This window comes from Nonomuraea sp. JJY05, from assembly GCF_043496855.1.
In the GTDB taxonomy this organism is placed as follows: Bacteria; Actinomycetota; Actinomycetes; order Streptosporangiales; family Streptosporangiaceae; genus Nonomuraea.
In genome coordinates this window covers 1-54,608 of record NZ_JBIEIS010000047.1, presented here as the reverse complement: position 1 = coordinate 54,608, position 54,608 = coordinate 1, and the positions used below count along the sequence as shown (strand labels likewise).

56 protein-coding genes and 4 pseudogenes (1 of these 60 running past the window's edge) are annotated in these 54,608 nt (G+C 70.2%); 27 read left to right on the top strand and 33 right to left on the bottom strand.

Features of this window, described 5'->3' with window-relative positions; genetic code table 11:
• The 3 genes and pseudogenes from ACFKCF_RS49235 to ACFKCF_RS49225 all read right to left on the bottom strand — a co-directional run.
• Positions 1-325, bottom strand: the 5' end (the start) of a protein-coding gene (locus tag ACFKCF_RS49235; protein WP_394502645.1) for an FtsX-like permease family protein. 2,132 nt of this gene lie to the left of the window's left edge; only the first 325 of its 2,457 coding nucleotides appear in the window; its start codon is at positions 323-325; its stop codon lies off the left edge, out of view.
• Positions 319-1,062, bottom strand: coding sequence for an ABC transporter ATP-binding protein (locus tag ACFKCF_RS49230; RefSeq protein WP_394502640.1), 744 nt, complete (start codon positions 1,060-1,062; stop codon positions 319-321). Before ACFKCF_RS49230 ends, ACFKCF_RS49235 begins: the two co-directional genes overlap by 7 nt.
• A 184-nt stretch (positions 1,063-1,246) precedes the next feature.
• Positions 1,247-1,570, bottom strand: a pseudogene (locus tag ACFKCF_RS49225) (Tn3 family transposase); the annotation flags it as partial.
• 28 nt (positions 1,571-1,598) lie between these two features.
• On the opposite strand from ACFKCF_RS49225, the gene ACFKCF_RS49220 reads away from it, so the two are divergent.
• On the top strand, positions 1,599-1,811 hold the full coding sequence (locus ACFKCF_RS49220) for a hypothetical protein (protein ID WP_394502638.1): 213 nt from the start codon (positions 1,599-1,601) through the stop codon (positions 1,809-1,811).
• 332 nt (positions 1,812-2,143) lie between these two features.
• Here ACFKCF_RS49220 and ACFKCF_RS49215 read toward each other — a convergent pair whose 3' ends face one another.
• The 3 genes from ACFKCF_RS49215 to ACFKCF_RS49205 all read right to left on the bottom strand — a co-directional run bounded on the left by ACFKCF_RS49215 (position 2,144) and on the right by ACFKCF_RS49205 (position 3,938).
• The gene (locus tag ACFKCF_RS49215) at positions 2,144-2,731 is read right to left on the bottom strand and encodes a dihydrofolate reductase family protein (RefSeq protein WP_394502637.1); all 588 of its coding nucleotides are present in this window, start codon (positions 2,729-2,731) and stop codon (positions 2,144-2,146) included.
• A gap of 4 nt (positions 2,732-2,735) precedes the next feature.
• Positions 2,736-3,317, bottom strand: a complete 582-nt coding sequence (locus ACFKCF_RS49210) for a dihydrofolate reductase family protein (protein WP_394502709.1) — start codon at positions 3,315-3,317, stop codon at positions 2,736-2,738.
• A gap of 63 nt (positions 3,318-3,380) precedes the next feature.
• Positions 3,381-3,938: a YceI family protein gene (locus ACFKCF_RS49205; protein WP_394502635.1), complete on the bottom strand. Its 558-nt coding sequence runs from the start codon at positions 3,936-3,938 to the stop codon at positions 3,381-3,383.
• Between the two features lie 142 nt (positions 3,939-4,080).
• On the opposite strand from ACFKCF_RS49205, the gene ACFKCF_RS49200 reads away from it, so the two are divergent.
• Positions 4,081-4,437: a hypothetical protein gene (locus ACFKCF_RS49200; RefSeq protein WP_394502633.1), complete on the top strand. Its 357-nt coding sequence runs from the start codon at positions 4,081-4,083 to the stop codon at positions 4,435-4,437.
• 376 nt (positions 4,438-4,813) lie between these two features.
• Here ACFKCF_RS49200 and ACFKCF_RS49195 read toward each other — a convergent pair whose 3' ends face one another.
• A complete protein-coding gene (locus ACFKCF_RS49195; protein WP_394502631.1) occupies positions 4,814-5,008 on the bottom strand; it encodes a Tn3 family transposase in 195 nt (64 codons plus the stop codon).
• A gap of 80 nt (positions 5,009-5,088) precedes the next feature.
• Here ACFKCF_RS49195 and ACFKCF_RS49190 point away from each other — a divergent pair, with 80 nt between their 5' ends.
• The gene (locus ACFKCF_RS49190) at positions 5,089-5,334 is read left to right on the top strand and encodes a hypothetical protein (protein WP_394502629.1); all 246 of its coding nucleotides are present in this window, start codon (positions 5,089-5,091) and stop codon (positions 5,332-5,334) included.
• A 118-nt stretch (positions 5,335-5,452) separates the two neighbouring features.
• A complete protein-coding gene (locus tag ACFKCF_RS49185; protein ID WP_394502627.1) occupies positions 5,453-6,412 on the top strand; it encodes a hypothetical protein in 960 nt (319 codons plus the stop codon).
• Between the two features lie 121 nt (positions 6,413-6,533).
• Here ACFKCF_RS49185 and ACFKCF_RS49180 read toward each other — a convergent pair whose 3' ends face one another.
• Positions 6,534-9,818, bottom strand: coding sequence for a BTAD domain-containing putative transcriptional regulator (locus ACFKCF_RS49180; RefSeq protein ID WP_394502625.1), 3,285 nt, complete (start codon positions 9,816-9,818; stop codon positions 6,534-6,536).
• A gap of 148 nt (positions 9,819-9,966) precedes the next feature.
• Here ACFKCF_RS49180 and ACFKCF_RS49175 point away from each other — a divergent pair, with 148 nt between their 5' ends.
• A complete protein-coding gene (locus tag ACFKCF_RS49175) occupies positions 9,967-10,728 on the top strand; it encodes an SDR family oxidoreductase (RefSeq protein WP_394502623.1) in 762 nt (253 codons plus the stop codon).
• Between the two features lie 356 nt (positions 10,729-11,084).
• Positions 11,085-11,516, top strand: a complete 432-nt coding sequence (locus ACFKCF_RS49170; protein WP_394502622.1) for a nitroreductase/quinone reductase family protein — start codon at positions 11,085-11,087, stop codon at positions 11,514-11,516.
• A 239-nt stretch (positions 11,517-11,755) separates the two neighbouring features.
• Here the strand turns inward: ACFKCF_RS49170 and ACFKCF_RS49165 are convergent, their stop codons facing one another.
• A complete protein-coding gene (locus tag ACFKCF_RS49165) occupies positions 11,756-12,520 on the bottom strand; it encodes a hypothetical protein (RefSeq protein WP_394502620.1) in 765 nt (254 codons plus the stop codon).
• Between the two features lie 32 nt (positions 12,521-12,552).
• Complete coding sequence (locus ACFKCF_RS49160; RefSeq protein WP_394502619.1) at positions 12,553-12,699, bottom strand: hypothetical protein; 147 nt, start codon at positions 12,697-12,699, stop codon at positions 12,553-12,555.
• On the opposite strand from ACFKCF_RS49160, the gene ACFKCF_RS49155 reads away from it, so the two are divergent.
• From ACFKCF_RS49155 to ACFKCF_RS49140, 4 genes are all read left to right on the top strand, one after another.
• Positions 12,691-13,083, top strand: a complete 393-nt coding sequence (locus ACFKCF_RS49155; RefSeq protein WP_394502708.1) for an RNA polymerase sigma factor — start codon at positions 12,691-12,693, stop codon at positions 13,081-13,083. The genes ACFKCF_RS49160 and ACFKCF_RS49155 overlap by 9 nt on opposite strands.
• On the top strand, positions 13,080-14,246 hold the full coding sequence (locus ACFKCF_RS49150; RefSeq protein WP_394502617.1) for a CU044_5270 family protein: 1,167 nt from the start codon (positions 13,080-13,082) through the stop codon (positions 14,244-14,246). Before ACFKCF_RS49155 ends, ACFKCF_RS49150 begins: the two co-directional genes overlap by 4 nt.
• Before the next feature lie 186 nt (positions 14,247-14,432).
• Positions 14,433-14,885 carry a hypothetical protein gene (locus ACFKCF_RS49145; RefSeq protein ID WP_394502615.1) on the top strand — a complete coding sequence of 151 codons (453 nt, stop codon included), beginning with the start codon at positions 14,433-14,435 and terminating at the stop codon, positions 14,883-14,885.
• Between the two features lie 65 nt (positions 14,886-14,950).
• Complete coding sequence (locus tag ACFKCF_RS49140) at positions 14,951-15,085, top strand: hypothetical protein (RefSeq protein WP_394502613.1); 135 nt, start codon at positions 14,951-14,953, stop codon at positions 15,083-15,085.
• Positions 15,086-15,206: 121 nt separating this feature from the next.
• Here the strand turns inward: ACFKCF_RS49140 and ACFKCF_RS49135 are convergent, their stop codons facing one another.
• Positions 15,207-15,647 carry a pyridoxamine 5'-phosphate oxidase family protein gene (locus ACFKCF_RS49135; RefSeq protein WP_394502611.1) on the bottom strand — a complete coding sequence of 147 codons (441 nt, stop codon included), beginning with the start codon at positions 15,645-15,647 and terminating at the stop codon, positions 15,207-15,209.
• 34 nt (positions 15,648-15,681) lie between these two features.
• Positions 15,682-16,683, bottom strand: a complete 1,002-nt coding sequence (locus tag ACFKCF_RS49130; RefSeq protein WP_394502609.1) for an NADP-dependent oxidoreductase — start codon at positions 16,681-16,683, stop codon at positions 15,682-15,684.
• Between the two features lie 98 nt (positions 16,684-16,781).
• On the opposite strand from ACFKCF_RS49130, the gene ACFKCF_RS49125 reads away from it, so the two are divergent.
• From ACFKCF_RS49125 to ACFKCF_RS49115, 3 genes are all read left to right on the top strand, one after another.
• The gene (locus ACFKCF_RS49125; RefSeq protein ID WP_394502607.1) at positions 16,782-19,865 is read left to right on the top strand and encodes a BTAD domain-containing putative transcriptional regulator; all 3,084 of its coding nucleotides are present in this window, start codon (positions 16,782-16,784) and stop codon (positions 19,863-19,865) included.
• 66 nt (positions 19,866-19,931) lie between these two features.
• Positions 19,932-20,831: a zinc-binding dehydrogenase gene (locus tag ACFKCF_RS49120; protein ID WP_394502605.1), complete on the top strand. Its 900-nt coding sequence runs from the start codon at positions 19,932-19,934 to the stop codon at positions 20,829-20,831.
• Positions 20,832-21,116: 285 nt separating this feature from the next.
• Positions 21,117-21,575 carry a hypothetical protein gene (locus ACFKCF_RS49115; protein WP_394502603.1) on the top strand — a complete coding sequence of 153 codons (459 nt, stop codon included), beginning with the start codon at positions 21,117-21,119 and terminating at the stop codon, positions 21,573-21,575.
• A gap of 14 nt (positions 21,576-21,589) precedes the next feature.
• On the opposite strand, the gene ACFKCF_RS49110 is transcribed toward ACFKCF_RS49115, so the two are convergent.
• Positions 21,590-22,198: a TetR/AcrR family transcriptional regulator gene (locus ACFKCF_RS49110; RefSeq protein WP_394502601.1), complete on the bottom strand. Its 609-nt coding sequence runs from the start codon at positions 22,196-22,198 to the stop codon at positions 21,590-21,592.
• Between the two features lie 93 nt (positions 22,199-22,291).
• Here ACFKCF_RS49110 and ACFKCF_RS49105 point away from each other — a divergent pair, with 93 nt between their 5' ends.
• The 9 genes from ACFKCF_RS49105 to ACFKCF_RS49065 all read left to right on the top strand — a co-directional run bounded on the left by ACFKCF_RS49105 (position 22,292) and on the right by ACFKCF_RS49065 (position 32,502).
• Positions 22,292-23,041, top strand: a complete 750-nt coding sequence (locus ACFKCF_RS49105) for an SDR family NAD(P)-dependent oxidoreductase (RefSeq protein ID WP_394502599.1) — start codon at positions 22,292-22,294, stop codon at positions 23,039-23,041.
• Positions 23,042-23,216: 175 nt separating this feature from the next.
• Positions 23,217-26,624, top strand: a complete 3,408-nt coding sequence (locus ACFKCF_RS49100; protein ID WP_394502598.1) for a serine/threonine-protein kinase — start codon at positions 23,217-23,219, stop codon at positions 26,622-26,624.
• Positions 26,625-26,812: 188 nt separating this feature from the next.
• Entirely contained in the window at positions 26,813-27,289 is a 477-nt protein-coding gene (locus ACFKCF_RS49095; RefSeq protein WP_394502596.1) for an asparagine synthase-related protein, read from the top strand.
• Positions 27,286-27,834: a lasso peptide biosynthesis PqqD family chaperone gene (locus tag ACFKCF_RS49090; protein WP_394502594.1), complete on the top strand. Its 549-nt coding sequence runs from the start codon at positions 27,286-27,288 to the stop codon at positions 27,832-27,834. Before ACFKCF_RS49095 ends, ACFKCF_RS49090 begins: the two co-directional genes overlap by 4 nt.
• A gap of 222 nt (positions 27,835-28,056) precedes the next feature.
• Positions 28,057-30,621 carry a caspase domain-containing protein gene (locus ACFKCF_RS49085; RefSeq protein ID WP_394502592.1) on the top strand — a complete coding sequence of 855 codons (2,565 nt, stop codon included), beginning with the start codon at positions 28,057-28,059 and terminating at the stop codon, positions 30,619-30,621.
• Positions 30,622-30,667: 46 nt separating this feature from the next.
• The gene (locus ACFKCF_RS49080) at positions 30,668-30,841 is read left to right on the top strand and encodes a hypothetical protein (RefSeq protein ID WP_394502590.1); all 174 of its coding nucleotides are present in this window, start codon (positions 30,668-30,670) and stop codon (positions 30,839-30,841) included.
• A 10-nt stretch (positions 30,842-30,851) separates the two neighbouring features.
• Positions 30,852-31,400, top strand: coding sequence for a GNAT family N-acetyltransferase (locus tag ACFKCF_RS49075; protein WP_394502589.1), 549 nt, complete (start codon positions 30,852-30,854; stop codon positions 31,398-31,400).
• Between the two features lie 90 nt (positions 31,401-31,490).
• Positions 31,491-32,141, top strand: a complete 651-nt coding sequence (locus tag ACFKCF_RS49070) for a hypothetical protein (protein WP_394502587.1) — start codon at positions 31,491-31,493, stop codon at positions 32,139-32,141.
• Between the two features lie 232 nt (positions 32,142-32,373).
• Positions 32,374-32,502 carry a hypothetical protein gene (locus tag ACFKCF_RS49065; protein ID WP_394502585.1) on the top strand — a complete coding sequence of 43 codons (129 nt, stop codon included), beginning with the start codon at positions 32,374-32,376 and terminating at the stop codon, positions 32,500-32,502.
• 100 nt (positions 32,503-32,602) lie between these two features.
• On the opposite strand, the gene ACFKCF_RS49060 is transcribed toward ACFKCF_RS49065, so the two are convergent.
• Positions 32,603-32,809, bottom strand: coding sequence for a hypothetical protein (locus ACFKCF_RS49060; RefSeq protein ID WP_394502583.1), 207 nt, complete (start codon positions 32,807-32,809; stop codon positions 32,603-32,605).
• 235 nt (positions 32,810-33,044) lie between these two features.
• On the opposite strand from ACFKCF_RS49060, the gene ACFKCF_RS49055 reads away from it, so the two are divergent.
• Complete coding sequence (locus ACFKCF_RS49055; protein ID WP_394502581.1) at positions 33,045-33,206, top strand: hypothetical protein; 162 nt, start codon at positions 33,045-33,047, stop codon at positions 33,204-33,206.
• A gap of 58 nt (positions 33,207-33,264) precedes the next feature.
• On the top strand, positions 33,265-34,023 hold the full coding sequence (locus tag ACFKCF_RS49050) for an SDR family NAD(P)-dependent oxidoreductase (RefSeq protein WP_394502579.1): 759 nt from the start codon (positions 33,265-33,267) through the stop codon (positions 34,021-34,023).
• A gap of 37 nt (positions 34,024-34,060) precedes the next feature.
• Here the strand turns inward: ACFKCF_RS49050 and ACFKCF_RS49045 are convergent.
• The 3 genes and pseudogenes from ACFKCF_RS49045 to ACFKCF_RS49035 form a co-directional block, all read right to left on the bottom strand.
• Positions 34,061-34,609: pseudogene (locus tag ACFKCF_RS49045) on the bottom strand (DUF4158 domain-containing protein); the annotation flags it as partial.
• Positions 34,610-34,745: 136 nt separating this feature from the next.
• Complete coding sequence (locus ACFKCF_RS49040) at positions 34,746-36,353, bottom strand: phospholipase A2 (protein ID WP_394502577.1); 1,608 nt, start codon at positions 36,351-36,353, stop codon at positions 34,746-34,748.
• Positions 36,354-36,693: 340 nt separating this feature from the next.
• Positions 36,694-37,287: a TetR/AcrR family transcriptional regulator gene (locus ACFKCF_RS49035; protein ID WP_394502575.1), complete on the bottom strand. Its 594-nt coding sequence runs from the start codon at positions 37,285-37,287 to the stop codon at positions 36,694-36,696.
• Positions 37,288-37,378: 91 nt separating this feature from the next.
• Between ACFKCF_RS49035 and ACFKCF_RS49030 the strand changes: the two genes are divergently transcribed.
• Entirely contained in the window at positions 37,379-38,389 is a 1,011-nt protein-coding gene (locus ACFKCF_RS49030; protein ID WP_394502573.1) for an NADP-dependent oxidoreductase, read from the top strand.
• Between the two features lie 80 nt (positions 38,390-38,469).
• On the opposite strand, the gene ACFKCF_RS49025 is transcribed toward ACFKCF_RS49030, so the two are convergent.
• From ACFKCF_RS49025 to ACFKCF_RS49015, 3 genes and pseudogenes are all read right to left on the bottom strand, one after another.
• Complete coding sequence (locus tag ACFKCF_RS49025; RefSeq protein WP_394502706.1) at positions 38,470-39,714, bottom strand: winged helix DNA-binding domain-containing protein; 1,245 nt, start codon at positions 39,712-39,714, stop codon at positions 38,470-38,472.
• 234 nt (positions 39,715-39,948) lie between these two features.
• A pseudogene (locus ACFKCF_RS49020) lies at positions 39,949-40,137 on the bottom strand (TetR/AcrR family transcriptional regulator); the annotation flags it as partial.
• 130 nt (positions 40,138-40,267) lie between these two features.
• Positions 40,268-40,348: pseudogene (locus ACFKCF_RS49015) on the bottom strand (SAM-dependent methyltransferase); the annotation flags it as partial.
• A 327-nt stretch (positions 40,349-40,675) separates the two neighbouring features.
• Between ACFKCF_RS49015 and ACFKCF_RS49010 the strand changes: the two are divergent.
• Positions 40,676-41,323: a hypothetical protein gene (locus tag ACFKCF_RS49010; protein WP_394502571.1), complete on the top strand. Its 648-nt coding sequence runs from the start codon at positions 40,676-40,678 to the stop codon at positions 41,321-41,323.
• A 107-nt stretch (positions 41,324-41,430) separates the two neighbouring features.
• Positions 41,431-41,826, top strand: a complete 396-nt coding sequence (locus ACFKCF_RS49005) for a hypothetical protein (protein ID WP_394502569.1) — start codon at positions 41,431-41,433, stop codon at positions 41,824-41,826.
• Between the two features lie 95 nt (positions 41,827-41,921).
• Here the strand turns inward: ACFKCF_RS49005 and ACFKCF_RS49000 are convergent, their stop codons facing one another.
• The 13 genes from ACFKCF_RS49000 to ACFKCF_RS48940 all read right to left on the bottom strand — a co-directional run.
• The gene (locus ACFKCF_RS49000; protein ID WP_394502567.1) at positions 41,922-43,445 is read right to left on the bottom strand and encodes an ABC transporter ATP-binding protein; all 1,524 of its coding nucleotides are present in this window, start codon (positions 43,443-43,445) and stop codon (positions 41,922-41,924) included.
• Positions 43,432-44,187: an ABC transporter permease gene (locus ACFKCF_RS48995; RefSeq protein ID WP_394502566.1), complete on the bottom strand. Its 756-nt coding sequence runs from the start codon at positions 44,185-44,187 to the stop codon at positions 43,432-43,434. The genes ACFKCF_RS49000 and ACFKCF_RS48995 overlap by 14 nt, the downstream gene beginning before the upstream one ends.
• Positions 44,184-45,095 (bottom strand): ABC transporter permease, encoded by a 912-nt coding sequence (locus ACFKCF_RS48990; RefSeq protein WP_394502564.1) that lies wholly within the window; start codon positions 45,093-45,095, stop codon positions 44,184-44,186. Before ACFKCF_RS48990 ends, ACFKCF_RS48995 begins: the two co-directional genes overlap by 4 nt.
• On the bottom strand, positions 45,092-46,603 hold the full coding sequence (locus ACFKCF_RS48985; protein WP_394502563.1) for an ABC transporter substrate-binding protein: 1,512 nt from the start codon (positions 46,601-46,603) through the stop codon (positions 45,092-45,094). Before ACFKCF_RS48985 ends, ACFKCF_RS48990 begins: the two co-directional genes overlap by 4 nt.
• 78 nt (positions 46,604-46,681) lie before the next feature.
• Positions 46,682-47,824 carry an MFS transporter gene (locus ACFKCF_RS48980; protein ID WP_394502561.1) on the bottom strand — a complete coding sequence of 381 codons (1,143 nt, stop codon included), beginning with the start codon at positions 47,822-47,824 and terminating at the stop codon, positions 46,682-46,684.
• On the bottom strand, positions 47,821-48,267 hold the full coding sequence (locus ACFKCF_RS48975; protein WP_394502559.1) for a hypothetical protein: 447 nt from the start codon (positions 48,265-48,267) through the stop codon (positions 47,821-47,823). Before ACFKCF_RS48975 ends, ACFKCF_RS48980 begins: the two co-directional genes overlap by 4 nt.
• A 115-nt stretch (positions 48,268-48,382) precedes the next feature.
• Positions 48,383-49,492, bottom strand: coding sequence for an ABC transporter permease (locus ACFKCF_RS48970; protein WP_394502557.1), 1,110 nt, complete (start codon positions 49,490-49,492; stop codon positions 48,383-48,385).
• Positions 49,489-50,385 (bottom strand): ABC transporter ATP-binding protein, encoded by an 897-nt coding sequence (locus ACFKCF_RS48965; protein WP_394502555.1) that lies wholly within the window; start codon positions 50,383-50,385, stop codon positions 49,489-49,491. Before ACFKCF_RS48965 ends, ACFKCF_RS48970 begins: the two co-directional genes overlap by 4 nt.
• 123 nt (positions 50,386-50,508) lie before the next feature.
• Positions 50,509-51,141, bottom strand: coding sequence for a GPP34 family phosphoprotein (locus tag ACFKCF_RS48960; protein ID WP_394502553.1), 633 nt, complete (start codon positions 51,139-51,141; stop codon positions 50,509-50,511).
• Positions 51,128-51,397 carry a hypothetical protein gene (locus ACFKCF_RS48955; protein WP_394502551.1) on the bottom strand — a complete coding sequence of 90 codons (270 nt, stop codon included), beginning with the start codon at positions 51,395-51,397 and terminating at the stop codon, positions 51,128-51,130. The genes ACFKCF_RS48960 and ACFKCF_RS48955 overlap by 14 nt, the downstream gene beginning before the upstream one ends.
• A gap of 5 nt (positions 51,398-51,402) precedes the next feature.
• Positions 51,403-52,353, bottom strand: coding sequence for an SPFH domain-containing protein (locus ACFKCF_RS48950; protein ID WP_394502549.1), 951 nt, complete (start codon positions 52,351-52,353; stop codon positions 51,403-51,405).
• Positions 52,354-52,498: 145 nt separating this feature from the next.
• Entirely contained in the window at positions 52,499-53,470 is a 972-nt protein-coding gene (locus ACFKCF_RS48945) for an MASE1 domain-containing protein (RefSeq protein WP_394502547.1), read from the bottom strand.
• A 474-nt stretch (positions 53,471-53,944) separates the two neighbouring features.
• The coding region (locus ACFKCF_RS48940) for a LysR family substrate-binding domain-containing protein (protein ID WP_394502545.1) at positions 53,945-54,608 on the bottom strand (664 nt) is incomplete at its 5' end.

The window sequence follows — 54,608 nt, the reverse complement described above, 5'->3', positions numbered from 1 at the left end:
CCTGCTCGGGCGACCAGGGCTTGTCCGGGTAGAACAAGCCGTTGACCTCTCCGCCGGTGGAGGGTGTCTTGACCAGGACGGCCGCCCCTGCGTACCGGGCGGGAACCTGAGGTTGGGCGGAGGTGAAGACCAGTCCCGTCATGGACAGGATGCCGACCGCCAGGCCGAGCGCGAGGAAGGAGCCGACCAGGCTGCCCCAACGGCCGCGCGCCAGATCCCAGGCCAGGGCGAGTGAACCGCCACCGCGCCCCCGGCGGCCTGTCGCGCCCTGGACCTGCCACGCTGTGCGCGGCGCTGCGACATGCTGCTTGGCCCGTTTCAGCATGCCGCTGCCTCCAGGCTCGCCATCCGGGCTGCGATCGTCTCCGGCCCGAGGGCTCCGGTGAGCTCGTCCACCACCCGGCCGTCGGCCAGGAACAGCACTCGGTGGGCGTACGCGGCCGCGACCGGATCGTGCGTCACCATGATCACGGTCTGATTCTGGCGATCTACGATCCCGCGCAGCAGCTTCAGTACGGATCGCGAGGTCGTGGTGTCCAGAGCGCCGGTCGGCTCGTCGGCGAAGATCACCGCGGGCTTGGTGACGAGCGCGCGGGCGATCGCCACGCGCTGCTGCTGGCCGCCGGACAGCTCACTGGGCCGGTGCCTGGCCCGCTCGGCCAGCCCGACCTCGGCCAGCGCCGCACGCACCTGCTCCACGCCGGGGCGGCGCCCCGCCAGGCGGAGTGGGAGGGCGACGTTCTGCTCCGCGGTCAGGGCGGAGACCAGGTTGAAGGACTGAAAGACGAACCCGACCCGCGCGCGGCGCAGCAGCGTCAGCTCGTTCTCCGTCAGCGTGCCGAGGTCAGTGCCGTCGATGACGACTTTGCCGTCGCTGGGCCGGTCCAGCCCGGCGGCGCAGTGCAGCAAGCTGGACTTGCCCGAGCCGGACGGGCCCATCACCGCGGTGAAGGTGCCCGGCGCAAATCCCGTGGTCACGGCGTCCAGCGCTGCCACCGCCTGGTCGCCGGAGCCGTACACCCTGCTCACCGACCACAACTGGACCATATCTGTCGATGTCATGCCTCAATCCAACCGGCGCGGGGATCTTGGCACATGGGCGCTGAGGCGAGAAACGCCGGTAGTCCCAGCACTACCTCCGGTCCCGGACGCTCCCATTGACCTGGGCCGGGAGACACGCTGTATGCGACGTCACCGTCGAGTCCTCGCAGCCGATCCGTGGCTGAATTGCGAGGTGGCAGGCCTGTCAGCCGTTGATCTCATCGCCATGAACCTCGCCGGGGCCTCCCAAGGGCCGCAGGCCTCCGGGCAGCTCAGGCAGGGCGAAGGAGTAGCGGCCCAGCATGTTCGCGTGCGCGTGAATGAAGGGCGAAAGACGGACGATGTCTTCATCGCGCACGTCGAAGCCCTGTGCTCGCAGCCGCGCCACGGCGGCGTCCATGTAGGGGGTGTTGAACGGCACCAAGGCGTTGAGGACCAGGCCGAGTGCGCCGAGCTGGTCTTCCAGGCCTTCGTGGTAGCGCTGGTACAGGTGACCGCGTTGGCCGCGGAAGATCCGCCGGGCCAGGGCGTCCGACACGGACCGGCTCGCGGGCCTCATGCGCGAGTTCGGCCTGCCCCTGGAAGCGAGCTCGGACGAGGAGTGGGGCCAGCAGTACGACGACCTGTCCGAACACGGCCTCGCGCGGATGTTCGCGATGGCGGCCCGCCTCACCGACGTGACGTTCACCGCCGACCTGCTGAACGGACCACTCCTGGGGGGCGCGATCGCCGACTTGCCGCAGGAAGTCCTTCGGCGCGAGACACCCTGATACGGCGGACGGCGCACCTTCCGAGGTACTGGTCTCTCGCCTGTTCAACTGTCGCGAGCTGTCGGCTCCGTGGAGCTCGATGGTGACCGTCCGTGTTGCCCGGCGGCGTAGCGGTTCCATGCGCCGCCACCTTCGTTGAGGAGCCGAATGGTGGTCTTGTCGTGGTAGCCGAGGGCAACAGCGACGACGGGGGGCCGTCATGAGCCCGACGGTACGCCAGGCCCGGCTACCACGCGGGTTCCTTCGAGGCGCGGTTCAGGGCAGAAGTGGGATATGGGCGGGATAGTTGCTGGTCAGCCTCCAGCGAGTACCGCGTAGGCGGTACTCGCGGGTCACGGGCGGCGGATGCGGTAGCGCAGGTGCATGACACGCTGCGTGAGGTCCTCCACCTGCGGCGTGGCCAACCGGCGGACCAGGTCGAGCTCGATGTGCTCGGCCGGCAGATCGTCGAACAGCCGGCGCCCCTGCCCGAGCAGAACCGGTACGAGGTGCAGTTCGAGCTCGTCGAGCTGCCCCGCCCGAAGCAGCGCCTGCGCTGCCCCGGCACCGTGCACCATCACGTCGCCGTCCCCGGCCGCCGCGCGGGCCTGTGCGGCGCACTCGCTGACGTCGGTGACGTAGCGGACGCTGCCCGGCGGCGGGTCGTCCGGGACGTCGTGGGTCAGGACGAAGATGGGGACGCCGTCGTGATGGTCGCCCTGCCAGCGGTCGGCGTGCTCGTAGGTGCGGCGGCCGGCGATAAGGGCGCGGGTGGCCAGCGCCTCGGTGTACACCTGGCTGCTGGGTCCCGGGGCATTGCGCCGGTCGAGCCAGTCGAAAAGCCGGAATCCGCCGATTCCCATCGGGGTGTCCGGGCTGTCCTGCGGCCCGGTGACGTAACCGTCCAGGGACATGGTCATGTACAGCCGGATGAGCGCCATCGCCTCAATCCCCCTTTCTGACGCGGTAGCGCAGGTGCGTCACGCCCGGCCCGTCGGCGGCACGGAGCAGTTCGAGCTCGATGTGGTCGGGCGACATGTCCTCAAAAAGCGGTTCACCCTGTCCGATCAGGACCGGGACCAGGTGGATCTGCAGCTCGTCGAGGACGCCGGCGGCAAGCGCCAGCTGAGCGGTACGGGCTCCGTGTACCAGTACATCCATGTCGCCGGCCACGTCCTTGGCCATGTTCATGGCGGCCGTTATGTCGCTCACATAAGTGACCCCGGGCCATTGCAGCTTGGGATCGGGCTGCCGGCGGCTCAGGACGAAGATCGGCACGCCGTCGTGGTGGTCGCCGCCCCAGCCGTCGGCGAGTTCGAACGTTCGCCGGCCGACGACGACCGCCCCGGCGGCCATGACCTCGTCCATGACCTGACGGTTCGCGCCCGCCAGGTGGTCGAGTTCGCTTCTATGATCGGCGTCGGCATCCGGCAGGAACCACTCATGCAGCCGATGCCCTTTGTCGCCGAGCCCGTTGCCCGGCGCCGCGTTCGGCCCGGCGATGAACCCGTCCACCGACATCGACATGTACAGCACGGTCTTACTCATGTCTGCGGTCCTTTCAGTACGTCCCACGGGCTGCCACGACAGTCATCGCGGGTCCGGTCCGGTGGTCGTGAACTCGATCTCGATGGCGATCTCGATGGTGTCGGCGACCACGACGTTGCCGGCGCCGAAGCCGAGCTGGATGTCGACGCCGAACGCGGCACGGCTGATGGTGGTGGTCGCCGAGAACCCGGTCCGTTTCGCGCCGGACGGGTCGTCGACGACTCCGAGGAACTCGGCCTCCAGCTCGACGGTCCTGGTGACACCGTGCAGGGTCAACTCGCCCACCAGGATGAAGGTCTCGCCGTCGAAGCCGCGCACCTCGGTCGAGGTGAACTCGATCTGCGGGTGCTTCTCCACGTCCAGGAAATCGGCCGATCGGATGTGCTGGTCGCGCTGTTCGTTGCCGGTGCGCACCGAGGCGGGGTCGATGAGGGCTCTCACCTGGCCGCCGCCCTCGCCGACGCTCAGCGCCGCCGAGGCGAGCTCGAACTTCCCCCTGACCTTGCCGACACCCATGTGGCGGACCTTGAAGGAGATGTCGGAATGAACGGGATCGCCGACCCAGGCGCCGGCGGCGAGGGTGCTATCAATGGTGATCATGGCGTAGGGCTCCCTTTGCGCGGCCCGGCCTGCCCGGGCGAATACTGATACGCGCCCGGCATGCGAGATCGTCCAGCCGGGTTGAATCCCAGATTTCTGGGATGATGCCGCCGATGTCACAAGACCCCGATCGTGGTCGGCGATGGCGGCGCATGTGCGCGTCCGCGAAGTAAGCGCGCGGCGTGGCGCCAGGCGGCTCGCCCTGGAGGGCCCGTCGTCCGGCGACGATGCCCGGGTGCCGGCCGGGGTCGCGGGACTGGACGTGGTCGGCATCCCGGTGGGTCCGGACGGCGTTCAGGTCGACGCCCTGGACCGGGCCGACGCCGACGCGCTGGTCCTGACGCCGTCGCACCGGTGGCCGACCGGCGGGGTGCTGTCGGCGGCGGCCAGGGCCGAGGTGATCGGCTGGGCCAGGCGCCGCTTCGGCCACGTAGGTGGCGTGTTCGATCATGGTTGCCTCTCGTTGTCCGTGCGCTGCCTCGAGTTTGGCCTGCCGTGACGGTCCGGAGCATCCGTGCGGATCGCTGGGCCGCCACGGAGGGAGTACGGATTCGCCACGGAGGGACCACGCGGCACAATGGGGCGCATGGTCCCCAGTGAGCTGTGCAAGACGCTCGCGCCAGGGTTTGCGGCTCGTTTGGATGGTGGTACCTGCCCACCTGGTCGCCGATGTCGCCGCGGCGAAGCTGCTGGCCGACCGCGCTTCGTCGGTCATCGACCAGTTGACGTTCGCCGCCTTCTCGGCTGCGGCGAGTCCGACCGTCACCTGCGCCGGATGTGTCCGGTGTACCTGCGCCCGCCGCGCAGCAAGAACGCCTCGATCGCCGCGGTGGGAAGGCTCCGCAGCTGGACGGCTACTGCCGTTCGCACTCCCGCTACTTCTGGGGACTGCGCCTGCACCTGATCTGCACCCACGACCCAGCCCTGCTCACCGAACGGTCCGGCCTGCTGATCACTGCACGGCGGCCGTAGCAGATCACCGAGTTGGCGCGCTTCCACGCCTCGACCACGTTCAGCCCTTCCTCGATCTCTCGCTGCAGGTCGCGGTCGTATAAGTAGCGGGTGCTCACCAGGACAAACGCTTAGCGCACGATCCGGTACCAATGTTCCTCACCCGCAGCCGCCACCGGGCAGGTCGGCGGCGGTCGATGTGCCCGGGGCCGCGCTTCTCGGCGCCGGCCTCGTCACGTTGTCGCTGACGATCAGCCAGACCACCCTGTGGACCGAGGACCCGGCGTTCGCGACTGCCCTGCCGGTCGACGCAGCCGTGCTGCTCGCCGCGTGGGTGCGCCGCGAACGCCGGTGTGCCGCCCCGCTGGTGGACCTCGCCCTGCTGCGGCACCTCGCGGTGGCCGGGGCCAACGCCACCATGCTCCTTGGGTGCTGCTCGGCCTGATCGCCTGAGAACAGTTCTTCGGCAGGGACATCACATCTCGATCACCGCCTCGATCGTCCGTACGCCGAGGGGCGTCACACAAACCAGGTGAGGAGATCCCAACTGGACGGCGGTGGCAATGGACAGGTATGTCGCGGTACAGATGGCGCTGACCTGGGCGGCAGGGATGGTCATCGCACCTGTGATCTTCTACGGCGGTCTCGCCGCAGCCCTGATGGGAGGCCTGCTGCTCGGGCTTGTCATCACAGTGCTGATCGTGCTGGGTTCGGTGGCGCTGCTGTACGCCATCGCCGCGGCCTCGAAGCAGGCGTCCGGGCTCACCTCGACCGCCAAGGGACGGCTGGCCTGGGCATGGCTGGTCCTCGCCGGCGGGCTGGCCACGTCGGTGTACGGCGTGGTGATGAACGGCAGACTCGGACTGGGCCTGAACTTCGATCAGTGGCCGACACTGGCTGCGGGCGGTGCGGGTTTCGCGTTGTGCGCCGCGATCCTCGCCGGCCGATGGTTCACACTGAGCGGGCTGGCAATCGCCGTGACGCTCGTCGCGGGCGGCTCGTATCTGTCTGATGTGCGGGCGGAGAGGTTACGGGAGCAAGCGCACGAACAGGCGTTGCAGGACAAGACCAGCCTCTGGCTGGGACTGGCGTTCAGCACGTCGATGCCCGGCTATCGGCTGGAGCACGACGGCAGGACCGCCTGGTTCACGCCCGAAGACCGGCGACCTGGAGAAGCCCAGTGGGCTCGCACCATCACCCTGAGCGCCGAACACGGCGAATTCGCCACCAAATACTGCAGTGAGCAAATACTCGTGGTCAACTTCCGGGCCGCCGACAACCTCGAGTGCACGGTTGAGCGGCCCGGACTGTGGTACCGCAGTGGGCGCAGACCGAAGGCGGAAGAAGGCTGCCCGTGCGGCCTCCAGGAGTACGTGATGCAGCACGGCGCGTTGTATCTCCGCATCGGCGCCACAGACGCGGTCCCCAAGAAGACGCTACGGGAGGCCATCCAGCGGGCACGTCCGCTCACGGAGGCGGATTTGCGCCGGTTGCTCTCCCCATCTCCCGCGCCGCGGGACTGAGTGCGCCGGCTCGACCCGCAGGTCGTCTGCTGTAGGAGTACCGAGGATCGGAACGGCGGCAGGCGGAGCGGGAGCGTCGTCCGTGCAAGGGGGACTCCGGGTACGTGTCCCGGCGTCCCCGTCACGCGTCGAGCAACTCCTCGTCGGTGTCCGGGGCCAGGGCGGTGCCCTGTTCGAATGCGGCTGCGAAGCCTGCTTCTCCCAGTGCCGCCCGCAGTGCCGCGGTGATCCGGTTCACGTCTCCCCGCTCGGCCGCCGGCAGCGGAGCGCCCGCGGACGCGCGGGCCGCGGACGCCGCGCCGAGCAGGTGCGCGGCCCGCACGGGGTGTCCGGCGAGGGCCCGCGCCCCGGCGAGTCCCTCCAAGGCCAGGGCGATCGCCCGTGGATCGCCGGTGCCCCGGGCCGCGGCCAGCCCTTCCAGGTGCAGCGCCAGTGCCGTCTCCGCGTTCCCGCGCAGCTCCGCGAGGAAGCCGAGCTCGGCCAGGATCAGCGCCGACCCGTACTCTGCGTCGAACTGCCGATTCCACTCCAGCCAGCGGCGCAGATACGACTCCGCCCGGTCGAGCTGACCCTGTCGGCGTGCCCCCAGGGCGAGCCCGATCTCGGCGAACTCCTCGGCCGGCTGGTCCCCCTGCTCGACGGCAAGACGTCGGCCCTGCTCGTGGAGCTCCTCGGCCCTGGCGTAGTCGCCGGTCAACAGGGCGATCCTGCCGAGCTCGGAGCAGCGCATCGAGGCGTCGGTCCACAGCCCCAGGTCTTCGGCCATCCGCAGCCCTTCTCGGTGCAGGTGGGCGGCCTGCGGATAGTCGCCCTCGATCTCCGCGAGCCGCCCGAGCACGGCCGTGGCCTGCAGCTGCCCCCATCGGTCACCGGCCTCGTGGAAGAGCTCGAGGCTCTCCTCGCCATCGCGCCGGGAAGCCTTCAGATCGCCGCACACGTACGTCTGCATGCCCCGGGTGCTGAGCCCCGCGGCGAGTGCCCAGCGGTCGCCGAGCGCACGGGACTCGGTCAGCACCCGGTTCAGCAGGTCCTCGCCTACCGAGAAGTCCCCGAACCGGGTGACCGCGAAGCCGAGCAGCCAGCCCGCCCTGGTCCGCTCGTACGGGTCGCGGATGCCCTCGTACACTTCGAGGACGGCCCTGCTGTGGCGCGCCGGTCCGTCCGGGGCGCCGGACAGCAGGCTCATCCCCGTTTGCCAGGCCACGGTCCCCGACCGGTGCGGCACCCGGCCGGCCGCCGCGCCCTCACCATATCCGGGAGGATCCTGCGGCAGGGCGAGGGCCAGGGTGAGGTAGCGCTTGGCCTCGGTGAGGCGGCCGCGCAGGAACCAGTACCAGGCCAGCGCGTGGACAAGCCGGCGCATCAGGCGACCCTCGCCGTCGGCGGCGGCGCTGTCGAGCGTGCTGCGGATGTTGGCGGTCTCGGCGTCCAGGCGCCGCAGCCAGTGCTGCTGTTCGGCGCCGCGCAGAAAGGAGTCGGCTTGCTCAACGAGCTCCACGTAGTAGTGCGCGTGGGCGCGCCGCACCCGCTCGTACTCGGTTTCCCGCAGCCGCTCCAGCAGGTACGCCGAGACGGACTCGAGCAGCCGGTACCGGGTACCGTCGGCCTCGTGGGCGACCAGCACGAGAGAACGGTCGACCAGCCGGGTCAGCAGGTCCAGGACCTCGGCGGGCTTCACACCGGCACCGGCGCAGACGGCCTCGGCGGCCTCCAGGGTGCAGCCGTCGGAGTGGACGGCGAGCCTGCGCAGCACCGCCTGCTCGGCCGCGGTGAGCAGTTCCCAGCTCCAGTCGATCATCGCGCGCAGGGTCTGCTGCCGCGCCGGGGCACCCCGATGGCCGCCGGTGAGCAGCCGGAACCGGTCGTCCAGACGTCTGGCCAGCTCACGCACACCCAGGACCCGTACCCTGGTCGACGCCAGCTCCAGAGCCAGCGGAATCCCGTCGAGCCGGCGGCAGATGGAGGCGACCGCCCGGGCGTTGTCGTCGGTGAGGACGAAGCCGGGCGAGGCGGCGACAGCCCGTTCGAGGAACAACTGCACCGCGCTCGACGCGCGCACCACCGCCTGGTCGGCCGAGTCAGCGGGCGGATCAAGCGGGGGCAGCTCAAGCGGGGGCACCGGCCACACCTGCTCGCCCGAGATGCTCAGCGGTTCCTGGCTGGTGGCGAGAATCCGTACTCCCGGGGCGTCCCGCAGCAGCGCCTGTGCCAGGCTCGCGGCGGCCTCGATGACGTGCTCGCAGTTGTCCAGGACCAGCAGCAGGCGCTGGGTGCGGAGCGCGTCGGACAGGCGGTCGAGCAGTGTGCGCGGCCGCCTGCCTGGCAGCGGGCCGGGACTGGCGTCTTCCCGGACTCCCAGCGTGGCAGCCACCACCTCGGCCAGTTCATCGCCCGTGGTCGCCGCGCCGGACTCGGTGGAGAATGCCTGCGCGGCCAGCTCCACCAGCCAGACACCGTCCGCGTAGGAACCGGTCACGCCGGACGCCACCTCCACCGCCAGGCGTGTCTTGCCGACCCCACCGGGCCCCGTCAACGTCACCAGGCGGCCCGCCGCGATCAGAGCGCGGACCTGCTCCAAGGACTCCGACCGCCCGATCAGGCCGGTGGCCGGGGCGGGCAGGTTGGTCTGGCGGCGCGGGGCGGAGGCGGGCGCCGGGACGGCCCGCAGAGCCGGGGCCTGCCGCAGGATCTCCCGTTGCAGAGCGGCCAGTTCAGGACCCGGCTCAAGGCCCAGGTCCTCCTCCAGGCGGCGGCGTAGCTCCTGATAGCTGTCCAGGGCCTCGCTCGCCCGGCCCGCACCGTACAGGGCTCGCATGTGGGCCGCGCGCAGCCGCTCCCGGAGCGGGTGGCGGTCCGCCAAGTCGCCGAGCTCGCCGGCGAGAAGTGCGTGCTCGCCCAGCTCGAGGCGGGCCTCGGCCTGCTCCTCGAGGGCCAGCAGGCGCTGCTCCTCCAAGCGCGTGATGGCCGCCCGCGCGAAATCCTCATCGATGAAGTCGGCGAAGGCGGGGCCGCGCCACAACGCCAGCGCCTCGGTGAGAAGGCCGGCACGCTCGCGGGGATCGGCGGCGGCCCGGGCCCGTGTGGTGAGCACGGTGAACCGGCCTGCGTCCACCGCCTCGTCCGCCACGTCGAGGACGTAGCCGAGGGCCCGATGCATTACCAGCCCCTGCCCTCCGGACCGGACGAGCACCCGCCGCAGCCGCGACACCAGGGTCTGCAGGGCACCCGTGGGGTTCGCCGGCGCCGTGTCGCCCCACAGTTCGTCCACGAGCCGGTCGGCGGAGACCACCTGCCCCCGGGACGTCAGCAAAGCCGCGAGCAGTGAGCGCACCTTCGACTCCGGCACCACCACGAGCTCACCGTCCGCCGACCAGACCGCAAGCGGACCCAACACCCCGAAACGCATGGACTCACCGTACGGCCACGTGGTGCTTGCCTGAGGTGTCAGCGCCCCGCAAGCAGACCGACAGAAGACCGCGAGTCCAAGCCTGCACTCTCTGTGGTGCGCCGGTCGGAACCGGCGCACCACATGCTGTCTGACCAGGGAGTCACTGATGAGCAAGTTCGCAGGCAAGAAGGCCGTCGTCACCGGCGGTACCCACGGAATGGGCCTGGCCATCGTCAAGGCGCTCCTGGACGGCGGGGCCGAGGTCGTCCTCACCGGCCGCAACGAGGCGAAGATCGAGCAGGTACGCACCGAGCTGAAGCCCGAAGCCGCGCACGTCGTACGCTCCGACGCGGCGAGCATGGCCGACATCCGCGCCCTCGCCGCCACCGTGCAGGACAGGCTCGGCCGCATCGACTACCTCTTCGTCAACCATGGCATCGCCGAGGTGCAGACGCTCGAGGAGGTCACCGAGGACTCCTGGGACCGGCACTTCGCCGTCAACGCCAAGGGCGCCTTCTTCACCGTGCAGAGCCTGTCACCGCTGATCAACGACGGCGGGGCGATCGTCTTCACCACCGTCGCCAACGACCTGATCTTTCCCGGCCTGAGCGCCTACTCAGGCTCCAAGGAAGCGGTGCGCGCGATCTCCCACGTCCTCGCGGCCGAGTTCCTGCCCCGCAAGATCCGTGTCAACTCCGTCGCCCCCGGCTACATCAAGACCCCGACCATGGGCGTCGCCGGGCTGAGTGAGGAAGAACGCCGCGAGTTCGAGCGGCAGGGCAGCGAGACCACTCCGCTGAAGCGCAACGGCACCGTCGAGGAGGTCGCCGCGGCCGCGCTCTTCCTGGCCGCCGACGCGACCTTCACCACCAACGCCGAATTCCCGGTCGACGGCGGGTTCGCCCAGGGCCTCAGCAGCGCGCATTGAGGCAAGCCCCGCTTCCAGCCGCCGCCCGGCCCATGTGCGGGGCGGCGGCCCCTGAACAGAAGAACGGAAAGGCAGACCCATGACTTCGAGTGATGCCGTCGGCGGCATGCGCATTTCGAGCCTGTGCAATGGAAAGGCACTGTGATGACTACTCGGCCCTCGACCGATCAGTGGCGCGCGGCCTCGCGCACCGCACGGGAGGGTGTAAAAGGCGGCGGCGCACCTGCAGGTCGTGCCGTCCAGGTCGCCGCTGACGGCACGGCCGGCGTGCTCGTCTCGGGTGCCGGACCTGTCGCCGACACGGCCGAGCGAGAGCCCGCGGTCGGCGCCGGGGTCATCACCGCGGGAGACCGCTGATGTGGGACGACGTCGCCGACAGCCCCGACCGCTCGGTCGCCGGGCACGTCCGCCGATACCTGGCCACGGACGGCCGGGACGGCTACCTGGAAGGAGGGGTGACCAACCTCGTCCTCATCGTCAAGGGCAGGAAGTCGGGGCGGTGGCTGCGCACGGGACTGTTCTTCGGCGAGGACGACGGCCGCTACGTGCTGGTGGCGTCCGGCTCGGCCATTACCCACACGCATCCGGAGTGGTACCGCAACGTGGTGGCCAACCCGGAGGTCGGCGTGCAGATCCTCGGCGAGCGGTTCACCGCCTGCGCGCGTACCGCCGAGGGGCCGGAGCGGGAGCGGCTCTGGCGCATGATGACCGAGCTCGCGCCGGTCTATCGGACCTACGAGGCCAAGAGCCGCAGGCAGATCCCCGTGGTCGTCCTGGAGCGCATCTGACCGAGCCGAGCCGACGGCACCTCCAGACCCGGCTGGAGACGCTCCTCAACGACCCCGCGCACGCGCCGACGAAATCCTCACCTTCGACATCGGCGGCTATGTGCGCCTGGGCGAGGAGACAACCGCCCGCATCACCGCCGAAGCCGATCCAGCCCAGCGCCGCCGCGCAGTGGGCGCCGCTGGGAAGAGGGGCCAAGCCGCCCACCGGTTGAAGCGAGACTCGCGGGTGCTGGATGCGCTCAGATCACCCGTTTGCTGCGACGGGCCATGCCGACGGAAACGAGCACGAGCAGTGATGAGCCGCCCCAGTAAAGGAAGTCGCGAGTGCTGTGCCAGGTCAGGTCCCCGCCACCGAACTGGAAGAGAGCAAGGCTGGTCCAGACGTAGATCGCGCTTGCCAGCGCCCAGCGGGCGTCCCGCGCCGCCATCGTCGCCCACACCGCCCAGACCAGCAGGAGCGCCTCGACTCCCAACCTGACCGGTACCCACGGCAGTCCGGAGTACAGGCTGAAGGAGCCTACGGGCGCCAGCCACCACCAGAAGGCGGGAACCAGCAGCCAGGCCCAGGACCGTTTGGCCAGGCCCTTGCCCGGCCAAACCGCCAGGACGGCCAGCCCGGCGATGATCACGCCGGGGCGGATCCATGGAGTCAACCCGTAGGGCAGCACGCCGAACACGACCAGGGACAGGGGCAGCGCCAGCCGTCCCCTGCCTCGCGCGATCAAGACCAGCAAGATGATCGCCTCTACGCACCACATCGGCCTCTGGTGCAGCGGGTTCACCGCCTTGGCCAGCTGGGCGACCGTCAGCACGAATACGCCCAGGTGCAGACCGTCCGCCCACCATGGCACGCGGGTCGCCCGGGCTCGTAACGCGTGCGCGGCGAACGCGCCGGCCACCAGAGCCCACATCTCGCGCACGGGGAACCGGCCGGACGCCGGCATGAGTGTGTCGATGAGCTCTTCGCTGCGCTTGTCTCGATAGTCGCTGGGATACAGACGCACCAGGAGGCGGTAGCACCGTTCGAGGCGGCCGCTCACGTGCCCATCACCGCGATCCGGGCGGTGACGAGGTTCGCGGCCTGCTGCAGGCGGGCAGCCTCTGCGCTCACCGCCGCGACGCCGTCTGCGCCGAGACGTTCGCCCTCGCCTTCCGCCAGCGTCGACGCTACGACCTGAACCACAGCAGCGCACGACCGTGGCTCTACGGCATCGCGACCAACGTCATGAGTCGCCACCGGCGCGACGAGGTACGCCTCTTACGCGCCGTGGACCGGCTGCGCCCGGTAACGGAGTCCACCGGCGGTCATGAGGACGAGGTGACCGCGAAAGTGAGTGCTGAAGGCATCAAAGGAACGCTGGCCAGAGCCGTTGCCGCTTTGCCCGCCGATCAGCGTGACGTGCTGTTACTGGTGGTGCTGTCGGGGCTGAGCTACGAGGAGGTGGCGCAGGCTCTGGACGTGCCCTTCGGCACGGTGTCCTCACGGCTGAACCGGGCTCGCAAAAAGCTACGCAAGGCGCTGGGCGGGACGAATCCCCTGCTGGACGAGGAAGAGATGCATCGATGAACGATCTGGATCTCGTACGAGGACTGTACGACGAGGACCCGCCCGCACCCGACCACCAGACCATGGCCCAGGCCCGGACCCAGATGCTGAGCCAGGCCGACACTGTACGCTCCCACCCTCGCCGCGCTTGGCGCCTGCCGCTCGGCCTGGTGGCCGCCGCCATGATCGCGTCTGTGGTGGCGGGCATGACGCTCATCGCCGACGACCCCGCAGGCCCGGGAAAGCCCGGTGGAGCAAAAAGGGGCGTGGATCCCAGCCCTCGAACGCTCTCGCCGCGCGGCATGATGCTGGCCGCCGCCTCCCAGGCCGAACGGCAGCCGCAAGGTCGCTACTGGTTCACTCACCAGCGGACCAGCCTGCCGCTGCTCGCGCTCAGTCAGACGGGCGGGTACGTCGTGGAGGAGCGCAGCGAGACCTTCGAGTGGACGGGACGCACCCGCGGCGACGGCCAGGCCTTTTACGGCCGCGACTTCGCCGGCCGGCCCCAGACCGATGCCGACGTCAAGTCCTGGCGGGAGGCGGGCTCACCTCGAAACTGGCGGGTACGCTCGTCGGGGGTGACCCGGACGATCAGCACCAAGCCGGACGACTGGGAGAAGGACCAGAACACCTACGACGGCGGCGCCTTCAACATTCCAGGCATCGGCTCGTTCACTTACGCGCAGCTCCAAAACCTCCCGACCGAACCCGAGAGACTGCGCGACGTGCTGTGCGAGGGCAGAGTCAGGCTCACGCCGGAAGTGGCCGAGCAACTCCGCCGCCAGGGCCTCAACGCGGCGCGCAAGCGCTGCGACCGCGCATCTGACGTACTCAACAAGGTCTTCTTCACTCTTAGCAACACTCCCGTCCCTCCCAAAGTGCGAGCCGGCCTCATGCGCCTGCTCACCGACTACCCCGGCGTACGCCGACTCGGCGCCGCTACGGACCCGCTCGGCCGCACCGGGGTCGCCCTCGCGACCTCGTTCGAGAGTCGCGACGGCCGGGGGACGATTCAACGGGACCTCCTCTTCGACCAGCGGACCGGCAAGGTTCTGGGCATCAGGGACACCCTTCAGAAACCCGGCCCTGACAGCCAGGCTTGGCAAGTTCCCGGCAGGATCCTCGGCTACAGCATGATCTTGGAGTCGGGCTGGACCGACGCCGAGCCCCACCTGCCCGACTAGGAGTGTCCTGAAGGTCTTGGTGTCTTTCCAGGCAGGGTTTGGGGGATTGTCCAGGACCAGCCTCAGGAGCAGAGGTCCGTGTCACTCCGACCATCTCAGCCCGCTCCAACAGATCCTCAACCCATCCTCAACGCCCTGCCTTCAAGCTCAACCACAGACACGAGCCACGTAAGAGGGGATTGCTAAATGACGCACATCGTCGGGAAGGCCGCGGCAATGCTCACCGGGGCCGGCCTGTCACTCGTCCTGCTGGCCTCCGCCGCGCACGCCACCGCTGTTCCGGGGCATCACGTCAAGGCAAGTTGCACGATGAGTGATGGTCAGAAGGCGGACTTCGAGATGAAGTACAGGACGTCCGGTGGGTACCACCGCGTCTCCGACATCATCTACCGATGGGGCTCCGAGGTGCCGATCCGCCTGAAGACCGCACACCTTCGCCTGATGGTCGAACAGCGCGGCAAGGACAGGAAGGTCTTCGGGGAGACGATCCATGAGGTGCACGCCTCCGACGACGTCTCCTACGACATCGTCGTCGACGTGAAGGTCCCGGCCAAGAGGAAGCTCTATCTCGTCGTCGACTCCACGTTCGTGAAGAAGGGCAAGACCATGCGCTGCGCGGGACGCACCGCCGGCGTTTGAACACCTCCGTGCTCGGCGAGTAGACCGTCCGTCCTGCGTTGCATTTCCCGTGAGGGATTCCGGCCGTGGATGGGGGCGGCGACCGGGTCGAAGGAGTGGTTGCCGTCGAACAACTGACCCGGTTCTGGACCGTCGGCGAGAAGGGCGTGGTGTCCAGGGCGCCGGTCGGCTCGTCGGCGAAGATCACCGGGGCTTGGTGACGAGCGCGCGAGCGATCCACTGCGCGAGAAGCCGACTACTCGCGGAGTCGGGTAAGGGCTAGGGATAACCTCCCCTGACACTGATTTCCGGTGCACCTCATCTCGCGTCCGGCTGCGTATGCTATCCGCTGAATTCCCTGCCGAAGTCATAGGTTCGCCAGCGTTCGGGCCGGACCCGCACGGTGATCATCGTCCGTACGTAGTCCTCGATGCTGTCGAAGAACCGCTCGCCCGCATCTGGGCCGAGATAGCGGACGCACCACCTGCGGTATTCGTCGGCATCGGTCCGCTCATAGCCCACGACGCTCCCCTCGATGGAGACATACTTGTACGGCATCGCTTCCTGCTGGACCGTGAATCCGATCTGACCGGCTGCACGGATGAGTGCCATCTTGACGCTGTCGGCGCTCGTGGCGAAGGTGAGCTCGCCACCGGGCTCGTAGCCGTACCAGATGGGCACCGCCATGGGCGGCCGTCCGCCGGAACCGGCCACGCTCAGCACTCCGATGTGGGTGCCGGCGAGGAAGCTGTCCCGCTCGGCCCTGCTCATTCGCGTTGACATGATCTACCTCCTTGGTCGTCGGGCCCGCAGCGGGTCAGAGCCTGACCAGCATCTTGCCGACGTTGCCGCCGCGCATCATGTCCAGGAACGCGGCGGGCGCCCGCTCGACGCCCTCGGCCACGGTCAGCTCGGTGTGCAAGGAGCCGTCGGCCAGCCAGCCGGCCGCCCTCGTGATCCACTCCGGGAAGAGGTGGAAGTAGGAGTTGATCAGCATGCCGCGCAGGGTGGCGTCCTTGGCGGCCAGGGTGAACAGGTTGCCCGGACCGGGGACCGGCTCGATGGCGTTGTAGGAGCTGATCGCTCCCACCAGCGCGATCCTGCCGCCGTGACGCAGCGCGTCGATGGCCGCCACCAGGTGGTCGCCGCCGACGTGGTCGACGTAGACGTCGATGCCGCCGGGGGCGGCCTCGGCCAGCCGCTCGGCGAGGGAACCGGCACGGTAGTCGATCGCGGCGTCGTAGCCGAAGTCCTGTACGAGCTTCTCGGCCTTCAGCGCTCCGCCCGCGGAGCCGATCACGCGGGAGGCGCCGAGCTTGCGGGCGAGTTGCCCGGCGACGCTGCCCACCGCTCCGGCCGCCGCCGAGACGAAGACCACGTCGCCCTCCCGGACGGGGGCCACCTGGGTCAGGGCCGCGTAGGCGGTCAGCCCGGTGGTGCCCAGCACGCCCAGCCACGCCTCGGCGGGGGCCAGGGAGAGGTCGGCGACGGTCGCGGCCGCGGCGTCCACCACGGCGTACTCGCGCCAGCCCAGGAAGTGCACGACGGTCGCGCCCACCGGGATGTCGGCCGAGCGCGAGGCCACGACCTCGCCGATCGCCGAGCCGTCCAGAGGTGCGCCGAGCTGGAACGGCGGCAGGTAGGACTCGGCGTCGTGCATGCGCTCGCGCATGTAGGGATCCACCGACATCCACGTGTTACGGACCAGCACCTGGCCCTCGGCCAGATCGGGCAGTGTGGTGGTGACCAGCGCGAAGTTCTCCGTGCCGGGCTCACCGACGGGGCGGGCGGCCAGCTGGATCTCACGGTTCACGGTCATGGTGGTGCTCCTCGTTCGTCGTGCCGTCTGTTTCGAGAACCACTGTGGACGGGGGCGCGCACGATCGGCTGGGGGTTCGCTGCGGGTACGGTGACCAGGTGCGATTCGGTGTACTTGGCCCTCTTTCCGTGTGGAACGACGACGGGCGGCTCGTGCGGGTCCCCGAGGTGAAGGTCCGGGCGCTACTGGCCGACCTGCTGGCCCACGAGGGACGTCCGGTGTCGGCCGACCGCCTGGCCGAGGACCTGTGGGGGGCCGACCCGCCGGGCAACCCTGTCAACACGCTGCAGACCAAGGTGTCCCAGCTACGCCGAGCCCTGGAACAGGGGGAGCCGGGAGGTCGCGAGCTGGTGGCCTTCCAGGCGGCGGGGTACGTCCTGCGCGCCGCCGACGTGGACGCCGCCCGCTTCGTCGCGCTGCTCGACCGGGCCCGCGCCGCCGCGGATTCGCGGGCGAAGGCGGGGCTGCTGGGGGATGCGCTGGCGCTGTGGCGCGGTCCGGCCTACGCCGACTTCAGCGACGAGGAGTTCGTCCGTACCGCCGCCACCCGGTTGGAGGAGCAACGCCTGACCGCGCTGGAGGAGCGGGCGGAGATACGGCTGGAACTGGGCGAGCACACCCTGCTGGCCGACGAACTGGGCGAACTGGTGGCCGCGCACCCGCTGCGCGAACGCCTGCGCGCCGCCCATCTGCGCGCGCTCTACCGGTCGGGACGGCAGGCCGAGGCGCTGGCCGGGTACGACGACCTGCGGCACCGGCTGGCCGGCGAACTGGGCCTCGACCCCGGACCCGAGCTGGCCACCCTCCACCAGGCGATGTTGCGCCAGGATCCCTCGCTTACGCCCGCGCGCCCGCGTACGAACCTGCCCGCCCCCGTCACCGAACTGATCGGCCGCGCGCAGGCCGTGACCGAGGTCGGCGCCCTGCTCGGCTCAGCTCGTCTCGTCACGCTGACCGGCCCGGGCGGTGTCGGCAAGACCCGGCTCGCCCTGGCGGCCGCCGATCGCGCCACCGACGCCTTTCCCGATGGGGTGTGGCTGGTCGAGCTGGCGGGCACCTCGGGCGAGACCGCGACCGTGGCCGAGGTGGTGGCCGCCGAACTGGACGTCCGCGACGACACGGCGACCGGTGCGCGTCCCGGCGCACGCCCGGCCCACCTGGCGCACCGGCTCGCCGACGCCCTGCGCGGCCGCCGGCTGCTGCTTGTGCTGGACAACTGCGAACACCTGATCGAACCGGTCGCCGAACTGGTGGATCTGCTCCTGCGGGCCGCCCCCGGCCTGCGGGTGCTGACGACCAGCCAAGAGTCGCTGGCGATCCCAGGAGAGACGCTGTACGCGGTGCCGCCACTGGAGCTTCCGGTGCCGGGAGCAGACCCGGCACAGGCCGGCTCCGTACAACTGTTCGTAGCCCGTGCCGCAGCCGCCGCGCCCGGGTTCGTGCTGGACGAGATCAGCGCGCCCGCGGTAGCGGCGATCTGCCGGAGGCTGGACGGCCTGCCGCTGGCGCTGGAACTGGCCGCCGCCCGGGTACGCACGCTGGGGGTGCGCGGCGTGGCCGACCGCCTCGACGACCGCTTCCACCTGCTCACCGTGTCGGGCCGGGGGCGGCCCGCCCGCCAGCAGACCCTGCGCGCGGTGATCGACTGGAGCTGGGAGCAGCTCACCGAGCACCAGCGGCTGATCCTGGCGCGGCTGGCCGTCCACCCGGGCGGCTGCACGCTGGAGGCGGCCGTGGAGGTGTGTGCGAGCCCCGGACTGGAGGTGGCCGACCTGCTGGACCAGCTGGTGGCCAGGTCGATGGTCGAGTCCTGCGGCGGGATCCGCTACCGGCTGCTGGAGTCGATCGCCGCCTACTGTCTCGAACGGCTCCCCGGCGACGACCCCGTCTTCCAGCGCCGCGACCGCTACTACACCGAGCTGGCCGAACAGGCCAGGCCGCACCTGCAAGGTCCCGCTCAGCGCCAATGGCTGGACCGCCTGGACGCTGAGACGCCCAACCTGCGGGCCACGCTCGAGCACACCACCGACTCCGCGCTCGCACTGCGTCTGGTCGACGCCCTGGCGTGGTACTGGTTCCTACGCGGCAGGCACCGCGAGGGCCGCGCCGCCATCGCCGCGGCCATGGCGCTGCCCGGCGCGCGGTGCCCTAGGACGGCGGCGTGGGAGGCCGGGTTCACGATGCTGACCGGCGACGGCACCGGCTTGCTGGAGCACAGCCATACCGCAGCACAGGCGCTGGAAGCCCATGAGGCACGATCACGCTGGTTCCTCGCGGTCGCGCATCTGAGCTTCGGGGACGCCGCCACCGCCGAGAGCCTGCTGACCGAGACGCTGACCGCCGTCCGCGCCGCCGGCGACCGCTGGGGCGAGGCGGCGGCGCTGGCCGGTCGCGCCAAGCAGGCGATGTTCCAGGGTGACCACGCCCTCGCCGAGCGGTCCGGCACCCAAAGCCTGGCGATCTTCGACGAGCTGGGCGACGGCTGGGGACGGCTGCAGGCCTCCGACATGCTCGGCTACCTCGCCGAGATCAACGGCGACTACGACCGGGCAGGACGGCTGCACCGCGAGGGCCTGCGCGTCGCCGAGGACCTGAGGCTGTGGACCGACGCGTCCTACCGGCTGTCCAGCCTCGGACGGCTCGCCCTGCTGACCGGGGATCTGGACGGATCCCGGGAACTGCACGAGCAGGGGATGCGCCTGGCGGCCGAGCAGTCCAACCGCTTCGCGGAGGAGTTTGCCCGGGTCGGCCTCGGCCTCGTGGCCCGCCGCGCCGGCGACCTCGACACCGCGCAGCGGCTTTTCGAGCAGTCGCTGGCCTGGAACCGGCGCCTGGAAAAGGACTACGGGCTGCCCTTCTACGGGGTGACGCTGCTGCTGGCCGAGCTCGGTTTCATCGCCGAGCTGCGCGGCGATCTCGCGGCGGCCAGGTCGCTGCATCTGCAGGGACTGGCCGCGGCCGGCAAGGCCGGCGACCCTCGTGCCATCGCCCTGGCCCGGGAAGGGCTGGCCGGGGTCGCGGCGGCCGAGGGCACATACGAGGAGGCGGCGACCCTGCTGGGGGAGGCTACCGCGCTCAGGGAGTCGGTCGGCGCGCCGCTGCCGCCCGCGGAACGCGGCGACGTCGACCGGATCGCCGCCGCGGTCCGCGCCGGGCTGGGCGAGGAGGCGGCCGTGCGCTGACCCCCAGCCGATCGTGCGCGCATTCCGTCAGGGTCGTACCCGTCACCCACTGATGGAGGAGCAACAATGCGCGCCCTGACCTTCAACCCGGACCTCTCCCCCAGCGTCGTGCCCGATCCCGTGCCCACGCGCTCCCAGGCGCTGGTGAAGGTGGCGGCCTTCTCACTGAACTTCGGGGAGATCGCCTACCGAAGCGCGAACCCCGACCCTGGGAACGTCCCGGGTTGGGATGCCGCCGGGGTGGTCGTCCAGGCCGCCGCCGACGGTTCGGGGCCTGCGGCCGGTACCCGCGTGGTCACTTTCGGCTGGTCGGGGGCCTGGGCGGAGCTGCGCGCCGTGGACACTGCCGAGCTGGCCGTCGTTCCTGAGGCCGTCGACCTGGGGACGGCGAGTGCCCTGCCGGTCGCCGGGGTCACGGCGCTGCAGGCGCTCCGCCGGCTCGGCCCGGTGGCAGGCCGCCGCGTCCTGATCACCGGGGCGTCCGGCGGCGTCGGCCGCTTCGCCGTACAGCTCGCCGCCCGCGCGGGAGCAGAGGTCGTCGCCTCCGCCGGGAGCCCCGCCCGCGCGCAGGGACTACGGGAGCTGGGCGCCGCGGAGATCGCCATCGGCCCGGAGAACCTGGCGGGCCGGGCGTACGGCGTGCTGGACACCGTAGGCGGGCGGCAGCTCGCGCAGGCGTTCTATCAGTTGGAAGACGACGGCGTGGTGATGGCCATCGGACGGGCGGCCCGCGAGCCTGCGGTCATCGACTTCGAGTTGGCGGGCACACGATCGGCGCGGGGCCGGATCGAGAACTTCAACGTGACCACGCCGTTCGGCCCGGACCTTGCCCACCTCGTCGGACTGCTGGCGGCCGGCGAGCTGGACGCGCAGGTCGGCTGGCGCGGGCCGTGGGACAAGGCGTCGGAGGCCGCCGATGCCCTGCTCGCCCGCCGCATCACCGGAAAGGCGGTCCTTGACGTTTGACCCGCCGATCGTTCTCAGCGCCAACGGCTGTTCCTGGGTTCCGCCCCCGAACCAGGGCGGGATCATCGGGCGGCGGTGGACCCGCTGGCACACGGACGGCGCCGTGCTCGCGATCACCCGACCTACTCGCCGACGGTCGGCTCGTCATGGCCTCGGTCCTCAAGGAGATCCGCCGACTCGAGGTGTCCACCCCCGGCCGGGGCGACACCTGGTCCTTCTCGTCGGCCACGACCACGGCCTCCCGCACGTCCGCAACTCTTCCGGTCGCGCCGAGACCGCACCGGGTTGTACAGGGCGGGGCGGCGGGCGAGCAGCACGTGGGCCGGGCAGCGCGGGGAGCGACGCAGCGCGGGGCCCGGGCAGTGTGGGGCGAGCGCGCCGGCGACCTGGAACCGCAACCGCGCCGCCATCAGCTCCTGGCTCACCTGGTGCCGGGCCAAAAAGCACCGGGCCGCCCCCTCGGTGCCAGCCGACGCCGAACGCCGCAAGGAAAGCGCCGATGAGACCCGCGCGCTCGCCAAGACCACCATCCACCGGCTGCTGTCCCGCCGCGACATCCCGCTGCGGGAGAAGACCTGTGGCGGATGCTCTATGAAACGGCGGCCAGAGCCGCGGAGATTCTGGCGCTCAACGGCGAAGACCTCGACCTGGAGCACCGCCGCCCCCGTCCGCTCCAAAGGCGGCGCCGTCGAGTGGGTGTACTGGGACAGCGGCACCGCCCACCTGCTGCCCCGGCGGCAGTGATCACCAACCTGTCATCAGGTGGGCGGCCACTGCCGTAGGGCCATGTCGGCCACCATGAGGAGGTCGTCGCGGGTGGCGCCACCGGCGGCCTGAACGGCGATGCCGTTGGCCACGGCCATGAGGTACCGGGCGAGCAGGCCGGGATCGGTCCCTGCGGGAAGGTCGCCCTCATCGACGGCCCGCCGGAACCGCTCCTGCAGGAGCGAGATGCCGTTGTTGCGCCAGGCTGCCAACGTGTCCCGGGCAGTGAGACCGGCCTCGCCCGCCGCCAGGGAGCCTTGGACGCCGAGGCATCCGGCGGGACAGCCGGGACTGGTGGTCGCCCGGACGGAACCGTTGAGGAACGCTGTGGCCACTTGCCACGCCGTCGGCTCCTCCAGGGCCCGCAGTACGTACGAGGCGGGGCCGTCGGTGTAACGCTGCAGGGCCTTGTGGAACAGGTCTTCCTTGCTGCCGAAGGCGGCGTACATGCTGGTGCGGCTGATACCCATGGCGTTGGTCAGGTCGGTGAGGCTGGCGCCCTCGTAGCCCTGCTCCCAGAAGACACGCATGGCCTGGTCGAGCGCCTTGTCGGCGTCGAAGCCGCGTGGCCGGCCGATCGGCGCCTTCCCCTGGGTGTTCACGGGATCGAGCATACCTCTTCTGTACCGAACGGTGCTGAACTGCTATCGTCCACTTCGGTACCGATCGATACAGATTTCTATCGAGGTGAAAGCATGGGACAGCTGGAAGGCAAGACCGCCGTCGTCACCGGCGGCGGAACGGGGATCGGTTTGGCCACCGCCATACGGCTGGCGGCCGAGGGCGCGCACGTCTTCATCACCGGCCGCCGCAAGGCGGTCCTCGACGCGGCGGTGGAACGCATGGGCCCGGCGGCGGTGACCGCCGTGCCGGGCGACATCTCGGACCTGGCCGACCTGGACCGGCTCTATGCCGCGGTCCGGGCTCGGGGCCGGGGCCTGGACGTGCTGTTCGCCAACGCCGCCGCCGCGTCGTTCGCGACGCTGGAGCAGGTCACCGAGGAGCACTTCGACGAGACCTTCGGCGTCAACGTCCGGGGCACCTTGTTCACGGTGCAGAAGGCGCTGCCGCTGCTCAACGACGGCGCGTCGGTGATCCTGAACAGCTCGGTGCGCGCCGGCGACGGTGTCGCGGCGTTCGGCACGTACGCGGCCTCCAAGGCGGCGATCCGGTCCTTCGCCCGGACCTGGGCGAACGAGCTCAAGGGCCGGAACATCCGGGTCAACGCGATCTCCCCGGGCACCATCGACACTCCTGGACTCGACGGTGTGGTCGCGACGGAGGACACGCCCGTCACCAAGTCGGATTTCGCCGCAGCGATCCCGCTCGGCCGGATCGGACGTCCGGACGAGATCGCCAATGTGGTGGCTTTCCTCGCTTCCGACCAGGGCAGCTTCTTCCTCGGCGCCAACCTGGTCGTCGACGGGGGCGAAGTGCACATCTGACGGGTGCCGCCCTGGCGGATCCCTGCCCATTGTTCGTCCCCGGCTTCGCCCGCGTGGGGCAGGCTGAGATCTGCTCGCGCGTCCAAGATGCCGTACGAGTGAGCTTGTCTTGATCGAACTTTGTCCGGGCCGGGCGCATCGAATCCCGCATAGTCACTGACGGACGGGATGATGCATGGCGACGAAACTGCTCGACGGGGACCCGCAGCGGCTGGGGCAGTACTGGCTGGCAGGGCGGCTGGGCGCGGGCGGTCAGGGTGTGGTCTATGAGGCCTACACGGAGGACGCCCGCCGCGTTGCGATCAAGGTCCTGCACGGCGACCAGGTCGCCCAGCTGGGCAGGGAGGTGACAGCCGCGCGGCGGGTGGCCTCGTTCTGCACCGCGCGCGTACTCGACGCCCAGTTGGAGGGCCCTCGCCCCTACATCGTCAGTGAGTACGTCGAAGGGCCGAGCCTGCGTCAGGTCGTCCTCGGCGGCCGCCGGTTCGCGGGCGGTGACCTGCACCGGTTGGCCACCGCCATCGCCACCGCCCTGACCGCCGTCCATGAGGCCGGCGTGATCCACCGTGATCTGAAGCCGGACAACGTGCTGCTCGGGCCGGACGGCCCGCGAGTGATCGACTTCGGCATCTCCCGGACGGTGGAGATGTCGCTCACCGAGACCGGCCTGGTCGCGGGAACGCCCACGTACATGGCCCCGGAGGTCTTCACCGGGCACCGGGCGGGCGCACCGGCGGACGTGTTCGCCTGGGCCGGCATCGTGATGTTCGCCGCCACCGGCGAAGACCCGTTCCAGGCCGAGAGCCTGGGCGGGGTCATGCACCGCGTGTTGTCCGCCAGCCCGGATCTCAGCGTGCTGCCGGGGTCGCTGCATTCGCTGGTGGCCGCCGCCCTGGCCAAGGATCCGCTCGACCGTCCGACCTCCCGGGCGCTGCTGCTCGGCCTCGTCAGCGGCGGCGGGCAGGTGGACACCGCCGGACTCCTCGCCATGGGCGGCCGCGAGGCCAACCGGATCGCGGTGCCGGCCGACGATCCCGCGCTGGGCGCGCTGGCGGAGGAGGCGTACGCGATGCTCGGGCCCGCCGAGCGCGAGCTGGTGGCCGAGGTCTTCCTGCGGCTGGTCACCGTGGACGAGCGCGGGGAGCTGACCGGACGCCGGGCGGCCGTGGCCGAGCTCCTCCAGGGAAGAGCGCAGCACGACGCGGCGGCGATCAACCGGATTCTGGAGGTGTTCACGTACCTCCTGGCCAGGGGCGGCGAGGAGATCTGGCTGGCCCGGCCGGCCCTGCCGCACGCCTGGCCCAGGTACAGGCAATGGATCGACAACAACCGCGACGGGCTGGCGGTCCACCGGGAGATCCTCACCGCGGCGCACCGGTGGGACGGGGCCGGCCGGCGAGACGGCGACCTGTTCCGCGGCAGCAGCCTGGACAACGCCCTGCAGTGGGCGGCCAACTCGCGGCGCGACATCACGCTGGCCCCGGTGGAGCGAGGTTTCCTCCAGGCGAGTGCGGACCTGGCCAGACGCGGCGCCAGGCGTGCCCGGCTGGTCTCGCTCACCCTCGGCGGACTGCTGGTGATCTCGCTGGTGGCCGGAGCGCTGGCCGTACAGCAGGGCTTGGTCGCCGATCGGCGCGCCGAGGAGGTCACCGCGTCGCTTGCCAGGTCGGAGGCGACCCGGCTGGCCGGGCTCGCGCAGCAGGTACGCGTCACGGATCCCATGCTGGCGATGCGGCTGAGCGCGGCGGCATGGAGCCTGGACCGCACGCCGCTCACCAGGGCAGGGCTGATGACGGCACTCGCCCGGCGCGAGTCGGCGACGTTCACTGATCGGGTGAGCGCCGCCGACACGGTCCGGGCCCTCGGCGCCGACGGGCGTACGTTGGCCGGCGTCAGCCAGGACACCGCCCAGGTGTGGGACGTGCGCACCGGGAAGCGGACCGGTGGGATCAACCGGCTGGGGCTGGCCGGAGACCAGGTGACGGCGGTGGCCCTGGCGCCCTCGGGCCGTACGCTCGTCGTCCTGACGGACAAGCGGATCCGGGCCTGGGAGCTGTCCAGCGGCACGGCCATCGGGACCTGGGTCTTCGACCGCCCGCTCGACCTCGTGAACGGCTGGGCGGAGATCGTTCACGTGGACGACCGGACGGTGGCGATCCGGCAGCCCGGCAAGAACCAGCAGTGGAATCCGCGAGCCGGCGAACACACGCGGCTTTCCACGGTCGGCGCGACGGCGAGCGCGGACGGCAGGTGGCTGGCGACGCCGCGGGCGAAGTCGGTGCGCCTGACCGACGCCAAGGGCGGGTCCGTCGTGGACATCGGCGTCAAGGACGGCGCCGGCACACAAGGGACCTGGAACGGCGGCGCGGTGACGGTCAGCGGGGACGGGAAGCTGCTCGCCTCGATCACCGATGAGGCGGTCCAGTTCTGGCGGATGGCCGATGCCCAGCTCCTCACCACGGTGCCGCTGCTGGGCAACACGGACACCGATGGCGAGCAGCCCCAGGGCGCCTTCGACGGCCGGACATTCCGCTACCTCGTCGAGGACCGGGTCTTCTCCGTCGACGTCTCCGACCTCTCCGTCACCCCGGCGGCCTCCTCGACCAATTTCGGCAGGCTGAGCCCGGGCGGGCAGCTCGCGGTGACCCAGAGCGGCGACAGGACCCAGCTACGCGACGTGCGCAGCGGCAGGGCGGTGGGCGCCCTGCCCGCCATGCAGGAGGCGTACTTCAGCAAGGACGGCAGGCTGCTGGCCGCGGTGGACCAGGGCACGGCGAAGATCGTGGACGTCGCCTCGCGAGCCGTCCTGGGCACGATCGACCCTGACCTCGGAGATCTGGAGCCCCACGTGGTGAGCTTCAGCCCGGACGGCACCCGCCTCGCGCTCGTCCTGCGCAGCCCGGACGATGGACGCCGCGTGCTCAGGTACGCCGCCCAGGTATGGGACTGGAGGGCCAAGCGGAAGCTCTGGAGCGCGGCGCTCCCGGAGACGAACGACGTGGCCTTCTCCCCCGATGGCAAGCGGCTGGCTCTCGCCGGTGCCGGCCAGCGCCTGCTCGACGCCGCCACTGGACGGTCGGTGACCGGGCCCTTCGGCACCGGTGGAAGGGACACCACCGGCTTCCGGATCTTCTTCCTTCACAAGGGCGGCGGCGTGGTGGTTCTGGACTCCCGAGGCCGCCTGACGCTGTGGGACACCGCCGGCAAGCGCCTCGGGCCGGTCGTCCGCGGTGAGTCCGGCGATCTGTCGATCGCCGCCTACTCCCCGCGTGACGACGTCGTCGCGGTCGGCGCGGCAGACGGCAGGGTGCGGTTGTTCGATCCGGTCACCGGAACGAGCCTCGGCACGCTGCGTGACTCCGGTGGAGGGCAGGATTCGGAAACGGGGCAGCTCCAGTCGATCGCCTTCACGGCTGACGGGGCCGGCGTCGTCACCCTTGATCTGAACGGGGTGGCGCGGACGCACGTCGTCGAGCCTGCCGGTGTCATCCGGGCGATCTGCCGGCGGGCGGGTGGCTCCCTCACCACCGCTGAATGGAGGGCCTATGTCCCGGACCTTCCGTACCGCGACAGCTGTCGTTGAGCGCGGGAGCTCCCGTCCGCCCCACGCCTCGACACTTCCACCACCCCTGCAGGCGCGCATCTAGCCGAGTCGCCCGATGTATGGCGCTACTCACCGGAGCACCCGTGCTACCCGGACGGGGTGCACATCGGCCCGGCCGGCGCCACTCCCCCGCGACCTAACGAAGGGTTGCGATACCGGCCAGGAAGATGTCGACGCCGGATTCGAGCGTCCGTACCATCGCCGCCTCCGTCGACGGCGTGCGGGTCCTGACGGGCCGCGTGGGCGCCCCCGTACACGCCCCCTATCTGGACGACCACGTCGTCGCCGCCTGCCTGGCCGTGCGGCTGGACCAGCGGGCGGCGCCGGGCGCCTACAAGCCGCTCACCCGGGCCGCGATGCGCCCGGTCATGCCAGCCGAATGTCTGGAACGCACCACTAAGGGCGAGTTTTCGGCGGACATATACCAGGGGCTGCGCCGCCACCGCGACCAGCTCCTGACCCTGCTGGACGGTTCGCTGCTGGTGGAGCGCGGCCTGGCCGACGCCACCGCCCTGCGCCGGGCCTGCGTGCGCACCCCGGCCGAGGGCGTGCTGGGCGTGATGGCACTCGACGTCTTCATCGCCGCCGAGAACTGGCTACGAGCCCTTCCCGCCTACTCCGCCCAGGAGGAGTCGTGCGCGTGAGTCTTCGCCCCGGCGTCACTCTCACCCCGATCGACGAGGTTGCCGTGCTCCTGGACGAGCGCACCGGCCGCTACCACCAGCTCAATGCCAGCGCCGCGCTCGTCTTGCGCAGCCTGCTGGCGGGACACGGCCAGAACGAGGCCGCCCGCGACCTTGTCCGGACCCATCCGGCCGCGGGGCCCACCGCCGAGGCGGACATCGCCGCGCACCTGATCGCCCTCCTGCCGCCGGCCCGCATCCGCGCGGTGCTGACGTGTGCCCGCCGCGGCGCCACGCCCGCGACCGCCGAGCAGGCCAGAACGGCGCGGGACGCGGTGATCGCGGTCAGCCTGTCGTGCGCCGGGGAAGGCTGCCTGCCCCGCTCCATCGCCGCCGCCCTGCTGTGCCGGTTGGGCGGATCCTGGCCCACCTGGTGCGCGGGCATACGGGTCCACCCGTTCGGCGCCCATGCCTGGATCGAGGCCGACGGCCACCCTGTCGACGAGCCGTCCCGCCGCTACCAGGTCACGATCGTCATCGCCCCGGACAGAGAGCTTCGACGATGATGCCCGATGACAGCGCCGGAGCGGGCGGCCGACACGGCTACCGGCGATCGTGCCGCTGATCGGGCCGCGCAGCCAACTCGCCGCCTCCCAAGCCTCAGCCAAAGCTTCGGAGCCTTTCAGGTAGCGACTGTGTGATCGTCGGCGATATCGGTATGTGACGGCTCAGTTCCGGGCGGCATGCCGCCTGCGTGGTGTCCTGCCTCTGCCCGGAGGTGGCTCGTGGTGAGCGAGACGGTACGGCTGCGGCTCCGGGTGATCGACGCGGCCGCGGATGCCCAAGAGCTGGACGAGGCCACTGCCAGGCTGAGGAACGAACTCCTCGAACTGGACGTGGTGGCCGGCGCCGAGGCGGGGGAAAGCGCCGAGGGCACCAGGGCGGTTCTGTCGTTCACGCTCGGAGGCCTCGTGATCGCGCTGGCCGGTACGGAACTGCTGGCCTCGATCGTGAACGCCGTGACCGCCTGGCTCAATCGCCATCAGCACCGTTCGGTCAAGCTGGAGATCGACGGTGACGTGCTGGAACTGACCGGCATCCCGTCCAAGGAGCAACGCGAGCTCACCGACGTATGGTTGCGCCGCCGCCAGCAGCCGGCCGCACCCGGCCAGTCCGGCCGCCGCCTCGCGCTGATCGTGGCCAGCGACGAGTTCGGAGATCCCGGGCTGCGGCGGCTGCGGGCGCCCGCCCTCGACGCCGAGGCCCTGGCGAGGGTGCTGGGCGACGAGGCCATCGGCGGGTTCGACGTACGCACGATGCTCAACGAGTCCACCTCCGTCGTCAACGAAGCCGTGGAGGAGTTCTTCGCCGACTGTCAGCCCGACGACCTGCTGTTGCTGCACTTCTCCGGCCACGGGGTCAAGGACGACAACGGCGAGCTGTATTTCGCCACGCCCAGCACCAAGCTCAACAGGCTCGGCGCCACCGCGGTGTCGGCGGAGTTCGTCAACCGGCGGATGGGCCGCAGCCGCTGCCGGCGCATCGTCCTGTTGCTCGACTGCTGCTACGCGGGCGCCTTCGCGCGTGGCGCGCTGCCGAGGGCGGGGACGGACGTGCACGTCGAGGAGCAGTTCGGCGGGCGCGGGCGGGTGGTCATCACGGCCTCCAACGCCCTGGAGTACGCCTTCGACGGGACCGACCTCGCCGACGTCCAGGAGACGACCTCGCCCTCGGTGTTCACCAGAGCGCTGGTGGAAGGGCTCGAGACCGGCGAGGCCGACCAGGACCAGGACGGCTATGTGGGCATCCACGAGCTGTACGACTTCGTCTACGACAAGGTGCGGGCCATCACGCCCAAGCAGACGCCCGGGAAGTGGACGTTCGACGTACAGGGCGACTTGATCGTCGCCCGGCGCGGCCGTCCCGTGGATCGGCCCGCGCCGTTGCCGACCGAACTGCAGGAGGTCATCGACCACCCGATCGCCAAGGTCCGGGAGGGTGCGATCGGCGAGTTGGCGCGGTTGCGGCACAGCCGCCACGCCGGGCTCGCGCTCGCGGCGCGGCTGGCCCTGGAAGAGCTCGCGGACGACGACAGCCGATCGGTCTCGGCAGCGGCGTCGCGCGCCCTCGGCCACCCCGCCGTCTCGCCCGCTGCCCCGCCGGCCGTCTCACCCGCCGTCTCGCCCGCTGCCCCGTCTGCTGCCCCGCTTGAGGCCCCGCCGGATGATGCCGGCCGCGGGACAGCCGCGGCCGCCGGCCGTGAGGCGCCGCTCCCCACCGTGCCGGAGGCCGATCAGGGCCCCGCCGACGACGTACGGGCCGGCCAGGTTCGCGCGGCGCCTGACGAAGGCGACGGTGCTCGCGCCGCTGCCCTGCCTTCCAGCTCCTGGACCGGGAACCCTGGAGCGAGGAGCGCCACACCGGCGGACGTGGACGCGTCGCCGGACAGGGATCCCGACCTGCCGCGCGGGCGGGCGTGGCTGCTCCTCGCATTGCGTGGATTGGCGCTGTTGTCGGGCCTGTTGCTGATGCTCGGTCCGGGCTACACGAGCTCGTTCTCCGTCATGCTCAGCAGGGCGGTCGTCCCTGACTACGTCATCTGGCTGTGGCTCTTGATCGCCGCGACATTCGGGGCCGGCCTGCTGCCGGAGGGCCGATGGCGCACCGTGAGCCTCGGCGCGTCCGCCGGTCTGGCCGCACTGCACCTGGGCGTATTTGCCCACTTCTCCATGGCTTTCAGCGGAGCCGAACTGGTCGTCACCATGGTATCCGGCCAGCTGATCCTGCTGGTCGCGTTCACGGAGACGGCCATGGCCCAGCCCGGCCGCTGGTGGAGAGCCGCGGGAGCCGCCGGCGGAGTGCTCGCACTGGCCATGATCATCGTCAACCAGAAGTTCCCCCACGACATGATGGACGATCCCGGGGAGGAGATCCCTTGGGTGGTGGTGTTCTCGGCCGTCGTGCTTCTCCTCGGGTTCTTCGTGACGCGCGTGGTTCTGCTCTGGCGAGCAAGCGGGGCGCGGCCGACGCTGGTCCTGAGCGTGGCGGCCACGCTTCTGGTCGTCGCGGACGTGTGCGGCGTCTACCTGCTGGACAGCGGCTCGGACTACCCGCAGATTCCGGTTTACACGCCCGCCCTGCTGGTGCTGCTGCTCATGGCCGCCCAGCCGCTCGACGACGGGCCGGAACTGCTCGCGGCGGTCCAGCTCACCGTCATCGTGGGGCTGGGACACAACCTGGCGTTGGTCGAGACCTGGCCGGTGTTCGTGACAGTGCTTTTCGTCGCCGCGGCCTGCTCCGCGGCGGCGGTCTACCTCCCCGGCAGGCACCCCCGTTCGAGCCGCCGCCCTTGAGCGCCTGTTCGGGCTTCAGGTGTGCCGGCCGGACGGAGAACGCGGTGTGCGTGGCGGGGCCGGCTCGGTCGTGATGGCTCCCCTCGAACAGCAGGTCCTCCGCCTTGATCAGGCCGAAGGGACCGGGGCGTCCAACGTCCTGGAGGCCGGCCAGGTGCGCGACAACGCCACGGGCGCGGGCGAGTGCGGCAGCCCCGGACAAGAGCCCCGTGTTCTATGATCACGGGCTTATGAGCCAATTGCACACGCTATCTGCCACGGAAGTCCCTTCGGAACGACTCGTGCTTCGCCAAGCGCACGATGCCGACCGTGAAGGATTCATCGAGCTCATGACCGATCCCGAGGTTCGGGCATACCTCGGTGGTCCTCGGCCTCGGAGTGACGTCGAGCAGTTTCTCGATAAAGTCGTGGAGTCCAGGCCTGGCAATTATGTCATCGCGGACAACACGACGAACCGACTTATCGGAACATTGATGCTCGCCCGCCGGTCAACCGATCGCCCCGGGCATGTCACCGAGGATGGCGAGGAACTGGAACTGGGCTATGTACTGCGGCGCAACGCATGGGGCGCGGGGTTCGCATTCGAGGCCGCGACGGCCGCGTTGCGCGCTGCTGCTGACGAACTCCCCGACCAGCCAGTCGTAGTCGTGACCCAGACCGCGAACAAACGATCTCTGAAACTCGCCGCCCGCCTTGGCTTCCGCCCCGTCAGCACGTTCGAGGAGTTCGGCGCTGAGCAGACCCTCTGCACCGTTCCCCTGTCCATGTTCCGAACCTGATCTCGGTATCCATCGCAGCGGCCCTCATCCAGGGTGTCCGAGCGGCGCCGAGAGGACTCACGCAGGAAGCGCACTGGGTAGTTTGACGTCGTGGATCTTCCTTCCTATTGGCTGCCCCGGCCACCCTTCAGCCCGGACGGCAAGACCCTGGCCGACTTCGCCTCGTTACTCGCTGACGCGCTTGCCCAGGGACCCGACAAACCGATTTCCTATACCTTGTCGGCACCGAAGTGGCAGTTTCTTTACTACGTCGCCGAGCAAGCCGGATACGTTCTGCACGGCTCGAACAATCCCTCGATCGAGTGCTTCGAGCCACGCCGGTCCTACGACAGTGACACCTTCGGTAATCGCACCGCCGTCTATGCCGCGTCGGACGGCATCTGGCCGATGTTCTACGCGATACTCAATCGCGGTCGTCCGGTGTCGATGGTCAACTCGTGTAGTGACCTCGCCGGCGAGACCTACTACTACTTCTCCATCAGCCGGCCTGTACTCGACCTCGACCCATGGCAGGAAGGAACGGTCTATCTCCTGTCTGCCGAAGGGTTCGAGCATCAACCTCCGATACGAGGTGTTCGCCAGCGCCAGGTGGCCAAACTGGCGCCGGCCCAGCCGCTGGCCAAGATCCGGGTGGTTCCCGAGGAATTCCCGTTCCTAAGCGACGTGCGTGGACACGACGACGCGATGGTTCAGGCCCGATCCGCGGCTGACCCCGACGGCTTTCCTTGGATTGATGACTGACCGTGGTTGTCGTACAAAACCATCGCTACCGGCCCGGCAATAGAGACGCCGCTGGTGACGGTCACGACGGTCCGGCTCAGTAGCCGAAGCACTTCGGCGTACCACCGGCCCGGGCCGTGGAGGAGGTGGCGGCTAGAGTGGGGCCTCCTTGTGACGGGACACCGGCACGCAGGTCCCGAGCGCCTCGGCTCTGCTCGGCCACGCGTTGCGGAGAAAGGGGACGGGCTGCCGCATGGTGGGAAAGCCGCACTACCGGCGCATTGCTGTGTTCGGGGCGGGATACATCGGTCTGGTGACCGGTGCCTGTCTCGCCGACCTCGGCCACCGGGTGGTGGTCCGGGACATCGGCCCGGCGGTGTAGCCGGCGCGGGCGCCGCAGAGGTAGGCGGTCTCGAACAGCACCCGGTCGCGCAGCCGGTCCAGCGGCAGGTCCTTGCGCGGCCGCCGTGAGCAGATCGCGGTCAGGACCTTGGCGACGTCGGCGGCTGAGGCCGGGCGGGCCGGGTGTGGACGGAGGCGCCGGCGTCGGCCAGGTCGGTGAGGAAGTCGTCGAGGTGCCGGGCGAGCGGGTGAGAACGGCCGAGCTGCACGGTGATGACCAGATCCATTCGGTACGCCGCCACCACGACCACGCCGGGCAGGCGCTGATGGGTCAGCGTCAGGTCCACATCATCGCCTCGTCCGGTCCGGGCGCGGCGGGGGCGGCCAGGGGGCGCCCATGCCCGTTGCACCGGCCCGTCCGGTCCCCGGCGGGAACAGACGAATGACCTAATGCCATGAGTTGCCCGCATTTCGGGGCATTTGCGGCTCGCCGTCACGTGACTGATGTGCCCGATCGGCCCGGCGTACCAGAGTGAGGCTCGGCCCTGGCACCGCAGGGCCTCGACTTTCGAGGACTTGGCAATGAACAGGCGTACTTGCGCGAACACCCTCGGCCTGGGCGTCGTTTCGCCGGCGGGCGTGTCCGCGTTCCAGAGTGCCTCCGCGACCACGCGGAACGCGGTCGTGCCCGAGATCACTCCCGGCACGCACACGTCCTTCGCCTCGTTGCGGCACGTCTGTTAATGGCCGAGGGGAAGCGCGCGGCACGTGCGATCAGCGATTACTCAAGGGAGAACCCATCATGAGCAGTGACAAGAAGGTTGCGGTCATCACCGGCGGCGCGACGGGCATCGGCAAGGAGACCGCGAAGCTGCTGGTCGCGGACGGCGTGCACGTCGTCCTGAGCGGGCGACGCGAGGACGTCGGCAAGCAGGCGGTCGTGGAGCTGACCAAGGACGGCGGCAGCGCGTCGTTCGTGGTGGCGGACATGGACGCGCCGCAGAGCATCACCGCCCTGTTCGACTCCGTCCTGTCGGAGTACGGCCGCCTGGACTACGCGGTCAACAACGCCGGCCTGGCCCACGAGACGGCAGCGATCGCCGACGCCGACCCGGTCAAGTTCCAGCAGATGCTGTCGACGAACGTGATGGGCCTGTTCCTGTGCCTGCAGCGCGAGATCAAGGAAATGCTCGCCGGCGGCCGCGGGGGCGCCATCGTCAACCTCGCCTCCATCGCCGGCCTCAACGGCATCCCGTACAGCGGTCCGTACGCGGCCACCAAGCACGCGGTCGTCGGGCTGACCAAGACCGCGGGCCTGGAATACTCCTCCCAAGGCGTGCGCGTGAACGCGGTCGCCCCCGGCGCGATCAAGACCGACATCATCGCGCGAGCCATCACCCTCGGCCAGTACGACGAGCAGACCATCATCGCGATGCACCCGATGGGCCGCATGGGCCAGCCCAAGGAGATCGCCGAGGGCATCCACTGGCTCCTGTCCGACAAGGCGTCGTTCGTGGCCGGCACGATCCTGAACATCGACGGCGGCTTCCAGGCGAAGTGACCCACGCACACACGGCCCGCATGCCGACACACCACGCCATGCGGGCCAGTGCCGGCGCCCTGCTGCCCGCTCCGTACTTGGCCAGGGTCTTCATCCGCCGTACCGGCACCTTGGACACGTTCACCCGGCGTAGCCCGAATGCGGCCAGGTTGTCCACCCGCTGTAGCGCCCGCACCATCTCCCGCCCCTGACGTGCGCTTGGGCGCCTGCCGCAGCCACGCCACCGACTGCTCGAACAGTGCCACCGGCCCCTCGGCGTGTGTCCACGCCCGGCCGTGCAGGAAGGTCCGGAACTGGCGCGTCAGCTGCCGCTCGCTCCAACTGCTGGCGTCATCGAAGATGTGGTAACCGTAGGCGTCCCGGATCATCCACGCGTGCTCGTACGTCGCCTTGGGCCGCTCGGCGTACTTCTTGACGTGCGACGCGTCACCGATCCCCAACTGCTCGGCCAGGGCATCGCCAGCGGATCCCCCAGGCGAACGGTCCCGATCTGGACGGCAACGCCAAGCCGGTGAGAATCGGCCCTCGACTGCGCGATCACATTCCGGTCGAAGCTGTCGAGGAAGAAGAACCTCTCCAGGTCTGACTCAGCGCCAACGGCTGTCCGCCGGTTCCTCGCCCCCGTGATCTTCTCCGTTCCTGATCGGCTTGACAAGGGCGGGGGCGACCATCTCCCCCGCCCTCCCCTGCCGTCCGACAGGGCAACCTCATATGTCAGTTTCTCAGGGGTTGCCGTACTTCTTGACGAACTGGTAGTACGTCCATGCCCATGCCCTGCAGTCGGGCCGCACCAGGATGAAGTAGCCGCCGCACACCTTGTCGCGCATGGTGATGTAGAACCGGTTGTCCACGTCAAGCTTTCGCGTACGGGTGTTGTCGAGGTAGTACTTGTACTTCTTCTTCTGGTTGGCGATCAGGCCGTACCCGTAGTCGTGGGAGTCACAGGCCGGCCGCATATCGAAGTTGTGGGGTTTGTCCGGAGACTTCGTGCAGTGGTCGTAGTAGATACCCCTGACCTTGAAGCCGCTGGCGGTCCGCTTCCAGTCGGGCTTCCGCCATTTGCCACCGTGCCATGCCCAGGCCGAGCAGCCCGACTTCGTGTACCACATCCAGGTCACGGCCGTGTTGCACTTCTTCGGGTAGGACTGCGGGGCATCCACGCCGTCCGGCAGGAAGTCACCGGCCGGCGGCTCGGTGGCGTTCGGGTCGTCGAGCCCTGCCGCACCCACGGTCGTACCGCCATTCTCCGGCATGTCGGTGCCGGTGGCGACCACCTGGGGAGCCGCGGCGCCCGCCGGGAACGACAGCTGCCACCCTCCACTGGTGACGGACTCGATGGACGACAGGCGCCCCACCGGGTCGTAGGCGTAGGTGCCCTGGACGGCGCCGACGCTGGGATCGCTCACGGTGCGCAGCAGGCCGCTCGGGTCGTAGGAGTAGCTCGCCTCGATCTGCGGCGCGTCGGTTCCGTAGGTGACCGCGATCTCCTTGAGCCGGCCCGCGTAGTCGCCGTTGGAGGTGCTGGTGGCCGTGGTGGCCGTGGCGTAGGTGAACCTGGTGACGGACGCGGGGGTCGCGGTGCCGGCCGGCTCCTTCACGGTGCTGACGCGACCCTGGGCGTCGTAGGTGATCGTGGACTTGCCGAGGGCGGTGCTGCCCACATCGGTCACCCGCCAGGGGTCGGCGCTCGGCGCCCCGCCCGGCCGGGCCCAGGTGTAGGTGAGCTGGAGAGCGCTGGCGCCGATGGGGGTGCCGTCGTCGGTGGAGAAGGTGTCGTCGCCCGCCTCCACGGAGCCGGGGTCCATCACGAGGGTCTCGGTCGTCGTGGTACGCATCGCTCCGATGACTGGGTCCCACTTGGTGGTCTCGGTGACCTTGGACCCGTCGGCGGCCTCGTACGTCTGGATGCCGCCGCCGTCGGGGAAGGAGACGCTGCTCTTCAGCGGGTAGCTGGTCGACGTTCCTTCGTCGAGTTCCGTGACGACGATGGTGCCGTTCCGGTTCTCCAGCTTGCGGTTGATCTCGCCGCCGGCGAACTCGGCCTGCCAGCCCGGCCCGAAGACGCCCAGTTCGGGACGGGTCGCCGGGGCGGACTGCGGCCGGGCCAGATCGCCGGCGGTCAGGGCCACGCCGTGCTTGCGGCTGATCGCGCCCGCGGACACGTCCAGCTCGGTGAGCTTGAAGGTTTTGGTGTCGGAGGAGTACTGGCCGGGACCGATCTCCTGGACGTTGGCCGGCGGCGGCTCGTCGAGCGCGGCGGCGGAGACCTCCGGCGAGAGGAAGGGGAGGAGCATCGCCGAGACGGCGACGGGGAGCGCTAATCGGCGCAAGAGGTGCCTCCAGGTAAACGGAGAAAGTGATTTGATCACCTGGAGAGTAAGGGTCGGTAAATCGCTTGGCAAGAGCTGGACAATTCCCGAGAACAATGTTCAAATCGCCCATGAAGCCATGCTCAAGATACGCTCTATTCATGCGTTCGTGCAGTTCAGAGAACTCCATGGCGAATTTATGGCGAATTTATTGTGACGCTGTGGAGCCGCCGAGAATAATGACTTGCAGGCGCATTCGGCGATTCGCGGCCACGCACGCCGTATGCCGCGAATTCGTCGAGCATTGTTCATGCCCGCCGGCCGGTGCCGGATCGGCGAGCTCGGCCAGGTGCCTCGGGTCTCAGTCGCGGCTGCGAGAGCGGCCTTCCTCCCGGACGTCGCCGCTCGCTGGATTCGTCAGGATCGTGCTGGAGATTATGCCGAAGAGGTGATCGGCGCGTGGTGCGAGCGAGGGTTGGTCGTTGAGCCACGCGAGCGCGCCGACCAGCGCGAACAGATCAGTGCCATCGATGTCGGTCCGCGCCGTGCCCGCGGCCTGGGCGCGGGCGAGGAGCCGGGTGCCTGCCGCGCGCATCGTGACGCACGAAGTATGGAGCGCGGACTCGGCGTCTTCAATGGCGGCCATCATCAGCGTCACAACACCCCGATACTCATGTGCGCACGCGACGCAGTCGCGTAGCCACGAAACGAGGGCATCCTCGGGCGAGTTCGACGTTTCGAGCTCGTCCGCCCTTGTCGTGAGCTCGTCGAAGCTCGTACGGAGCAAGGTCTCGAGCAAGGCCTCCCGCGTCGGGAAGTGACGGTACAGCGTGGCGAGCCCGACGCCGGCCCTGCGGGCGATATCGCGCAGCGATGCGTCCGCGCCCTCCTCCGTCACCACGGCGCTCGCGACCGCGAGCAGCTGGTCGTAGTTCTTCCTGGCGTCAGCCCGCATGTGCCCACCTTGACAATCGGAGCAGTGCTCCACATAATCGGAGCACTGATTCGCTTAAGGGTAACCCACCTGCCCCGATCAAGAGGAAGCCATGCGGACGAACATGATGAAGGCGATCCGGCTGCACGAGTTCGGCGGTCCTGAGGTGCTGCGTTACGACGAGGTGCCGATTCCCGAGCCGAAGCCGGGTGAGGTGCTCGTTCGCGTTCACGCGGTTGGCGTCAATCCCCCCGACTGGTACGTGCGCGAAGGAATGCCCAACGTTCCCCCTGAGATGAGGCCGCCTTTGAGCCTGCCCGCCATTCCGGGGACGGACGTGTCGGGCGTCGTCGAGAGCGTCGGCGCGGATGTGGACGGGCTCTCCGTCGGCGATGAAGTCTTCGGCCTTCTTCGCTTTCCTGGCCTCGAGGGCAGCGCATATGCCGAGTACGTCGCCGCGCCCGCGTCGGACCTCGCGCGCAAGCCGGCTCACATCGATCACGTGCACGCCGCAGGGGTGCCTATGGCAGGGCTCACCGCGTGGCAGTTCCTGATCGAGCTCGGGCACGATCATCCGTCGCCGTTTCAAGCGGCACAGCACCGTCCGATGGCACTGAACGACGAGACGACCGTGCTCGTCAATGGCGCCGCGGGCGGCGTGGGGCACTTCGCGCTGCAGCTGGCGAAATGGAAGGGTGCGCGCGTCATCGCGGTGGCATCGGGCGCGCATGAGTCGTTCCTGCGTGAACTCGGCGCCGACCGGTTCATCGACTACACCAAGAGCCGGCCCGAGGACGTCGCGCACGACGTTGATCTCGTTCTCGACACCGTCGCCGGTCCCGGCAGCAGTCGTTTCCTGCGCACGCTCAAGCGCGGCGGCGCGTTGTACCCGGTGTTCTTCGCCGAATACGACCCCGAAGAGACCTCGAAGCTGGGCGTCACGACCTCGGGCACCCAAGTGCGCTCGAACGGCCCGCAGCTCGCAGAACTCGGACGCTTGCTTGATGCGGGCACGCTTCGCGTCGCCATAGACAGCACGTTTCCGCTTGCGGATGCTCGAAGGGCGCACGAACGAGCCGCCCGCGGCCATATCCAAGGCAAGATCGTGCTCACGGTCGCATGAGGACGAGCGGGCCGCGCGACCGCTGACAGCCCCACCGTTCCCACCGGCAAGCGGAAGCTCCAGGACGGCCTGCGGTGCCGTTATGACGCCTGGACGTACATGATGTCCCTGGCTCCCAGGAACGGCAGCAGACGTTCGGCCTCCTCGGTCACCGCGCTCAGCTCGGCCGCGCGCAACGGCCGGAACGGGACAAGACGCAGCGTGCCGTCCTTGAGCGACCAGCTGCCGCGCACGAACCCGTCCACGAGGAAGGTCGGCAGCACCCTGGCCGCGCCGGGCATCACTCGCCTGCGGTCGGTGTCGCTGATCACGCGGGTCCGGTCGGCGTGGCCGAGCAGCAGGTTGTCGAAGGCGGGCAGGAACCGTACGGGAACGGGTGCGCCGGGGTCGGGCAGTTCGGCGTTGGTCTCCAGGTCGAACAGCTCCCTGCCCTCGGCGTCGCGGTAGGAGCGCAGCTCGCCGCGCATGTCGTGGATCACCTCGCGCAGCCGCGTCAGTCCCGACCACGCTTGCATGTCCATGACGCCGGCCGGGCCGTAGGCCGCCAGATAGCGGCGCACGAGCTCCTGCGCCGAGGCCGGCTCCATGGGAGCGCCGAGCCAGTCCTCGGCGCGGGTGACCGAGATGGCGGCCCGGGTGCCCCAACGGCCCCACATCCCGGTCTGGGGGGCGTGGACCAGCGGGGTTCTCAGCTCGACCTCCCCGGCCAGGATCTTCCCCTTTCGTCCGGGGTGGCGCAGCGCCAGCAGCCGGGCCAGCTCCTGGCGGGGCATCGTCCGGCCCGTCAGGAGCTGCTCTCCCGCTGCTGTGAGCGCATCGGTGTCGAGTCCCCCGCTTACCTGCCTGAAGTACGGTGTGCTCGCCGTACGATCGAGAACCGGTTGCAGCACCGGCCGGAGGCGGCGGAAGTCTTCGGCCACGGCCAGGTGCTGGGTGCTGCGCAGCAGCGCCGAGCGGACCACCGTTCGGTTCTCCAGCAGGGTGCTCAGCTGGTCGTGGGTGAAACCGTCGATGCGGCTCCAGAGTCCGACGTAGGGCCAGTTCGGCTCTTGGGCCTGCATCGCGACCAGGTGCCCGATCACCTCCAGCGGGGTGCGGCCGGTGCGCCGCATCAGGAACTGCCGCTCCAGAACGACCCGGTTGAGCGTGCGCGGGGAAAGCGTTCTCGTGCGACCTGGACCGCCGCCCGGTACTGCTCGCCGCCCGACCCCGCCCAGGTAGTCGGTCGTGACGAGCACCTCGCTGTCCGCCTCGGCCACGGTCAAGTGGCCGGGGCCGGGTTCGTCGGTGCGGTGCTCGGCTGGTCGGATCTCACGAGTGACCATTCCCGTTTCCTTCCTTTGAAGGGGTTCGAGATCCACGCTAGAGAGTCTTCCGGCCACTTTCTGACCGGAAGGCTGCTGTCTTTCCTGCAGCACCACCGCCGCTGCTGCTCGAGGAGGAGGTGGTGGTCCCGCCGGACCGGGGATGGCGCTCATGAGCAGCCAGTCGCCCGGCCGTGGTCCTCTGAGCAGGGCGGCGGCCGCGGGCAGGGGATGCGCCGCGGCGGGTGACAGGCCGTCGAGTACGAGCGCGAGGTAGCGCCGCCAGCCGTCATCGTCCGGGTCCATGCTCCACAGCGTGCTCGTCAGCATGGCCATGATCCTCGGCAGGTCGTCGGGGACGAGATCGGCGCGCAGGAGCCCCGCCTCCTGCGCGCGCCGGGCCAGCTCGGTCAGCGACTCGTAGAACGGCGTGTAGACCTCCGCTGTGAGAGTCCCGGCGTTCCGCGCGGCGGCGCAGCTCGGTCAGCGTCGGCCAGGTCGGCCGCAGGTCCGCGCCGCCATCGAGGCGCCGCCGGGCCGGCTCCAGCATCCCGGAGCCGCTGTCGATGCCGGACACGACGGCACCCCGCTCGCGCAGCGCCGCGAACAGCGGGCCCGAGCCGCAGCCGGCGTCCAGGATCCGCCGGCCGCTCACCACCCCGCAAGGGCCAGGATGGCGGGCTGGGCGTTCATGATGCCGGCCTCGTTCGGCGATGCCGATCTGACTTCAGGGGCGGCTTTTGGCTCCCCCTTCGCGTCGCCGCTGATGGGCGTGGACATAGTCGGTGAGGGAAACTTCGGCGCGGTGTCGAACCAATGGGCGCGTTGTGGCATCCAACAAGATCACGGCATCAGAAGGGACTCATGTGATCATCTGTTTGAGCGGCACCTTCCGGGCAGGCGACCATGTCACCGTGGACGGTTCTTTCGCCAGTCTGCGCATGACGCAGGGTGCCCTCGCAGCCATGAGCGTGTCCGAGGCATGGTGACCCGTAAACGCGCCCCACGCTCCACGCAGCGAATCGACGTGACCCGCCTTCCCGAAGACGTCGTGGCGCTCATCGACGCCCTCGAGCCTGGCGAGAGTTTGATCGTCACGCGTGACGACGCGTCGATCGCGACGATCTCCAGCACCGTTGACGTGGTCCAAGGCGCCATCGTCGCTCGCGACGCGCCAGACAAGGCCGACGATCAAGCACCGACGGACTACGAGAGCGTGACCGTCGTGGCCACCGCGATGGAGTTGTCGACCGCGGCTCGGGTTGCGCTGTCTACCCAGCTCGGGGCCGACTACGTCGTGCTCGACATGAATGCGGCTCCCGCGACGACCGATGTGCTGCTGGTGCCTCCAGGAAGCCCGCAGTTGATCGGGGCGCTCCGTTCGATGTTCCCGAAGGCCCGCGTCGTCGTCACCGAAATCGAGGACCACGAACTCGGAGTTCAGTACTACGGCCCGGTCCGACGGCTGCTCGACGCCGGCGCTGACGCGTATCTACCTCCGGCGACCCTCCCGCTCCTGGCCCGGCAGCTTGAATACACGCTCAGTCAAGGGCGCGAGATCGCCGGCGGAGCCGCCACACCACTGCAGATCGCACCGACCGTGGAGCCGGTGGATCCGGACGACGAATGACCCCGCGCCTCTTCGCTGGACGGTCGGGCGGCGGCTCACCCCTCGTGGGTGGCCGAGCTTCTCCTCGGGAAATGTGGTAAAGGTCCGCCATGTAACAGAATGATCGGGTGATGGAGGTCATCCAAGCTGAGCGCATGCCGGCGACCGTGCGAACCGCCAGGTTCGTCTTGACCCTTGAGGTCGCCTTCAGCCTCGTGGGACTTGCGATCTTGATCGGCGTCGCAGCAGTTGCCTTCAGCGTCCCATTCCTCCTGCTGTTCCTTTACGCCGGCTCGATCACGGCGCTCATGGGCTGGTTGCTGTCGCGCTGGCCGTCGCGAAGGAAGCTCGTGCGTTGGGGTGCCATCGCCGTCGAGGTGGCCGCGAGCGGCAGTTATCTCACCATGGCCGCAATCGATGGTGACCTTGATTGGATCAAGCTACTCGGCCCGAACACGCTGCTCCCGCTGGTGGTCGTCGTCGCACTGCTGATGCCCTCGGCAGCACGCTGGTTCGACCGCTGACCGGGGCCACCACGGGTGGTCGACGGAGGAGGGCTGGAGCGTGCACGTCTCGATCATCGCCGCCGACGGCGCGGGTGACGGCACCGGGACGTGTCTCACTGGTCCGGGGCCGGGAGGAGCACTCGGTCGGCGGGGCGGCGGAGCAGCTGGGCGGCGGGGCCGTGCTCGATCAGGCGGCCGCCGTGGATGACCGCGACCCGGTCGGCGATCCGCGCGGCCAAGGGGAGGTCGTGGCTGATGACGATCAGGGTCACGTCGAGGGCGGTGAGCAGGTCGAGCACCTCGGCCTGGGTGACGGGGTCGAGGCCCGAGGTGATCTCGTCGCAGATCAGCACGTCGGGGCGGGCGAGCAGGGCGCGGGCGAGGGCGGCGCGCTGGAGTTCGCCGCCGGAGAGCGCGTGGGGGCGTCGCCGGGCGGTGTCCTGGTCCAGGCCGAGCGTGGCGAGTGTCTCGGCGGCCTCTTCCCGGGCGGTGCGTACGGGCAGGGCCCGCAGGCGTACGGCGGTTCTGGCGACCTGGTCCACGACGGCGCGGTGGGGGTCGAACGAGGCCAGGGCGTTCTGGAAGACGTACTGTACGCGCGCAAGGTCGGTGCGGTCGCGCCGCCGGGACAGGGGCCGGCCGGCCAGGCGTATGGCGCCGGAGGACCAGGGGCGCAGGCCGGCGACGCAGCGGGCGAGTGTCGTCTTTCCGCTGCCTGAGCGGCCGACGACGGCCAGGCGTTCGCCTCGGGCGACGTCGAGGGTCACCTCGCGCAGGATCTCGGTGCCGAGATCTTCGATCTCCAGGAGGGCGCCCGGCTCCGCGCGGGGCTCCGGCTCGCGGGGGCGCGCGGTGACCAGAGCCTTGGCGTACTCGGTACGCGGGGAGTCCAGGACCGCGGGGCCGGACTCGACGACGCGGCCGTCCTTGAGCACGACGACCTGGTCGGCCAGTTCCCGTACCAGTTCGAGGTCGTGGCTGAGCAGGACGACGGCGATGCCGAGCCCGGACAGTTCGGCGGCGACCTCGGCCCGGGTGACGACGTCCTGGCCGGTGGTGGGTTCGTCGGCGACGATCACGGAGGGGCCGGCCAGCAGGGCGTGTGCCAGGACGAGCCGCTGCTGCTGCCCGCCGGACAACTGGTGCGGGAAACGTCGCAGGAAGTCCCGGTCGCCGGGGAGCCGTGCCTTGCGCAGGGCCTCGGGCACGGCGGTGCCGTGGCGCGCCGCGATCTGGCGAAGCACGGTGCCGATGCGCAACACCGGGTTGAGCACGGTTGCGGGGTGTTGCGGGATGAATCCGACGGTCCCGGGCGGCGCGGGCTGAACGGCGGCGATGCGGCGCCCCGTCCCAGTGATCCGGCCAGGGACGGGGTGCCCGGCCCCGGTGAGCGGGCCCGTGACAGGGTGCCCGCCCCCGGAGATCCGGCCCGTGACAGGGTGCCCGGCCACGGTGATGCGGCCGGCGACGCGGGCGCCGGGTGGGTGCTCGCCGAGCAGGGCGAGCGCGGTGGTGGTCTTACCGCTGCCGGACGCGCCGACCAGCGCCAGTGTCCTCGCGGCGGGCAGGGTGAAGCTGACCCCGTCCACCAGCGTCCGCCCGGGTACGGCGACCGTCAGATCGTCAACGTGGAGCATGATGGGTCCTCTTCAGTACGCGGTCCACAGTGAGATTCAGCCCGACGGCGAGCATGACGATCATCAGGGCGGGGGCGAGCACGGCCCACGGGTTGAGGAAGAGCCCGCCCCGGTTGCGGTCGACCATCACCGCCCAGTCGCCGGCGTCCGGCGGCACCCCGACGCCGAGGAAGCTCGCGGCGGCGATGAGATAGAGCGAGCCGGTCAACCGGGTGCCCGCGTCGGTGGCGAGCACCCGGGCCATGGACCGGGCGACGAAGCCGACGGTGATCCGCCACCAGCCCTCCCCCTGCAGCCGCATGGCCTCCACGGCCGGGCGGCTGCCGGCCTCCAGGGCGCAGGCGCGTACCAGCCGGGCGATGTCGGGCAGGTGGACCAGCATGACGATCCAGACGAGCGCGCCGTCGGGGGCCAGGGCGGCCACCACCAGGAGCAGCAGCAGGGAGGGCACCGCCATGAGCACGTCGAGCGGCCGCATCATGGCCTCGTCGAGCACCCTGGGCGCGCTCGCCGCGGCCAGGCCCCACAGGGTGCCCAGCAGGTAGGCGCCGGCGGTGGCCAGCAGGGCGGTCACGACCAGGGTCCGCCCGCCCAGGAGCACCTGGTGCCAGACGTCGCGCCCGGCGAAGTCGGTGCCGAGCAGGCCCACATCGGCGAAGGAGGCGGAACGCACCAGCTCGTACGGGATCAGCGGCCCCGCGAAGGCCACGACCAGCGGCACGGCGAGCAGCAGATACCTCATGCGCGTGGCGCCAATCGGAAGGACACCACGTCGGCGAGCAGGTTCACCAGGACGGTCGTGGCGGCGAACAGGAGCGCGAGCCCCTGCAGTACGGGAAGGTCCCGGTGGCCGACCGCGTCGGCGAGGGTGCTGCCGAGTCCGGGGATCACGAACACGGCTTCGACCACGATGACGCCGCCGAGCAGCCAGTCGACGGTGCGGGCCAGGTGCTGCACGGCGGGCGCGAGCGCGTTGGGCAGCGCGTGCGCGAACCAGTTGAGCCCCAGGCGGCGGGCGTGCCGCACGTATGGCGAGGCCAGGACGTCGATCATCGCGGAGCGGACCAGCCGCCCGGTGGAGCAGACGGGGCGGACCAGCAGCACCGTCACCGGCAGCACCAGGGCGGCGGCGGTGAGCCCGCCGAGCCCGGTCGGCGGCAGCCACGCCAGCGCCACGCCGAAGATCGCCACCAGCACGATGGCGAGCGCGAACTCCGGCACCGCGTAGAGCGCGGCGCTCACCGTGGTCAGCGCCCGGTCGAGCCGGCTGCCCTCGCGCCGGGCGGCGGCGACTCCGAGCACGACCGAGAGCGGCACCAGGAGCAGCACGGCGAGTCCGGCCAGCAAGGCAGTGGGGGCAAGCGCGTCCAGGACGATCTCGGTGACCGGGCGGCCGGAGACGAGCGAGGCGCCGAAGTCGCCGTGCGCCAGGGCGGAGGCCCAGGAGGTGAAACGTTCGGCGAGGGGGCGGTCCAGGCCGAGGGCAGCGCGGATGGCGGCGATCCTGGCCGGGTCGGGCTGGTCGCCCGCCAGCACCACCGCGGCGTCGCCGGGCAGGGACTCCACCATCAGGAACACCAGGCAGGCGACCCCGGTGACCTGCAGGACGCCGACGGCCAGGCGGCGGGCGGCGTAACGGGTCAGGTTCAAGCCAGTTTCACCTTGTCGAACCTGGCCCAGTCCAGGGTGTTGGCGGGCGCGGGGCGTACGCCGGTCACGTTGGGCGAGGTGGCGACGATCCAGTCGGCGAACCCCCACACCAGCAGCCCGCCTTCGGCGTGCAGCAGCTGCTGCATGCTCAGGTACGCGGCCTCCCGGTCGGCGGCGGACGGCGCGGAGACGGCCTTGTCGTAGAGGGCGTCGAACTCCGGTCTGGCCCACTTGGTGGCGTTCGTGGTGGAGGTGGAGAGCAGCCGCTGCGCGATGTGGGTCTCGATCGGCATCGCGCCGGAGCGGAAGCTGACGATGGAGCCCTTGGTGAGGATGTCCGACCAGTACGTGTCCTTGCTGCCGTTCACGATGGTGGCCTTCAGCCCGGCGGCGCGCAGGTGGTCGGCGAAGACCGTGGCCGCCTCGACGAAGCCGGCCGCGGCCGTGGAGGTGGTGAGCTCGATCGGGAGCCCGTCCGCGCCCGCCTTCTTGATCAGCGCCTTGGCCCGGTCGAGGTCGAACGCGCGCTGCGGGATGCTCTCGGCGTAATGCAGGTAGCCCTTGCCGAACAGGTCGTTGCCGATCTGCCCGGCGCCGGGCATGACGGTGTCGACGAGTTGCCGCCGGTCGGTGAGCAGGAACAACGCCTGCCGCAGGTCCGGGTCGTCGAACGGCGCGCGGTCCACCTTCATCGCGAACGCGTTCATAGAGCTGCCCGGCGCGCGGATGATCGTGACGCGTCCCGCGTGCCGGCGGGCGGAGGCCGGGGTGAGGTCGTGGGCGTACTCGACCTGGCCGCCGAGCAGCGCGTTCACCCGCGCGGACTCCTCGTTGGCGATGAGGAACTCCAGCTCCTCGATGGACGGCGCGCCCTCCCAGTAGTCGGGGTAACGCTTGAGCAGCACCGAGCTGCCCGGCTTCCAGGACACGAAGGAGAACGGCCCGGATCCCACCGGCCTGCTGAAGTCCGTGGTCCCCTCGGGAACGATGTACGTGCCGAAGGCGGCCAGCACGTTCGGGAACTCGGCGAACGGCCGCCTGAGCCTGAACTCGACCGCGCGGTCGCCGACGGCCCGGCTGTTCCGCAGGTCGATGAGTGCGAGGCTGGACTTGGCGCGGAACGTCCTGGCCGGGTCGGTGATCCTGGCGTAGCTGGCCAGGACGTCCTGGGCGCGTACCGGGCGGCCGTCGTGGAAGGTCGCCTGCCGCAGGGTTACGCGCCACAGGGTGAAGTCGGCGTTCGGCTCCCAGCTCTCGGCCAGGCGGGGCTGGGGTGAGACGTCCGAGCCGAGGTCGGCGAGCTTGTCGTACAGGGCTTTGGCACGGGCGGCCTCGTTGAACAGGTTGGCCAGGTGCGGGTCGAGCACCTCGGTGGCGCCACCGCCGGCGAACACGGCACGCAGCCGTCCCCCGCCGGAGGAGGAGGCGCCGCCCGTGCCGCATCCGGCGAGCAGGGCGGCTCCGGCGGTCAGGCCGAGGAAGCCGCGGCGGCTGGGGTGGTCACGCATGATGGGGTCCTTCGTGGGTCGGGCGACGACGTGGAGTCGGTCGGCGGGTAGAGGCGGGCCGTCGTGCGGCCAGGCAGTTCACGCGGGCACCGCCGTGCGGCGTTCCAGGACCAGGACGGCGGACGCGCAGACCAGGCCGATCGCGGCGCACACGACGAACCCGGCCGTGCCCGCCCAGCCGATCAACGCGGTGCTGGCGGCGGCGACGGCCCCTGAGACCAGGTAGAAGACGCCGAAGTAGGTGCCGGCCAGCGACTCGCCGCCGAAGGTGCCGATGCGCTCGTACGCGAACGGGTGGGCCATCATCACGCCGAAGGCCAGCGCCAGCACCGCGACCAGCACCGGGACGATGCCCGGGAGCAGCGCGGGGACGAGGAAGCCCGCGCCCATCACGGCCAGGCCCCACGCCATCGCGCGGTCCCGGGTCATCGCCGCCTCCAGCCACTTGGTGATCCGCACCTGGAACAGCAGGGTCACCACGGTGGACACCAGGAACAGCAGCGCCACCGAGCCTGCCGTGCCCGTCGCCTGCTCGGCGGCGAGCGGGAGGACCAGGTAGAGCTGGTTCTGCAGGGCGTACATGCCGCTGAGGGAGAGGGTGAAGGCGAGGAAGCGGCGGTCGGCCAGGCAGCGCCGCCAGTCGCCGAGCACGGAGGCGCCGCTCGGCGTCACCTCGCGCGCGGGCAGGACGCACGCCTGCGCCACGGTCAGCACCGCGAAGATCGCGGCGGCGCTGATCGCGGCGGCGCGGAAGTCCACCAGCAGCAGCACGCCGCCGAGCACCGGCCCGCACAGCGCCCCCGCCTGGGCGAACACGTTGAACAGCGCGAACGCCCTGGCCTTGTCGGGAGCGGCCACCGCGATATATCCGCGGACGGCCGGGTTGAACAGCGCGCCGGCCAGCCCGCTGAGCACCGCCGCCGCCAGCAGCAGCGGCAGCGTGACGCCGAACGCGAACAGCCCGAACCCGACGGCGCGCAGCGCGCACCCCGCGATGATCACGCGACGCGCGCCCAGCCGGTCGGAGGCCGAGCCGCCGACCAGGAACAGGCCCTGCTGGCTGAGGTTACGCACCCCCAGGACGACGCCGGTGATCGCGGCCGACAGGCCCAGATCCTTGGTGAGGTGGCCGGCCAGGTAAGGAACCAGCAGGTAGAAGCCGGTGTTGACGCCGAACTGGTTGACCAGCAGCAGCCGTACGGCCCAGGAGAGCTCTCTCATGTCGCCCGCACCCCCACCCCGGGCTCCCCGCGAAGCCGCAGCACGCCGTCGTGCCCGCCGATGCCGGTCCCCGGGTCGGCGGCGAGCTCGCCGGTCCCGTGTACGGCGGAGATCCGCCCGGCGGGTTCGGGCAGCGGGAAAGCGATGGCGGCGCTGCGCACCCCGGTCTCGGCGGAAGTGAGGCCGGGCCGCTCCCTGGCGTGGACCATCGGCAGGTCGATGCCGGCGACCCGGCGGGCCGGCTCGTTGATCTGGTTGCCCGCCGGGCGCGGGTTGACCGCGATCAGCGCCGGGCCGGCCGGGGTGAGGCGCAACTCGGCGTGCGCCACCTCCGGCTCCAGGCCCAGCGCCTCGACCGCGGCCACCGCGATCTCCTCCCCCTGCTGGGCCAGCAGCGTGTTCGTCGCTCCGACCCAGCTTTCGATCATTAACCGGTGTGCCATGCCAATCCCCTCTGGCCTTATGTCGCGAAAATGATTACCATTTCTGGCATGGCACTGCAATCCGGACATGAAAAACCCCTGGCCCGAGGCCAGGGGTTACCGACGCGTCTTCCGCCTAGCGCACGCGCACCACGTCGCCGAGCTTGACCCGGGCGCCCGTCCGCAGCACCGCCCGCTGGTACACCTTGGCGCCGAAGGCCAGCGCCGCGAGCACCGCCGCCACCATCGCCACCATGGAGAGCCCCACCTGCCACAACGGCACCTCGGTCGCGGCCATCCGCACCGGCATGACCATCGCGGAGAAGGGCGGCACGTACGACGTGACCGTGGCCAGCGTGCCCGTCGGATCGCTGGTGGCGTAGAAGGCCACGAAGTAGCTCGCCATGATCACCATGATGAGCGGCGTCAGCACGCTGTTGACCTCCTCCTGGCGCGAGACCAGCGAGGCCATCGCCCCCGCCAGCGTGGCGAAGAAGGCGTACCCGAGGACGAACCACACCAGCACCCCGGCCACCAGCCCGGGCATGCCGGGTGGGAAGTCGCCGGCGATGCCCGAGACGCTGGAGGCGGCCAGGCCGACCGCCAGGATCGTGACCAGGTTGATCAGGCCGACCGCGCCCAGCCCGACGATCTTGCCGCCGAACAGCTGCCACGGCCGCAGCGTGGCGAGCAGGATCTCCACGATCCTGCTGCCCTTCTCCTCCACCACGCCCATGGCGACCATCCCGGCCTGGCCGATGAGCATCATGAAGAGGACGATCACCAGCACCACGGCGAGCCCGCCGCGCGCGGCCTGATCGCGGGTGTCGGCGCCCACGGACACCACCTGCAGCGGCGGGATCGACACGCCCGCGGCACCGAGCTTCGCCTCCCGGTTGACGCTCTGCAAGAGCACGCGGAGCTCGTCGTTGATGTCCCCGTCCGTGAGCATCTTGGTGCCGTTGACCAGCACCGCGTCCACGTCCCCTGCGAGCACGGCCCGCTTGGCGGCGGCCTCGTCGGGGAACGCGCGCCAGGTGAACTCCGCGTCCGGGACGGCGGCCTGCAGGGGAAGCCGCTGGGAGTCGACGGTGCCGATGGTGTAGGAGTCAGGCCGGTCGAACAGCTTCGGCGCGAAGGAGACGGCCGCCACCACCACGGCTGTGATGATCAGGCCGATGACGAACGCCTTCGTGCGGATCTGCGTCACGATCTCCCTGCGGGCGACCAGCATCAGTCCGTTCACGCCACGGCCTCCTTGAAGATCTCGGTCAGGGTCGGGTGCTCGTGGCCGAAGTGCTCGACGTGCCCGGCCTTGATGGCGCGGCGCAGGATCTCCTGGTCGTCGCCGTACGTTGTACGCAGAATGTGCCGGTCACCGGACACGGTGACCGTGCCGGGCAGGCCGTCCGCCCAGCCGTCGGCCGGACGGCGGACGACCACCCGCAGCGTGCCGCTCTCGGCCGAGCACAGGTCGGCCACCGTGCCCGTGGCCACCATCCGCCCGGCTGCCACGATGCCGACCGAGTCACACACCCGCTCGACCAGCTCCAGCTGGTGGCTGGAGAAGATCACCGGCACCCCGTCCCCGCACCGCTCCTGCAGAGCGGTGGCCAGCGCGTCCACCGCGATCGGGTCGAGCCCGGAGAACGGCTCGTCCAGCACCAGCACCTCGGGGTCGTGCACCAGCGCCACCGCCAGCTGCACGCGCTGCTGGTTGCCCAGCGAGAGTGCCTGCACCGGGTCGTTCCTGCGCTCGGCCACGCCTAAGCGCTCCATGAGGTCCTCGGTGGCCTTCCGGGCGGCGGCGGCGCTCATACCGTGCAGGCGGCCGAAGTATTCGATCTGCTCGGCGACCCGCATCTTCTGGTAGAGGCCGCGCTCTTCCGGCATGTAGCCGAAGCGGCGCCGGTCGTCGTAGCCGAGCGAGCGGCCCCGCCAGCTCACCGAACCGGAGTCGCCCTGCAGCACGCCCATGACGATGCGCATGGTCGTCGTCTTGCCCGCGCCGTTCGCGCCGACGAACCCGAACATCTCCCCCGGCCGTACGACGAAACTGATCCCATCCAGGGCGAGCTTGCCGTCGGGAGCGTCGGGGCCGCCCGCGAAGCGCTTGCGCAGCTCGCTGATCTCGAGCATCAGGTCCTCTCCTTCATCATGGGTCAACCGTGGCTTCCGAGCCGTTCGCCGTGGCAGTCGTGGATCATGCGCTCGATGGCGCGGTGGCGGGCCGGTGCTTCGAATGACGTGGCCAAGGGCCCCCTAGCCGGCCGCCCCCGCCCTGGCCTCGATGATCTTGTGCAATGCGGTCGCGATCGGCTCGACGGGCGCGGACAACTGCTGGATCCGGTCCCGGCGCAGACGCGTCTCCCGCCAGGAGGGAACCACCGTCCTGAGCCCGGCCGCCGTGGCCAGCGCCGCCAGGACGCGGACGTCCTCGTCCAGGCGCCCGACCGGCCGGCCGCCGCGGATGGCCCGCCCGACGCGCTCAGCCAGCCTGCGCGACAGGTACGCCTTGCGCGGCGTGATCCGCTCGACCGGGAACAGCAGGATCCGGCGCCGCCCCACGCTGATCATCCGGGCGGCCGCCAGCTCGTCGCGTACCAGGCGGAGCGCCTTGCCGCTGTCCTTCTCCACCCACCACCGCCACGGGTGAGGCGGCGAGCTCGAGATCTGCTCCCAGACCACGGCCGGCAGGGAACCCGGCCCGGCGGCCGGGGCGGTGAGAGCTCGCGCCTTGCCCGACTCGTCCGCCAGGTTGCCCGCCAGCAGCAGGTCGGCGAGGGCGGCCGCGCGCAGCAGGTAGCCCAGCGCGCCCCGCTGGATCAGCTTCTCCTTGCGCAGATCGAAGGCCAGCAGGAAGGCCGATCGGGTCAGTGACTCATCCTGCTTCACTTGCGTCTCCATCCGCCCGCTCCCGTTCTTCTTCCTGATCTGTGTCGTCCTCTGTGCCGTCCTCCGGCGCCTTCCTGGGACGTCCGCGTGCGCGCATCCGCCCCACCCCGTCGGGCAGGCGTCCGGCCTCGGAAAGGGCCTTGCGCAGCAGGAACTCGATCTGGGAGTTCGTGCTGCGCAGCTCGTCGGACGCCCACCTGGCCAGCGCGTCGTGAACCACCGGGTCAAGGCGCAGCAGGATCTTCTTCCGCTCCACGGTGATTACTGGTAGAGCGTGCCCGTGTTGACCACGGGCTGGGTGTCACGGTCACCGACCAGCACCACGAGCAGGTTGCTGACCATGGCCGCTTTGCGCTCCTCGTCCAGCTCGACCACGTCGTGCTCGGCGAGCCTGGCCAGGGCCATCTCCACCATGCCGACCGCCCCCTCGACGATCCGCTGCCGGGCCGCCACCACCGCGCCCGCCTGCTGGCGGCGCAGCATGGCGTGGGCGATCTCGGGCGCGTACGCCAGGTGGATGATGCGGGACTCGATGACCTTCACCCCGGCGGACGACACCCTGGCCGCGATCTCCGCGGACAGCCGCTCGTTGATCTCGTCGGCGTTGTCCCGCAGCGACAGCCGCGGCTCGCCGTGCGAGTCGTACGGATAGGTGCCCGCGATGTGCCGCACGGCCGTCTCCGCCTGGATGGCCACGAACTCCACGAAGTCATCCACCTCGAACACCGCCTGCGCCGTGTCCTGCACCTGCCAGACCACCACGGTCGCGATCTGGATCGGGTTGCCGTCGGCGTCGTTGACCTTGGTCACGTCCGTCTCGTGGTTGCGGATCCGCGTGGACACCCGCCGCCGCGCCGTGATCGGGTTGACCCACTGGAAGCCGGGGGTGCGCAGGGTGCCGACGTACCGGCCGAGCAGCTGCACCACCCTGGCCTCGCCCGGCGCCACCGCGGTGAGACCGAAGTACGTGTAGATCCCGAGCAGGATCATCAGGATACTCCCGATGACCACCCACATGCCGCCCTGCCCGGCCCCCGAGGCGAGCATGGCGATTCCCACGACGAGCAGCGCGATCCCGGCCAGATCCAGCGCCGTCGCCACCCCCAGCATCACGAACCCGTTGGCCGCCCGCACCGGGCGCTCGCTCGTACGCGGTGCGGGCATGTCCACGACGGCGGCCTCAAGCGCGGCCTCGCCCGATGTGTTCACCATCGTCCGTCCCTTCTACGTGACTTCATCTTGCTAGCAAAGTGATATCACTTTTTCGACGGCTGTGGAAGGCTGGATTATCCGGGAAGATCGGCCGCTCCTTCACGCGACCGGCGGCGCCGTCGAGAGCGCGGGAGGGATCGTCCGGCTACTGCGACAGATCACCGCTCCGCTCTCCAGCACGTGGGGGCGGCAGCCGGAGAATCAGCTTCTTGTCGCGCGAGAGCCGGTGCGCCACCTCGCCGAGCTGGGCGCAGACGTCCTTGATGTTCTGGTGGGCCTTGTTGCGCTCGGCGATGATCGCGGCGAGCAGCAGCGCGGTCAGCGCCGCGGAGCCGTTGAAGGCCTGGAGGGCGACCATGTTGAGGAGGAGGTCGTGCTGGGCGAACGGGCCGGAGTGGTGCGCGGCGGAGACGATCGCCACCGTCGACGCGATCAGCGCGCACGCCGCGGCCCCGAGGAGCTGGAAACGCAGCGCGGCCCAGATCAGGAAGGGGAAGACGAGGAAGAGCAGATGGATGGGGGCCACGGTCGCCACCAGCGTGACGAGGAAGGTGCCCAGCAGCAGCGCCGCACCTTCGAGCCAGCGGAGCGGGTGGGCCTCCCGCGGCATCCGGGTCGTGCGGCTCACGAGCAGGAGCGGCGTGACCACGAGCACGCCCATCGCGTCGCCCGTCCACCACACCGACCACGCGGGCCAGAACTCGCTGGGCCGCAGCCCGCCGACGAGCATCAGCGTGCCGGCGCCCACGGTCGCGCTGACCAGCATCCCGGCGAAGGCACCGAGGAACACCAGGGCGAGCGCGTCACGCAGCCGGTCCAGTTCGATGCGGAAGCCCGCGCGCTCGAGCAGGAGGTAGGCGCAGATCGGCGCGAGCGTGTTCCCCAGGGAGATGCCCAGGACGGCGGCCGTCGTCGGCCCGATCGACACGTTGACCAGGAATGCGCCGATGGTGATGCCCGGCCAGATCCGGAGGCCGAGGAGGAACAGGGCGGCCAGCCCGATTCCCGTCGAGGGCCACAGCGGCGTCACCTGCCCTCGGACCAGCTGCTGTTGCAGCCCCAGCTTGGCGGCCACGAAATAGGCGATCGCGACGGCGAGGATTTTCACGGCAGTCATGACATGATCCCGTAGCCCGTGATGGACGACGACAGCCCTCATAGAAACACCTCCGGCCCCACCGAAGCGGCGCCCGGTCCAGCACGTACCGCGGCAACTGTCGTCTCTGCCCTCACCTGCGCTTTCAGTCTCGGGTTCCGGCCTTCGGCGTGGCATGACCGGCCCTGTTTCAAACTAGTCATAATCCCGCCCACACGGGACCCAAAGCCAGGTAATCGACATATACGTCAAAGGCGATATCGCCATAGAAAAAGGAAAGAATGCGCCGTCGCGGCGAGATCCTTTTTTATCCGATGTGTCGCATGGCGGGCCCGCCGAACACGAGACGGACGGCGACCCCCTCGAAGCGCTGACCGCCTTCGCCCTCCTGGCCCTCTCCGTGGCAGGCGAGATCGACGTCGAGGGCGCAGTCCGCGTGCTGTCCAGCCGGCCACCCATAGGGGTTCGACGGCGGCGATGGAAGGCGAGAGAAGGTCATAGCCGGGTGGCCGTGCGGATCAGCCCGGCGAGGGCGAGGGAGCGGCTGTGCGCGGGCCAGGCGATGTGGGTGACGACGGGGGGTGCGTCGGTCAGGGGGACGGCGGCGTGCTCGGCCCATAGCCAGGCGCGGGCGGAGTCGGGGAAGACGGCCACGGTGCGTCCGAGGGCGATCAGCTGGGCCAGCTGGGTCTGGTCGTGGATCTCGGGGCCCGGGCCGGGCGGGTACGTGCCGTGACGGGACCAGCGAGCGAGTGGAAGGCCGGGGATGTCGCTGACCTCGGCCAGGGACAGAGTCTTGCGCGCGGCGAGAGGGTGCCCGGCGGGCAGGATGGCGATCTGCCCCTCGGTCAGCAGCTCCTCGCTGTCGAACCCGGCGAGGGAGTTGAACGGGGCGTGCATGAGCGCCACGTCGGCGCGGCCGTCGCGCAGCATCTCTTCCTGCTCACACGTGCCGCTCGGCAGCACCTCGATCTCGGCGGCGTCGGGCTCGGCCGCGTAGGCGTGGAGCAGCTTCTGCAGCAGTTCGTGAGACGCGGCGGCCTTCACTGCCAGCACCAGGCGGTTGCGAGGCCCGCCCGGCCTGCCGGCGCCACCGGCGCGACGGGTGCGGCGAGCGGCGGCGGTGGTCGCGGGGGGGGGGGGGGGGGGGGGGGGGGGG

What these genes read in the sequence shown, in the direction of transcription:
- ACFKCF_RS49000 (WP_394502567.1), bottom strand. Translation starts at nt 43,445, where the DNA reads ATGCTCCACGTTGACGATCTGACGGTCGCCGTACCCGGGCGGACGCTG.
- ACFKCF_RS49205 (WP_394502635.1), bottom strand. Translation starts at nt 3,938, where the DNA reads ATGATCACCATTGATAGCACCCTCGCCGCCGGCGCCTGGGTCGGCGAT.
- ACFKCF_RS49035 (WP_394502575.1), bottom strand. Translation starts at nt 37,287, where the DNA reads ATGCGGGCTGACGCCAGGAAGAACTACGACCAGCTGCTCGCGGTCGCG.
- ACFKCF_RS49170 (WP_394502622.1), top strand. Translation starts at nt 11,085, where the DNA reads ATGTGGGACGACGTCGCCGACAGCCCCGACCGCTCGGTCGCCGGGCAC.
- ACFKCF_RS49145 (WP_394502615.1), top strand. Translation starts at nt 14,433, where the DNA reads ATGACGCACATCGTCGGGAAGGCCGCGGCAATGCTCACCGGGGCCGGC.
- ACFKCF_RS49075 (WP_394502589.1), top strand. Translation starts at nt 30,852, where the DNA reads ATGAGCCAATTGCACACGCTATCTGCCACGGAAGTCCCTTCGGAACGA.
- ACFKCF_RS49210 (WP_394502709.1), bottom strand. Translation starts at nt 3,317, where the DNA reads ATGTCGATGTCGGTGGACGGGTTCATCGCCGGGCCGAACGCGGCGCCG.
- ACFKCF_RS48975 (WP_394502559.1), bottom strand. Translation starts at nt 48,267, where the DNA reads ATGGCACACCGGTTAATGATCGAAAGCTGGGTCGGAGCGACGAACACG.
- ACFKCF_RS49120 (WP_394502605.1), top strand. Translation starts at nt 19,932, where the DNA reads ATGCGCGCCCTGACCTTCAACCCGGACCTCTCCCCCAGCGTCGTGCCC.
- ACFKCF_RS48980 (WP_394502561.1), bottom strand. Translation starts at nt 47,824, where the DNA reads ATGAGAGAGCTCTCCTGGGCCGTACGGCTGCTGCTGGTCAACCAGTTC.
- ACFKCF_RS49150 (WP_394502617.1), top strand. Translation starts at nt 13,080, where the DNA reads ATGAACGATCTGGATCTCGTACGAGGACTGTACGACGAGGACCCGCCC.
- ACFKCF_RS48965 (WP_394502555.1), bottom strand. Translation starts at nt 50,385, where the DNA reads ATGCTCGAGATCAGCGAGCTGCGCAAGCGCTTCGCGGGCGGCCCCGAC.
- ACFKCF_RS49175 (WP_394502623.1), top strand. Translation starts at nt 9,967, where the DNA reads ATGAGCAAGTTCGCAGGCAAGAAGGCCGTCGTCACCGGCGGTACCCAC.
- ACFKCF_RS49230 (WP_394502640.1), bottom strand. Translation starts at nt 1,062, where the DNA reads ATGACATCGACAGATATGGTCCAGTTGTGGTCGGTGAGCAGGGTGTAC.
- ACFKCF_RS49050 (WP_394502579.1), top strand. Translation starts at nt 33,265, where the DNA reads ATGAGCAGTGACAAGAAGGTTGCGGTCATCACCGGCGGCGCGACGGGC.
- ACFKCF_RS48995 (WP_394502566.1), bottom strand. Translation starts at nt 44,187, where the DNA reads ATGAGGTATCTGCTGCTCGCCGTGCCGCTGGTCGTGGCCTTCGCGGGG.
- ACFKCF_RS49030 (WP_394502573.1), top strand. Translation starts at nt 37,379, where the DNA reads ATGCGGACGAACATGATGAAGGCGATCCGGCTGCACGAGTTCGGCGGT.
- ACFKCF_RS48945 (WP_394502547.1), bottom strand. Translation starts at nt 53,470, where the DNA reads ATGACTGCCGTGAAAATCCTCGCCGTCGCGATCGCCTATTTCGTGGCC.
- ACFKCF_RS49055 (WP_394502581.1), top strand. Translation starts at nt 33,045, where the DNA reads ATGAACAGGCGTACTTGCGCGAACACCCTCGGCCTGGGCGTCGTTTCG.
- ACFKCF_RS49220 (WP_394502638.1), top strand. Translation starts at nt 1,599, where the DNA reads ATGCGCGAGTTCGGCCTGCCCCTGGAAGCGAGCTCGGACGAGGAGTGG.
- ACFKCF_RS49010 (WP_394502571.1), top strand. Translation starts at nt 40,676, where the DNA reads ATGGTGACCCGTAAACGCGCCCCACGCTCCACGCAGCGAATCGACGTG.
- ACFKCF_RS49105 (WP_394502599.1), top strand. Translation starts at nt 22,292, where the DNA reads ATGGGACAGCTGGAAGGCAAGACCGCCGTCGTCACCGGCGGCGGAACG.
- ACFKCF_RS49135 (WP_394502611.1), bottom strand. Translation starts at nt 15,647, where the DNA reads ATGTCAACGCGAATGAGCAGGGCCGAGCGGGACAGCTTCCTCGCCGGC.
- ACFKCF_RS49185 (WP_394502627.1), top strand. Translation starts at nt 5,453, where the DNA reads ATGGACAGGTATGTCGCGGTACAGATGGCGCTGACCTGGGCGGCAGGG.
- ACFKCF_RS49130 (WP_394502609.1), bottom strand. Translation starts at nt 16,683, where the DNA reads ATGACCGTGAACCGTGAGATCCAGCTGGCCGCCCGCCCCGTCGGTGAG.
- ACFKCF_RS49065 (WP_394502585.1), top strand. Translation starts at nt 32,374, where the DNA reads ATGGTGGGAAAGCCGCACTACCGGCGCATTGCTGTGTTCGGGGCGGGA.
- ACFKCF_RS48950 (WP_394502549.1), bottom strand. Translation starts at nt 52,353, where the DNA reads ATGGTGAACACATCGGGCGAGGCCGCGCTTGAGGCCGCCGTCGTGGAC.
- ACFKCF_RS49095 (WP_394502596.1), top strand. Translation starts at nt 26,813, where the DNA reads ATGTCGACGCCGGATTCGAGCGTCCGTACCATCGCCGCCTCCGTCGAC.
- ACFKCF_RS49025 (WP_394502706.1), bottom strand. Translation starts at nt 39,714, where the DNA reads ATGGTCACTCGTGAGATCCGACCAGCCGAGCACCGCACCGACGAACCC.
- ACFKCF_RS49200 (WP_394502633.1), top strand. Translation starts at nt 4,081, where the DNA reads ATGGCGGCGCATGTGCGCGTCCGCGAAGTAAGCGCGCGGCGTGGCGCC.
- ACFKCF_RS49100 (WP_394502598.1), top strand. Translation starts at nt 23,217, where the DNA reads ATGGCGACGAAACTGCTCGACGGGGACCCGCAGCGGCTGGGGCAGTAC.
- ACFKCF_RS49215 (WP_394502637.1), bottom strand. Translation starts at nt 2,731, where the DNA reads ATGGCGCTCATCCGGCTGTACATGACCATGTCCCTGGACGGTTACGTC.
- ACFKCF_RS48985 (WP_394502563.1), bottom strand. Translation starts at nt 46,603, where the DNA reads ATGCGTGACCACCCCAGCCGCCGCGGCTTCCTCGGCCTGACCGCCGGA.
- ACFKCF_RS49180 (WP_394502625.1), bottom strand. Translation starts at nt 9,818, where the DNA reads ATGCGTTTCGGGGTGTTGGGTCCGCTTGCGGTCTGGTCGGCGGACGGT.